This window comes from Pseudomonas sp. NCCP-436, assembly GCF_019656335.1.
Lineage (GTDB): Bacteria > Pseudomonadota > Gammaproteobacteria > Pseudomonadales > Pseudomonadaceae > Aquipseudomonas.
Genome location: NZ_BPLZ01000008.1, coordinates 57,371 through 115,041 on the forward strand (window position 1 = coordinate 57,371; position 57,671 = coordinate 115,041).

Here is a 57,671-nt window from a genome sequence, read left to right on the forward strand (position 1 = left end):
CAACGCCGAGCGGACCAAGGCCAACCTCTATGCCCGCTTTGGCCCGGACTGCGAAGGCGGCGTGCTGCTTTCCGGTCATACTGACGTGGTGCCGGTCGATGGGCAGAACTGGACGTTGCCACCGTTCGAGCTGAGTGAGCGGGATGGTCGCCTGTACGGACGCGGCAGCGCCGACATGAAGGGCTTCATCGCCTGTGTGCTGGCGGCTGTGCCGAACTGGCTGGCTGGCCCGCTGCGGGTACCGGTGCACCTGGCTTTTTCCTATGACGAGGAGGTCGGTTGCCTCGGCGTGCGCTCGTTGCTGGAGAAGATCGGCCAGCGCCCCAATCCGCCGGCACTGTGCATCATCGGCGAGCCGACCGAGCTCAAGCCGGTGCTCGGCCACAAGGGCAAGCTGGCGATGCGCTGTCGTGTGCATGGGGCGGCCTGTCACTCGGCCTATGCACCGCAGGGCGTCAATGCCATCGAGTACGCTGCCCGGCTGATCAACCGTCTTGGTGAGATCGGTCAGCGCCTGAGTGCAGTGGAGCGCCATGACCCACGTTTTGATCCGCCGTTCTCCACCGTGCAGACCGGGCTGATTCAGGGGGGGCGGGCGCTGAATATCGTCCCGGCCGAATGTCAGTTCGATTTCGAGGTGCGTGCCCTGCCCAGCGACGACCCGCAGCAGGTGGCCGAGGAACTGCGGGCCTACGCCGAGCATGAGCTGTTGCCGGAAATGCGCCAGCGCAGCAGCGCCAGCGCCATTGAGCTGGAGCCCTTGTCAGCCTACCCGGGACTGGCCACGGATCCACACAGTGCTGCGGCCGAGTTGCTGGCCTTGCTCAGTGGCAGTCGCGAGTTCGGAACCGTGGCATTTGGCACCGAAGGTGGCCTGTTCGATCAGGCCGGGATTCCGGCAGTGATCTGCGGGCCCGGCAGTATGGATCAGGGCCACAAGCCGGACGAGTTCGTCAGCGTCCAGCAGCTCGATGCCTGTGACACCATGCTCCGGCGTCTGGGCGACTGGCTGCGTCCCGCCTGAGACTGTGGATGTTACCGCGCCCGGCAGCGAGCCGGTCGCGGCTCTGTCTGCGCCGCCATCAGTGCGTTTCATCGGCTGATTGGTCGCCGCCCGTTGCCGGGTGGCGACTAACCGGCAGGTTCTTGCGTGCCCTCTTCCGTCAGACTGGGGCGGCCCGGGCTTTGCCGGGTTTTTCGCTGCGCATCCTTGTTGCCGTGTGACCATGTTTTTTATGGCTTACGAGCATATTTTTACTAATTTTCCTTCCGCACGGCCTGCGCCACCATCGTCATCACAACCACAAAGCCGATCACGGCAACATGACGAGGTACACAGGCTATGCTGCAGCACAGCGATTGGCAGAAGCGTGCATCCGAGCAACGCTTTCTCACCCGGGCACTGATCGACGGCCAATGGGTCGACGCCCAGAGCGGCAATACCTTCGACTCAATCAATCCGGCTACCAACCAGTTGCTGGCACAGGTCGCCGCCTGTGATGCCGCCGATGTCGACAGGGCCGTGGCCAGCGCCCGCAAGGTGTTCGAGCAGGGGCCCTGGGCGCGCATGACGCCGCGCGAGCGCAAACAGGTGCTGTTGCGTCTTTCCGAACTGATCCTGGCCAATCGCGAAGAACTGGCTTTGCTCGACTCGCTGAATATGGGCAAGCCGGTCATGGATGCCTACAACATCGATGTGCCGGGTGCAGCGCAGGTATTCGCCTGGTACGGCGAAGCGCTGGACAAGCTCTACGATCAGGTGGCTCCGACAGCCAGTGATGCGCTGGCCACCATCACCCGCGATCCTCTAGGTGTGGTCGCAGCGGTGGTGCCATGGAACTTCCCGCTGGATCTGGCTGCCTGGAAGCTGGCTCCGGCGCTGGGCGCCGGCAACTCGGTGATCCTCAAGCCTGCCGAGCAGTCGCCGTTCTCGGCCCTGCGTCTGGCCGAGCTGGCGCTGGAGGCAGGTCTGCCAGCCGGTGTGCTGAACGTGGTACCGGGGCTGGGGGAAACCGCCGGCAAGGCGCTTGGCCTGCATCCGGACGTTGATTGCCTGGCCTTCACCGGCTCCACCGAGGTGGGCAAGTACTTCATGGCCTATTCGGCCCAGTCCAACCTCAAGCAGGTCTGGCTGGAGTGCGGCGGCAAGAGCGCCAACTTGGTATTCGCCGACTGTAAGGATCTGGACCTGGCCGCGGAAAAGGCCGCCTTCGCGATTTTCTTCAACCAGGGCGAAGTGTGCTCGGCAAACTCGCGTCTGCTGGTTCAGCGCGAGATCCATGATGAATTCGTCGAGCGCCTGGTAGCCAAGGCGCAGCAGTGGTTGCCGGGCGATCCGCTTGATCCGGGCAGCCGCGCCGGTGCCATCGTCGATGCCCGTCAGACTGCGCGCATCATGGCATTTATCGATGTCGCCCAACGTCAGGGCGCCCGTCTGGTCTGTGGTGGTCAGCGCAGCAGCTTCAACGGCTCCGACAATTTCGTCCAGCCGACAATCTTCACCCATGTCAGCCCCGACATGCAGCTGGCCCGCGAGGAAGTATTCGGGCCGGTGCTGGCGGTAATGGCCTTCGATAGCGAAGAGGAGGCCATCGAGCTGGCCAATGCCAGCCAGTACGGTCTGGCCGCCTCGCTGTGGACGGACGATCTGCACCGTGCTCACCGCGTCGCCCGCCAACTGCGGGCCGGCACGGTCTCGGTCAATACCGTCGATGCCCTTGATGTGTGTGTTCCCTTTGGTGGCTGCAAGCAGTCGGGCTTTGGCCGCGATCTGTCGCTGCATGCCTTCGACAAGTACAGCCAGTTGAAGACTACCTGGTTCCAGTTGCGCCGCTAAGCAGCGCCCCGTTGCAGACCTGAAACAACAATAAGATTGCAGGAGAAGTACCATGCATGACCCTGATATTGCGCTTGCCCAACCCACCCTTACAGCCGCCTCCGGCGGTAACTCCCGTCGCCGCCTTGGCCTTTCGGCCCTGCTGGCGGTCTCTGTAGGCCTCGTCGTCTCCCAGGGAGTGATGGTGCTGATGCTGCAGGGGGCCGGGATTGCCGGTCTGGGCTTTCTTATCCCGCTGAGCCTGGCCTTCCTCCTCGCTCTGACCTATGCCGTTTCCTTCTCGGAGCTGGCACTGATGATTCCCCGCGCCGGTAGCCTGAGTAGCTACACCGAGGTGGCGCTGGGGCACTTCCCGGCAATCCTGGCGACCTTCTCTGGTTACGTGGTGGTCGCCATGTTTGCCCTGTCGGCTGAGTTGCTGCTGCTGGACCTGATCATCGGTGAGGTTTATCCGGGGGTGTTCCCGGATATGAGCATTGCCTACGGCGTGCTGATTATCTTCACTGTGCTCAACCTGCTCGGTATTGACCTGTTTGCCCGTCTGCAGTCTGCGTTGGCACTGGTGATGGTGGTCATGCTGCTGACTCTGGGCCTCTGCGCAGTAACTGGCAGTGGCAGCGAGCCGGCACTGAGCAGTCCCATCAACAGTGACTGGAACCCGCTGGGGGCCGGTGTGCTGACTCTGGTGGCTCTGGCTATCTGGGGCTTTGTTGGCGCCGAGTTCGTTTGCCCGCTGGTGGAGGAAACCCGTCAGCCCGAGCGCAACGTGCCGCGCGGGATGATGCTGGGTTTGACCATCATCTTCGTCACCATTGCCCTGTACAGCATCGGCGCACTGTTCTATGTGCCGCAAGAGGAACTGGCCAACGCTTCGCTGCCGCACTACCTGTTCGCCACGACGGTATTTGGTGAGGCCGGCAAAGCCTTCCTGGTGATCGCAGCCATCATGGCCACTTGCAGCACCGTGAATACCTCGCTGGCAGCCATTCCGCGGATGCTCTACGGCATGGCAGTCAACGGCCAGGCTTTCCCGCAGCTGAAGAAGGTCAGCAAGAAGTTCAACTCGCCCTGGGTGGCAGTGCTGTTTGTTGCTGCCATTACCGGTGTGCCGGTGATCTTCATGGGGGACAACCCGGATGCGATCAGCCTGCTGCTGCTGGCTGCCTGTATCGCCTGGCTGCTGGCCTACATCATCTGTCACCTGAACGTTATTGCCCTGCGCCGCCGCTACCCGCAGCTGCCGCGTCCGTTCCGCACGCCGTTCTACCCGCTGCCGCAGATTGTTGGTATCGCCGGTATGCTGGTGTCGCTGTACTACGTGTCGCCGGCGCCTGAAATGACTATGCCGATCGTCTATTCGGCGGGAGTGGTACTGGCTGTGGTTTCCATCATCGCCGTGCTCTGGATCAAGCTGGTAATGCGCAAGCCGCTGTTCCAGCCTGAGCCCATCGAAACCGTACTGTCGCGCCAATGACATCCGGCCGGGCTTGTCCCGGCCACCGAACACACCCTGCAATGATTGAGGTTGCTGAAATGACAAGCCCGAACAAACCAGCCCGCTCCACTCAGGACTATCAGGCAGCGGATGCTGCCCACCACATTCATGCCTTCCTCGACCAGAAGGCCCTGAATGCCGAAGGCCCGCGGGTAATTGTCCGCGGTGAAGGCCTTTACCTCTGGGACAACGACGGCAAGCGTTACCTGGACGGCATGTCCGGCCTGTGGTGCACCAACCTCGGTTACGGCCGCCAGGATCTGGTCAAGGCAGCATCTGCACAGATGGCCGAGCTGCCGTACTACAACATGTTCTTCCACACCACCCATCCGGCCGTTGTGGAATTGTCGGAAACCCTGTTCAGCCTGCTGCCTGGTCACTACAGCCACGCGATTTATACCAACTCCGGCTCCGAATCCAACGAAGTGCTGATCCGCACCGTACGCCGCTACTGGCAAATTCTCGGCAAGCCCGAGAAGAAGGTCATGATCGGGCGCTGGAACGGCTACCACGGCTCCACTCTGGCTGCTACCGCGCTGGGCGGTATGCAGTTCATGCACGAGATGGGCGGCCTGATTCCGGACGTGGCCCATATCGACGAGCCATACTGGTACGCCCACGGTGGCGACCTGACCCCGGAAGAGTTCGGCCGCCGCTGTGCCCAGCAGCTTGAGGACAAGATCCTCGAGCTGGGCGCCGACAAGGTCGCCGGCTTTATTGCCGAGCCGTTCCAGGGCGCGGGTGGCATGATCTTCCCGCCGGAGAGCTACTGGCCGGAAATTCAGCGTATCTGCCGCAAGTACGATGTCCTGCTGTGTGCTGACGAGGTTATCGGTGGCTTCGGCCGTACCGGTGAATGGTTCGCTCACCAGCACTTTGGTTTTGAGCCGGACACCCTGTCCATCGCCAAGGGCCTGACCTCCGGCTACGTACCCATGGGTGGCCTAGTACTGAGCAAACGCATTGCCGACGTACTGGTTGAGAAGGGCGGTGTGTTTGCCCATGGCCTGACCTACTCTGGCCACCCGGTGGCGGCTGCTGTGGCGCTGGCCAATATCAAGGCGCTGCGTGACGAGGGTGTGGTCAGCCAGGTCAAGGAGCAGACTGGCCCCTACCTGCAGCAGTGCCTGCGCGAGGTCTTTGGCAATCACCCGTTGATCGGCGATATCCAGGGCGCCGGCTTCGTGGCAGCGCTGCAATTTGCCGAGGACAAAGCTACCCGCAAGCGCTTTGCCAATGAGAACGATCTGGCCTGGCGTTGCCGTACCATCGGCTTCGAAGAGGGTGTGATCATTCGCTCCACCCTGGGCCGCATGATCATGGCGCCGGCACTGGTGGCTACCCGCAGCGAGCTGGACGAGCTGGTGGAAAAGACCAAGCGTGCTATCGACCGCACCGCTATGGAAATCGGCGTGCTCTAAGCCTGCCTGCAGCAAGCAAACAGCCGCGCTTTGTCGCGGCTGTTTGCTTTCCGTCGCTGGTGCAGGGGCGGCGGCAAGCACGCAGGAGTCCCGTCCCCGGGACTAAGCTCTGCTAAGGGCCCTGTTTCGGTCAGCCCTGACGGGCCTCGATGGCCGACAACTGCTCCTTGCAGTAGTCGATGAATAGCTGAGCCGGCTTGGTCAACTGCGACCGTTTGAGCCAGGCTGCCACCAGTCCGGAGCTGCTGACATCTTCGGCGATGTCCACCATCACCACTTTCTTGCCGTCATAGGTGCATTCCGAATGCGGGCGGGTGACCAGCAGGGAGAAGCCAAAGCCCTGGCCAACCATGCCGCGCACCATCTCGATGGACGGTGAGCTGAAGACAATGTTTGGCGTCAGTCCCAGCTCTTCAAACAGGCTGACGAAATAGGTGCGGCTAGGCAGAACATCGAGCAGGATCATCGGCTCCAGGCACAGGTCACGTAACGACACCTGCGCCTGTCGCGCGAATCGATGGTTCTCCGGTAGCAGGGCATAGGGTCGCTGGGGCTGCATCAACGGCTCGGTCTCGATGGTGGCGTCCAGATCATGCTCGTAGAAGATGGTCAGGTCGAAACGTCCGGCGGTCAGGCCCTGCACCAGTTCCTGTTGCTCACCGTCGCGGATACGGATTTTTACGCCGGGATACAGCTCGGTAAAACCGGCAATCAGTCGTGGCAGGTAGAGTGGAGCAACCGTTTCGAAGCAGCCGATGTCAATCTGCCCGGCCACTACATCGTTGTTGGCCAGAGCGTTCTGCTCGAATTCGCGGGCCATACGCAGCAGTTCCTGAGCCTTTTTGTAGAAGCGTGCGCCGGCAGGGGTCAGTGACACTCCCTGGGCGTGATGGCGTATGAACAGCTGCAGATCGAAGCTGTCCTCCAGGCTTTTGATTGCCGTGGATATCGACGGCTGGGCGATATACAGCTTTCGTGAGGCTTCAGCCACGCTGCCGCATTCCACGGTGGTGACGAAGTACTTGAGCTGGCGCAAGGTGTAGCTGGCCATGGCGGGGTCTCGTTCGCGAATTTGAAAGCAATTGTTTTAGCGAAAACGCCTGACGGCGCGATACCACCATACCGCAAGGGCACTCGATAGCCGCCCAGTTTTTCTCTAAGCCCTAAACATATATTGGCTGCTCTGCAGACCTTCCGGTTCGCAGCGAGCGTTGAGCGGAGTAGTCGTGCTCACGGTGAATGCCAATAAATGTATATACATGACGTGAAGCGCTCTCATGTCGCGTCCGATGCCGCTTTGTATCCGCTCAGGCCGGAAATGTAGTGAGCTATGTGGGAGGCTGTGGGATTGCCGGACAGTGCTTGACGCAGATTGTTTTGGATCATAATGTATATACAAATATCGGGCGGAGTATGTCATGCCGAGTGAATCGATGCCGAAGCAGCTGTGGCGCCAGGTCCGGGTTTTCGATGGCCTGAAGCAGCTGGACGAGGAAATGGCTGTGCTGGTGGCAGGAGGGCGCATCGCTGGCTTGTGGCCGGAGAAGGACTTCGATGACTCCAGTGTGCCGGATGCTGTCGAAGCCGGGCGCGGTGGCGTAATGACGCCGGGACTGGTGGACTGCCATACCCATCTGGTTTATGCCGGCAATCGCGCAGGCGAGTTCGAGCAGCGCCTGGAGGGCGTCAGCTACGAGGAAATCGCCCGTGCCGGCGGTGGCATCATCAGTAGCGTGCGAGCGACCCGTGCCGCCAGCGAGGATGACCTGATCGCTGCCAGCCTGCCGCGTCTTGATGCGCTGCTGGCCGATGGTGTGACCACGGTAGAAATCAAGTCCGGCTACGGCCTGAGTGTCGAAAGCGAGCTGAAGATGCTGCGCGTGGCCCGTCGTCTTGGCGAACTGCGTCCGGTGCGCGTACTCACCACGCTGCTCGGTGCCCATGCCCTGCCGCCGGAGTACGCGGGGCGTGCCGACGACTACATCAGTCTGATCTGTGAGGAGATGATCCCGGCTGCTGTTGCCGGGAACCTGGCCGATGCGGTGGACGTGTTCTGCGAGGGCATCGCCTTCTCCCCAGCGCAGTGTCAGCGAGTATTCGAAGCCGCCAAGACTTACGGTCTGGCGATCAAGGCCCATGCCGAGCAGCTTTCCAACCTCGGTGGCAGCGCCCTGGCCGCGCGTTACGGTGCGCTGTCCGCCGATCATGTCGAATACCTGGATGAAGCCGGCGTACGCGCCATGGCCGAGGCCGGTACGGTCGCCGTGCTGCTGCCCGGCGCCTTCCATGTGCTGCGCGAAACCCAGTTGCCGCCTATCGAACTGCTGCGCCAGTACGGCGTACCCATGGCCGTGGCCAGCGACGCCAACCCCGGCACCTCGCCGATCTGCATGCCGACGCTAATGGCCAACCTGGCCTGCACCCTGTTCCGTCTGACCCCGCGCGAAGCCCTGGCCGGCATGACCGCCCATGGTGCGCGTGCCCTCGGTCTGCCCGAACTGGGCCGCATCGCCGTTGGTGCCCCGGCTGATATGTGTCTGTGGGATATCCAGCAGCCGGCTGAACTGGCATATGCCGTGCAGGCCGGGCGCCTGCGTCAGCGCGTGTTCAACGGGGAGGTGACCCATGCCTGCTGATCGTTTTTCCCTGGAGGTCTGGCAGGGGCGCATTGACCCGGAGCCGGACAGCCCACGCTGGCACCAGCGCATCCGGCCGCTGGCCGAGGCGCGCCAGCCAGGGCTGGTTCTGCTGGGCTTTGCCTGCGACGAGGGTGTGCGCCGCAATCACGGTAGGGTCGGTGCTGCCGGTGGCCCGCTGGTGTTGCGCAAGGCGCTGGCCAACCTGGCCTGGCATCGCAGCGCTGAGGTTTTCGATGCCGGTGATGTGGTTTGCGCCGATGGTGATCTGGAAGCGGCCCAGGCCCGGCTGAGCGACAACGTGCGTGACCTGCTGAACGCCGGTCATCAGGTGATGGTGCTCGGAGGGGGCCATGAAGTGGCTTTCGGCAGTTGGTCCGGCCTGGCCGGGCATATGGAGAACCAGACCAGCACTCCAAGGATCGGTATCGTCAACTTCGATGCGCATTTCGACCTTCGCGATCCGGTCAATGTGCACTCTTCCGGCACGCCCTTCGCCCAGATCGCCGAGCAATGCGCTGCCCGTGCCTGGCCATTCCGCTATGCCTGCCTGGGGATCAGCCGCGCCAGCAACACTCGGGCCCTGTTTGCTCGTGCCGCCGAGCTGGGCGTACTGGTGCGCGAGGACCGGGAGATCAGCGAGTCCACCCTGGCCAGCATCGCCGCCGAGCTGGAAGGCTTTGCCGCCGACTGCGATGTCATACATCTGAGTTTCGACATCGATGTGCTACCGGCTTGCGAAGCTCCCGGCGTCAGCGCCCCTGCAGCACGCGGAGTGCGTCTGGAGCTGCTGGAGCCCCTGCTGGAGCGACTCAAGGCCAGCGGCAAGATTCGCTTGGTCGACTTCGCCGAACTCAACCCCGAGTATGACATCGACAATCGCACTGCCAGGGCGGCGGCGCGGCTGATTCATCTGCTCAGCCTTTGAGGCTGTAACAACGCTTTCCCGACAACAACAACGACGAGGAAATCACGATGTTTACTGCTACCTGCCAGAGCGGCCAGGAGCCGCGCCATGTCTGAGCCCATCTGCCTGAACGCCGGCCTGTCACGACCGCGTGCGCTGGCGCGCCTGATCATCTACAGCCTTATCGGGCTAGTGCTGTTCTTCGTGCCTTTCGACATCGCCGGCCGTTCGACCATCCTTCTTGACCATGCCGCCAGCGCTCTGCAACAGCATGCGCGACCGGCGGTGATCGGCCTGGCGCTGCTGTTCATGCTCTGGGGTGCGCTGGCGCCCTGGCTCGACGGTAGCTGGCGCAGAAGCGCGACCCACCGGGTATTCAGCGTGCTCAAGGTGGCCGGCCTGCTGATCGGCGTGGCCTACCTGCTGCACCTCGGCCCGGACGCGCTGTTCCAGCCGGACATGCTGCCGTTTTTGTTCGACAAGCTGGTGCTGAGCCTGGCACTGATCGTGCCGCTGGGCTCGTTGGCGCTGGTGTTCCTGATCGGCTTCGGCCTGCTGGAGTTGATCGGCGTGCTGATGCAGCCGGTGATGCGGCCGATCTGGCGTACCCCGGGCAAGTCGGCCATCGACGCTGTGGCCTCCTTCGTCGGCAGCTACTCGGTGGGCCTGCTGATCACCGACCGCATGTACCAGCAGGGCCACTACAGCGTGCGCGAAGCGGCGATCATCGCTACCGGCTTCTCCACCGTGTCCGCGCCGTTCATGGTGATCATCGCCAAGACCCTTGGCCTGATGGAACAGTGGAATCTGTACTTCTGGGGCGCCATGGCGGTGACCTTCGCCGTCACCGCCATCAGCGCGCGCATCTATCCGTTGTCGCGGATGCCCTCGGAAGCCACTCCCGAGCCGGCTCTGCAGCCCGGTGAAAGCCGTCTGGGCAGCGCGTGGCGCGCCGGCATGCAGCAGGCCAGCGTCGCCCCCTCGCTGGGCTCGGCGCTGCGCGAAACCTTCGCCGATGGCCTGCGCATGACCTCCGCGATCCTGCCGAGCATTCTCGCCGTCGGCCTGCTCGGCTTGCTGGCCGCCAAGTACACCCCGCTGTTCGACACCCTCGGCGTGCTGCTCTACCCGCTGACCTGGCTGTTCGGCCTGGAAGAACCCATGCAGGTGGCCCGCGCCATTTCCGCCGGCCTGGCGGAGATGTTCCTGCCGGCGATGCTGCTCAAGGACGCCGACGTGCTGGTGAAGTTCGTCACCGCCATCGTCTCGGTCAGCAGCGTGCTGTTCCTCTCCGCCTCGATTCCCTGCGTGCTGGCCACGCGGATCCCGCTGAGCCTTGGCCAACTGCTGCTGATCTGGCTGCAGCGGACTCTGCTCAGCCTGCTGTTGGCCATCCCCCTGGCCTATCTCGCGCAATTTCTCGGCTGGCTCTAGGCCGCCATTCATCCGAACTTCACAGGAGCCTGCAACATGACCATCAAGTTCCGCGATATCGAAATCCGTGCTCCGCGCGGCACCCAGCTGAACGCCAAGAGCTGGCTGACCGAGGCGCCGCTGCGCATGCTGATGAACAACCTCGACCCGGACGTTGCCGAGAACCCCAGGGAACTGGTGGTCTACGGTGGCATCGGTCGCGCCGCGCGCAACTGGGAGTGCTACGACAAGATCGTCGAGACCCTCAAGGAACTGAACGACGATGAGACCCTGCTGGTGCAGTCCGGCAAGCCGGTCGGTGTGTTTCGCACACACCGTGACGCGCCGCGGGTGCTGATCGCCAACTCCAACCTGGTGCCGCACTGGGCCAACTGGGAACACTTCAACGAGCTGGACGCCAAGGGCCTGGCCATGTATGGCCAGATGACCGCCGGCAGCTGGATCTACATCGGCAGCCAGGGCATCGTCCAGGGCACCTACGAGACCTTCGTCGAAGCCGGCCGCCAGCACTACGGCGGTAACCTGACCGGCCGCTGGGTACTCACCGCCGGCCTCGGCGGCATGGGCGGCGCCCAGCCGCTGGCCGCCACCCTGGCCGGTGCCTGCTCGCTGAACATCGAGTGCCAGCAGTCGAGCATCGACTTCCGCCTGCGGACCCGCTATGTCGACGAGCAGGCCACTGATCTGGACGACGCCCTGGCACGCATCGCCAAGTACACCCGCGAAGGCAAGGCCATCTCCATCGCCCTGCACGGCAACGCCGCCGAGATTCTGCCGGAACTGGTGCGCCGCGGCGTGCGTCCGGACATGGTCACCGACCAGACTAGTGCCCATGACCCGCTCAACGGCTATCTGCCGATCGGCTGGACCTGGGAGCAGTACCGCGACCGTGCGCAGACCGACCCCGCAGCCGTGGTCAAGGCCGCCAAGCAGTCGATGGCCGTGCACGTGCAGGCCATGCTCGACTTCCAGAGGATGGGCGTGCCGACCTTCGACTACGGTAACAACATCCGCCAGATGGCCAAGGAAGAGGGCGTGGAAAATGCCTTCGATTTCCCCGGCTTCGTCCCGGCCTACATCCGCCCGTTGTTCTGCCGCGGCATCGGCCCGTTCCGCTGGGCGGCGCTGTCCGGCGACCCCGAGGACATCTACAAGACCGACGCCAAGGTCAAGGAACTGATCCCGGACGACGCCCACCTGCACCGCTGGCTGGACATGGCCCGCGAGCGCATCAGCTTCCAGGGCCTGCCGGCGCGTATCTGCTGGGTCGGTTTGGGCCTGCGCGCCAAGCTCGGCCTGGCCTTCAACGAAATGGTGCGTTCGGGTGAACTGAGCGCGCCGGTGGTGATCGGCCGTGACCACCTCGACTCCGGCTCGGTTGCCAGCCCCAACCGCGAGACCGAGGCGATGGCCGACGGCTCCGATGCCGTGTCCGACTGGCCGTTGCTCAACGCCCTGCTCAACACCGCCAGCGGCGCCACCTGGGTCTCGCTGCACCATGGTGGCGGCGTGGGGATGGGCTTCTCCCAGCACTCGGGTGTGGTGATTGTCTGTGACGGTACTGACGAGGCGGCTGCACGCATCGCCCGCGTGCTGACCAACGACCCGGGCACCGGGGTGATGCGTCACGCCGACGCCGGCTACCAGATCGCCGTCGACTGCGCCCGTGAGCAGGGTCTGAAACTGCCGATGATCGGCTGAGCGTCCGGGCAGGAAGCGCTTCCTGCCCGACCATTTACCGTTACCCGGGCCCGGCCGTTTGCGTCATCATCCGGCCAGGCCTGTGAGCCCCGAACAAGCCCGTGGAAGGACACTCGATGAACATCCTGAATCTGAAACCCGGCCAGCTGACCCTGGCCGACCTGCGCGCAGCCTACCAGGCTCCCGTGCAACTGACCCTGGACGCCAGCGCCTATCCGGCGATCGAGGCCAGTGTCGCCTGCGTCGAGAACATCATTGCCGAAGGCCGCACGGCTTACGGCATCAACACCGGCTTCGGCCTGCTGGCGTCGACCCGCATCGCCAGCGATGATCTGGAAAAGCTGCAGCGCTCGCTGGTGCTGTCCCATGCCGCCGGTATCGGCGAGGCGCTGAGTGACGCCATGGTGCGTCTGATCATGCTGCTGAAGATCAACAGTCTGGCGCGCGGCTTCTCCGGCATCCGCCGCAAGGTGATCGAGGCGCTGATCGCCCTGGTCAATGCCGAGGTCTATCCGCACATTCCGCTGAAGGGCTCGGTCGGCGCGTCCGGCGATCTGGCACCGCTGGCGCACATGTCGCTGGTGCTGCTGGGTGAGAGCCAGGCGCGGCACAAGGGCCAGTGGCTGCCGGCGAATGAGGCGCTGGCGATTGCCGGCCTGGAGCCGATGACCCTGGCCGCCAAGGAGGGCCTGGCTCTGCTCAACGGCACCCAGGTATCCACCGCCTATGCCCTGCGCGGGCTGTTCGAGGCCGAGGATCTGTACGCCGCCGCCAGCGTCTGCGGTGCGCTGAGCGTTGAGGCGCTGCTGGGTTCGCGCTCGCCGTTCGATGCGCGCATTCACGCCGCCCGTGGCCAGCGTGGGCAGATCGATGCGGCCGCCGCCTTCCGTCATCTGCTCGGCGACAGCAGCGAGATCGGCCGCTCCCACGCCGCCTGCGACAAGGTGCAGGACCCGTATTCGCTGCGTTGCCAGCCGCAGGTGATGGGCGCCTGCCTGACCCAGCTGCGCCAGGCCGCCGAGGTGCTGCAGATCGAGGCCAACGCCGTGTCCGACAACCCGCTGGTGTTCGCCGCCGAAGGCGAGGTGATTTCCGGCGGCAACTTCCACGCCGAGCCGGTGGCCATGGCCGCTGACAATATCGCTCTGGCCATCGCCGAAATCGGTTCGCTTTCCGAGCGACGCATCTCGCTGATGATGGACAAGCACATGTCGCAGCTGCCGCCGTTCCTGGTGGCCAATGGCGGGGTCAACTCCGGCTTCATGATCGCTCAGGTCACCGCCGCAGCCCTGGCCAGCGACAACAAGGCGCTGGCCCACCCGCACAGCGTCGACAGCCTGCCCACCTCGGCCAACCAGGAAGACCACGTGTCGATGGCACCGAACGCCGGCAAGCGCCTGTGGGACATGGCCGAGAACACTCGCGGCATCCTCGCCGTCGAGTGGCTTGGTGCCTGTCAGGGGCTGGACTTCCGTGAGGGACTCAAGAGCACGCCGCTGCTGGAGCAGGCGCGCCAGGCGCTGCGCGCGCGGGTGCCGTACTACGTCGAGGACCGCTTCTTCGCTCCGGACATCGCCGAAGCCAACGAACTGCTGGCCGAACGCGTGCTGACCCCGCTGCTGCCGTCCGGGCTGCTGCCGTCGCTGAGCTGAGGTAGGCTGCTGCCTCTCCCGCGCGTGGGAGAGGTAGCGGGTAGGGTGGAAAACGCCGTAGGCTTTTCCACCTGTTGGCGCCGGTGTAAATCGCTGCGCGGATTTCCACCCTACGGATGTATCCGCGGTTTTCTCCGCTATCATCCGTCGCGACCGGGCCATTCCAAGGAGCTTCCGTGACCAGCAACACCCCACGCTACAAGGCCATCGAGGCGTTTCTGCTCGAACGCATCCAGAGCGGCGCCTACCCGGTCAATCACCAGATTCCGCCAGAGGAACAACTGGCCCGGGATTTCTCCGTCAGCCGCATGACCGCCAACAAGGCGATTCAGAATCTGGTGCAGAAGGGTTACCTGATGCGTCAGGCCGGACTGGGGACTTTCGTTACGGATCGCAAGGCCGAATCGTCACTGCACGAGGTGATGAACATTGCCAGTGAAGTGCGTGCCCGGGGGCATGTCTACAGCAATCGGGTGATTCGCTGCGAGGCGCTGGCTGCCGATGACGAGGTGGCCCTGCGCCTGGGCCTGCGCCTGGGGGCGGAAGTGTTTCACAGCATTCTGGTGCACCTGCAGGACGAGCTGCCGATTCAGTTGGAGGATCGTTTCGTCAACCCGCGCTGGGTGCCGCACTATCTCGACAGCGACTTCACCCGGCAGACACCCAATGAGGTGCTGGTGGCCAGTTGCCCGATCTCTGATGTCGAGCACGTGGTGGAAGCCGTGCTGGTGGATGCCGTCACCGCCGGGCTGCTGCAGATCGATCCGGCCATGCCCTGCCTGAGCGTGATCCGTCGCACCTGGTCCGACGACCACCTGGTCAGTTATGCACGGCTGATCCACCCGGGCGAGCGCTATAAACTGCGCTCGCTGCACAAGCGCCGTCGCTAAACGGGCGGCTAAGGCTTCAGTCGACGATTTCCGTATCGACCAGTGCCGGATCGTCGATGAAACGGTTGCGGATGCCCTGCAGTGCCTCGATCCGATCGTTGCGCACGCGCTCCTGCTCGTCCGGTGGATCCAGTCGGTGCCAGGCCTTGTACATGGCTACCGGGCCGTAAATCGGCAGGTCGTATTCGACGTGCATATAGAAGATGGCCCGAGCGATATTGCCCTTGGCGTCATCACGTGGCTCGAACGACTGGAAGCTGGTCTTCAGTTCGCAGCCGATGTCGCTGAAGCGGCTGTCGATGTCGTTGCTCAGCTCGGCGAACTGGGCATTGCGGCGAACCAGCTCGACCCGTGCCAGGGACGGGTAGTAGTTGTGCAGGTCGGCGGTGATATAGGGGTAGCGCGGGTTCATGATCGTGCATTGGCGATCCGTGATGCAGCGTAGTGCGCTCTTGAGCTGCTTGCTGCTGTAGATCGGGCTTGCGCTCAGGGTGCCATCCCCGCGACTGAATGGCTGGCCGCAATACAGCGTATGGCCGCCCTGACTGTAGAGCTCCTGCCAGAAGGACTGTTCGATAGCCTGTTTGACGTCGCCAAGCTGGTATTGCCCCCCGGCGCCAGCAGGCAGGCTGAAACCGGTGGCCAGGCAGCCGATAAGCAGGGTGAGTGTGCGCATGTTCGAACCCCCCTTGTGCTGTCGCCGTGGTCGGCGACTGTTGTTGTTGGAAGTGCCAGCGGAAATGCTGCTGGCAGCATCGGGCAGTCTAGCAAGCGTGCGTCACAGAAAAGTATCGGCGCAAAGCCGAGCTGCTCCGGGGAAATGCCAAGCGTTTCTCGTTTTGCCTCCGTGTAAGTCATGTCTTACACGATGTCTCGCCGATGACTACTGTTGCAGAGCAATTGGCGGGCGTACTCTGAATTCAATGGATTTGGCGCAGGAAGCGCATCTATAAACAGGGACACTCGGGACAGCCACCGGGACGGTGTGCAGATCAAGGATGTCAGGACAACAGTTTGCAAGGCCCCGCATTCGCGGGGTTTTCTTTTTTCAGTGTTCGGCACGAACGCATGATGCCCCGCCAGTGACCGCAGGCGGCACGATCCGCACCGACTTACCAGCCCTGGGTTTCCTCGCCTCGATTCTGAGAGCTGCTCAGGCCGCCCGCTGAGCCTTCTGCAATTGCTCGAACCAGTCCAGCACCTCGTCCCACAGGCGTTGTGCTGCCGGGCGGAAATAGCCCATGTGCCCGAGGTTGCCCAGCCCTTCAGCGCGGGAGTCGAGCGTGCGCGCCTGGTAGGGAGCATTGCTGTAGGCGGCCATGAAGGCGTCGCGCGAGGCTGGTGGTGCCCACAGGTCGTCCAGCGAATTCAAGGCCACGATGGGAGTGGTAACGCGAGCGAAGCGCTCGGCCAGACCTGGCATCTGCGGGTCGTCGAAGAAATAGCGCGGGTAACGGCACCAGCGTTTCCACTGTCGATAGACGCCCAGCGGCAGATCCTCGCCCATGCCCAGCTTGCTCCAGGCCAGGTAGCCCTTGTAGCGGGTCATCAGCGGGCCGATCAGCCGCCACATTGCCAATACTCGGATCTGCTCGGCCTTCGGCATCCAGCCGTGCCAGCCGGCACCGGTGCCGAAGGTGTAGAAGCCAGTCACTTCGGCATGGTTGGGCAGCAGGCCGAAGGCATGGCCGCCGAAGGAATGGCCGACCATGAACAGCGGTCGCTCGGGGTGGCGGTGCTGATCCACCGCTGCAGCCAGGTCGAGACGCGCCCAGTCCAGATACTCCATCTCGAAACCTCGCAGGCTTTCCGGGCGGGACTGACCGACACCGCGATAATCCAGCGTCAGGGTGGTAAAGCCGCGGCTGGCGGCGTGTTCGGCAAAGCGCCGGTAAAAGCCCTGCGGTACCCCGGTGGCGCCGGCCACCAGCAGTTGTGCGCGGGGTTGCTCGGCGTGATAACGGTTGGCGCTCAACTGATAGTCGTCCAGCGCGAGCAGGGGCAGGGTTTCACGGCGAACTGGCGTGGTCATGCGGATTTGGCCTCCGGACGCTGGCGGGTCAGTTGGATAAGCGTGGTAACGGCCTGGTGCAGCGGTGCTCCGTCGCCGGCGACGCGAGCCTGTAGCAGACCGCCTTCATAAAGGGCGACGAACAGCGACGCCAGACCGGCGGCCTGGGCATAGCCATGGCGCTGCAACTGGTCTTCGAGCACCTGGCGGATGGTGGCGAAGGCTCTGGCCAGTGCGGCGCGGATGGCCTGATCCTGCGGGCCGCTTTCCAGTGCGATGGTGGCCAGTGGGCAGCCGAGCTCGAAGTCGCTGTCCTGCAGCTGTGTCATGCTGTTCTGTAACCATTGGGCCAGTGCCTCCAGTGGCTCGGGATGGCGATGGAACAGGTTGGTGAAGGCCTGCTGGACGCGTTCAGCGACCTGCTCGATGGCGGCCACTGCCAGATCCGTCTTGCCGCCCGGGAAATGGTGGTAGAGGCAACCCTTGGGCAAATCGGCGCTTGCCAGCAGTTTACTCAGGCCGATGCCATGCAGGCCCTTGCGTTGCAAGGCGTCGATCATGCTATCGATCAGTTTGTCGCGTGTGGTCGTGTGCATGGCAGAAATTCTCTGGACCATTCGGTCTAATGGCCAGCGACATTCCTGCCAGGTTTGGCGGCGTATCAGCCGGTCTCCCAGGCTCCGTCCAGCGCCGTGCGCAGCAATTCGATCATCGCCTGCTGGCGCTGGGCATCGCGGTAAACCAGGCCCACCTGCAGTGGAATGCGCGGCTCACTCAGCGGTTTCCATAGCAGGCCGCTACGGGCATGCATCTGCCGCGCCCGCCCCGGCAGCACGCTGGCCAGGGTGGTGTGCGGCAGGCTGTCGAGAATCCCGCTCATATGGTTCAGTTCGGCCTGTACCTGTGGCCGACGGCCAAGTAGTGCGAGCTGCTCCTGCCAGATCTGGCGGATGCGGAATTCTTCGCCGAGCAGCAGCATTGGTAATTCCGCCGCCTGGCTAAGTGAAACCTTGCGAAATTCGCGCAGGGGATGATTCTCCGGCACCACCAGCTGCAGCTCGTCCTCGTATAGCGCCAGGCTGTGCAGGCCTGGCTGACGTGGTGGCAGGAAACCGATACCGATGTCCAGGCTGCCGCTAAGCAGACGCCGTTCGATGTCCACTCCCGACAGTTCGTAGAGTTTGACCACCAGTTGCGGCTGCGCCTGGTGCAGCCGCTCCAGCAGCAGCGGTACCAAGCTGGCGTTGACCGTCTGCAGTACGCCAATGGACAGGCTGCGTGGACCCGGTCCGCGGAAACTGCGCAGTGCCTCGCGCGCGCGCTCCATGCCGTCGAGCAGGGGTACGGCATGGTTGTACAGCGTATGGGCAGCCAGGGTCGGCAGCAGGCGCCTGCCGCTGCGCTGGAACAGGCCGACGTCCAGCTCACCTTCCAGTTGGCGGATTTGCTGCGAAAGCGCTGGCTGGGAAATGCTCAGGCGCTCGGCTGCGCGGCCGACATGGCCTTCCTCGTAGAGCGCGACGAAATAGCGGAGCTGGCGAAAATCCATAAGAAAATCTTATGAGTTAATCAGGGAAAACGAAATGTCAAAAAGGTTGGTGCGGCCCTAGTCTAGCAGCATGATCAACAGCCAAGTGGCCGGAGCGGTCAGTGCAGCAGATCGAAATTCTGGGTGTTTTCATAGGTAAAGCCGAAGATATTGGCGGTGGCTTGAGCTGCGTACAACGCAAGCAGCGCCTGCAGCACCGTCTCTGGCTCTGGCCGCAGGGGCTGGGCCAGGACGAACAGGGGGATGCACGTTTTCACGGCGGCCTTGAGCGGGCCGTGCATCACTATCCGGCGGAGCACTACGACTATTGGCGTGCGTTGTACCCGCAACGGGCATGGGCGTTGCCTGAGTTTGGCGAAAATCTCTCCAGTCGCGGGCTGTGTGAAGAGCAGGTATGCATAGGCGACATCTTCCGCTGGGGTGATGCGCTGTTGCAGGTCAGCCAGCCGCGCTCGCCATGTTATCGACTCAAGCGTCTCCAGGCTGATGCGGATCTGCCCCAGATAGCGCAGGACAGTGGCCGTTGCGGCTGGTTTTATCGTGTGCTCAAGCCCGGCTTCGCCAGTGCCGAGCTGCCCTTTCAACTGGTACAGCGTAGCTATCCGGGGCTGAGCGTGGCGCAGGCACTGCATCATTTCTATCACTTCCCCATGGAGCGCGCGGGCCTCCAGCAACTGCAGGGCTGTCTGGCGCTGTCTGCCCGCTGGCGCGAGATTGTCGCGCAGCGGCTGAAGACTGGCCGCCTGGAAGACTGGTCGGCGCGTCTGTCGGGCCAGCCCCTGGAGGGTGCGCAGGTCAGCGAGGAACGTCGCTATGCGTGATCTGATGGCCCGCCTGCACCTGATGGGGGAGCGCAGTGGCCCGCTGTTCGTGCGTGGCCAGGGTTCCTGGCTGTGGGATGCAGAAGGGCGAGCCTTCCTTGATTTTGATCAGGACCAGGGCGCCAACAGCTTTGGACACAGCCCGAGCCTGCTGCTGGCGGCCCTGCACCGGCAGGCGGAATTGCTGATCAGTCCCGGTCGTGGCCAGTGCAGTCGTGGTCAGCTCAAGTTGGCCGCGCAACTGTGTCAGGCTGTCGGCAGCGAGCGGGTAACCTTCTGCAGCGATGCCCGCCAGGCTGCTGCCCTGGCTGTACGTCTGGCGCTGCACTGGGCGAGCGAGCAGAACCCGGAGGCCGACAGCCTGGTACTGGTAGAGGGCAACTCGTTCGGACCCTTGCCGGAGACTGTTGCCGGCCGCGTACTAAAGGTGTCGTTCAATGATCTTGACGCTCTGGCGGCAGCGCTTGATTCACGTTGCGCCGCCGTGCTGATCGAGCCGGTGCAACAGGCGGCCGGAGTGGTGCCGGCCACCCTGGAATACCTGCAGGGCGCGCAGCGGCTATGCCGCGAGCAGGGCGCCGTACTGATCCTAGATGAGGCTGGCAGTGGCATGGGACGTTGTGGAACTCTGCTGGCTGAGGAGCTGTACGGCGTGCGCGCCGACCTGTTGATTCTGGGTAACGGTCTGGCCGGAGGGCTGCCACTGGCAGCGCTGCTGGCGCGTGGCCGTATTGCCTCCCAGAGCGATGCCGAGCTGGCTCCGCGCTTTTCCGGTGAGGCTCTGCTGGCAGCTGCAGGGGTGGCAGTACTGAATTCCGTGCTCGAAGGCAGCTTCCTCGCTCAGGTGCGGGAGGTGGCCGGACATCTGCGTGAAGGCCTGGCTCATCTGGCTCGGTGCCATGGTCATGGCCCGCTGCGTGGCCACGGCCTGCTGGTCGGCCTGCCGCTGATCGGCCAGAGCGCCGCAACGGTGCAGCGTGCAGCGTGTGAACAGGGTTTGCTGATCGGCATTGCCCGTGACGACTGCCTGCGACTGACGCCAGCTCTGACCGTTAGTCACGGCAATGTCGAGGAGATGTTGCGTCGCCTGGGACGGGCCCTGCAGTCCGTCGAGAACAATCATGTGGAGGTCGCCTGATGCGCGTCGCCGTCATTCAACACAGTAAGGCTGCCGGCCCGGCAGCCCTCGAGCGTTGGCTTGAGGAACATGAAGTGAGCCGCTACCGGCCCTACGCCGGCAGCGAACTGCCGGATCTGGACGACTTCAGGGTACTGATCCTGCTGGATGCCTCGCTGAGCGTTCACGACGAGCGCGAGCATGCCTGGCTGGCCGAGGAAAAGCGCCTGATCCACCGGGCACTGATGACCCGCAAACGGATTTTTGGTACCGGCTTCGGCGCTCATCTGTTGGCCGAGGCGCTGGGGGCGCGTGTCGGTTCCTGTGCCGACGGCGTGCATATCGGCTGGTGGCAGCTGGAGAAGAATCCGCAGTCGCGCCTGTCGCCGTTGGGACGGATGCTGCCGCAGCGTCTGCTGGCCCTGCACTGGCAACGTGAAGCCTGCAGTCTGCCGCATGGAGCCATCGCCCTGTATGGCTCACCGGCCGGGCCTTTGCAGGGCTTTGTCTGGCAGGAGCGCGCCATAGGCTTGTTGTGCCAGTTGGAGGTCGATGCCGCCGGGCTGGACGAGCGCCTTCGACTGAACAGCGCTGACCTGGATCTGCCGGGGCAGGTGCAGGATCTGGCCAGTATCCGTGATGCCGCCCCGCATTCATCGTCGGCCAGCGCGACCCTGCGTCGCGTACTTGACTACCTTTCCGGCGGCCACGCCCACATGACCTGAACACCCTTTTGCGAGTCTTTCGCAGCGCCTCTGTCTACCGGGGGCGTTTTTTGTTTTCGCAAATACCGCTTCGCCGCGAGGCCCGCACACCTGAGGCCCGGCAGTGTTCGAGTTTCTCAACCTGCTTGGCCGCTTCGGCCGGGCCGAGGGCGAGTTGGCTCAGACGCTGCTGAGCGATAAGCACCTGCTGAGTCGGTTGGCGGATATTGGCAGTGACGGCAGTGCACTGTGGCGCAGCAATGACGGCTTTATTGCCTGCACATGATCGAGGCTCTGGGCAAAATGCAGTGTCTTGCCGCCAGTGGTGCCTGGTGCAGTCGGAGTGACCAGGTGGTGCGGGTGATGACGGTTCACCTCGGCCAGGGACAGCAGGACAACAAGAGCAATTTCCGCAGCTACTACCTAAGCAAAGCCTATCGCAGCTGCGTCATATCCTCGGGGCTCTGACACTGCGACAGGAGTACTGACGTGTTGCCCGGATCTACATCTGTAATGCGAGCCTGAAGTCGTGTGCGCAGGTCTTGGCGTGCGTCTCAACACATCTTTAGCAAAATGGCCAGCATCGAGCATGATTCAGCCGAGCGACATGCAGATCACGCCACTGCACGGCAACGTATAATCATGCCGGATGCCAGCTTGGCCTGGCCGTCCCTGGACTGACCAGCCCGAACTGAATGCTAGCGGAGCGCCAATCGGCGTTCCGTCAGCTGTCAGTGCCTTTCCATGCAAGTCGTCAGCCGGCGTGGCGAGCCACCCACTGCGCAAAGGCATCGATAAACTTCTGCAGGAAGGGGCGAATGCCGTCGCTGAGCGCGCCATCAGTATCAAAGAAACTGCCGGCGCCCCCCAGGTAGGCTTCCGGCTGTTGCAGGACATGCACATCAAGGAACACCAGGCACTGGCGCAGGTGATGGTTGGCGCCAAAACCACCGATGGCACCGGGCGAGGCGCTCAGCACAGCCCCGGGCTTGCCGCTGAAACCACTCTGGCCGTAGGGACGAGAGCCCACGTCGATGGCATTCTTCATCGCACCGGGGATGGAGCGGTTGTATTCCGGCGTGACGAACAGCACGGCGTCGGCAGCCTTCAGCTTGCTGCGGAAGGGGCCGTAGGCGGCTGGCGCGTTATCGCCGTCGGTATCTTCGTTGTATAGCGGCAGGTCGCCGATTTCGACTATCTCCAGTTTCAACTCGGGCGGTGCCAATTCGGCCAGAGCCAGCGCCAGCTTACGGTTGATCGAATCCTTGCGCAGGCTGCCGACCAGCACCGCGACGTTGTAGGGCTTGCTCATGAGAACTCCTGTTCAGTGATGAAAGCGCAAACACCACTATAGACCGCCTCCGCTTCGTGACGTTCGTCCTCGGCCATTGGCCATCAAAGATCGCGAGCACTATCGGGTTTTCGGAAAGAAAAACTGACGTGGGATCGCGGCACGGAGATGGCCGCTCACAGGCGCTTCACCCTGGAGACTGATATCCAGGTCTATTTCTGCGATCCACAAAAGCCCTGGCAGCGAGGGATGAATGAAAACACCAACCGGCAGTACTTCCCGAAGGGAACGGATCTCTCGCATTACTTGCAAGGCGAGCTGGATGAAGTTGCTCGGCAGTTGAATCCACAGCCATTAGCAACTGCGCGCCCAGTATCAACAGGTTCGCCTGAGTTGCGCCAGCGTCAGATGGTGAATAGCCATTTGCAAGGGCAGAGAACAGGTCCGCGGTCAGATGTACAACGTGGGCATGTGCGTCTCTCGTGGCGAATAAATAAGGGCAGTTCTCCTGCCTGATAAGAACGGCCCCACGAAACGATTCCACGGGCGGTGATAACAGGCAGGTGATGCCGGCGCGCTTGATGCTCACCACCAGCGGGTCCTTTGGGGCCGCCAGGGTCACTGCTTCGGTCTTCGGCAGGTTGATCGGGATGGAGTCGGTCAGCAGCGAAGTGGAGGACAGTGAACACCACCAGCATCACTTCCACCAGCGGGGTAACGTTGATCTTGGAGAGGACTTCAACTCTGTCCTGCGTGGAGAAGGCCATGTCAGACGACCGCCTTCCCACCTTGAGGTTGCAGCGGCTTGCGTGCCGGGATGGACCGGAACCTTGAAGCGCTCTTCTGCGCCAGGTTGTAGAAGTTGTCGAGGGCGGCGGCGGTGAGCTTGAGTCAGCGGATGAAGTAGTTGTAATCGGCGCTTAGCTGCTCAGAGTGTTAGCCAGATGGCTCCGAAACCGCGTACTTGCCGGTGAGGCTGCTCTGTGTCACTGCGCCGGCGGATTACAGGCTTTTAAGAATCAGTTCCTTGAAGGCAATGGCAACGGGGTTGAGGGGTTTATTCCGCTTGTGCACAAGGTAGTCGGCGCGCCCGGTGCGGTATTGAAACGGGCCAAGGCGCCGCACTTGTCCGGCTTCGATCATTTCCCGCAGCATGAAGTCCCAGCCCAGTGCCACACCTTGCCCGCGGGTACAGGCATTTAGGGTCAAGGTGACCTGGTTGTAGATCAGCATGTTAGGCGGCGGTGAGTAGGGGCAGTCGAAGTGCTTGAACCAGTCTGCCCAGTTCATCCAGCGCCATTGCTCGGGGTCTAGCTGGATCAGGCGCAACTTGAGCAAATCTGCGGGGCTCTCGATGGCCTGCGGCGGGCATTGCGGTCCATAGATGGGATAGACGACCTCATCAAACAGCTTGGACTTCTCCAGTCCCGGCCAGTTGCCATCCCCATAGAGAATGCCAAAGTCGAAATCTGCGCAGCGACTGGCGTCCATATCATTGCTCGATGTGATGTTGATCGTCACGCCAGGCATGACCTGATTGAATAGCTCGATGCGCGGCACCAGCCAGTAGTGCGCCACCGCCTGTGTACAAATCACACTGACCGAATTGCCGGCATGCGACTGCCGGATGCGCGCCACGCTTTGTTTGAGCGCCAGTAGCAATGGTTGCGAGGCTGCCAGCAGCTCACTGCCGGCAGGGGTCAGGCGCAGTCCCGTTTTGGCACGCTCAAACAGCAGGAAACCCAGGCTTTCTTCCAGGTTGCGCACCTGTTTGCTGACTGCGCTTTGGGTTACGCACAGCTCGTTGGCTGCCTGCGTGAAACTGAGCAGGCGCCCCACCGATTCGAAGTAGGTCAGGGAATGTAGTGGCGGAAGACCGGATGGGTTTGTAATCATAGGAAGCTCTATAGCGCGCGTTTTGGCGATTGGATTGCCTGTTCCTTAAGGTTAGTGCATTCCATATCGTCATGTCTGTATGCCGTAATATCGTTTGTCCGACGCCACTGGCAAGACTTAATGTCAACCCACGCACGTGGAGTCGGTTTATGCAGACGATAAAAAAATTCCCCAAAATTGATGGTGAACTGGGCTGGTATGAAACCTCGCCCGGCAAAGACGCTGTGTTTGGTGAGCGCCTCAAGGGTGTCCAACACGCTGATATCACCATCATCGGCGCCGGTTATACCGGCCTGTCGCTCGCTCATCGCCTGGCGGAGCTGAACCCAGACGCCCGCATCGCGCTGGTCGATGCACTGCGCGTCGGTCAAGGCACCTCGGGGCGCAACGCGGGTTTCATCATCGACCTGCCGCACAACCTGGATGCCGGTGAGCCGGATATTGAGCACGACCAGATGCTCTATCGGCTCAACACCTTTTCCATTTCGCGCCTGCGCGAGTTCAAAGACCGCCATTCGATCGATTGCAACTGGCATCACGCCGGCAAATACATGGCCGCGCATGAAACCAGCAACCTCGAAGGGCTCGACAGCTTTGCCCAGACCCTGCGCAACAACAGCTTCGCATACGAAGATATTTCGGGTGCTGAGCTCAAGCGTCGTTTGGGCACTGAGTACTACCAGCGGGCGATTTACACCCGTGACAACATTCTGATGAACCCCTCTTCGCTGGTGCGCGGCGTGGCCAAAGCGCTGCCAGCCAATGTGCGGGTGTTCGAGCAGAGCCCGATCATTTCCTGTGAATATGGCTCGACCCACGTGGCGCGTAGCGTCGGTGGCGAGATCCGCAGCCGCTGCCTGATTCAGACCACCAACTCGTTCAGCGAAGAGTTCGGCCAGGTGAAAAACCGACTGGCTCCGGTGTTCACCTACGCCAGCCTGACCGAGCCGCTCAGCGACCGCGATTACCACGCCTGCTTCGACGGCGTAGAGCCGTGGGGCCTGACCTCGGCGCATCCGGCCGGCACGACCGTGCGTCTGACCAATGACCGGCGGATCTTCATCCGTAACGTGCTGGACTTCGAGCCCGAGCTGAGCAGCACTCAGCACGGCCTAGAGGCCGCGTGGCAGCAGCATCGCCGTTCGTTCGAACGACGCTTCCCACAACTCACACACATGGTGTTCCAGTACACCTGGGGCGGCATGCTGTGCATGACCATGAATCACCAATCGGTGTTCATGGACTGCGGCGACAGCCTGTATGTCGTCGGCGGTTGTAACGGTGTAGGCGTGGCCAAGGGTACCTACCTGGGTTACTACATGGCCGACTACATCAACCAGAAATCCAGTCCCGAGCTGGATTTCATCCTGGCGCACAGTCAACCCAGCTGGGTGCCACCGGATCCACTGCGCACTATCGGCGCCCGGATCCGACTCAAATATGAATCCCGCAATGCAGGGGGCGACATCTGATGAGCATTACCCGCTATCAAGAATCGGCACGCATGTCACAAGCAGTGTGCTTTGGCCCCCATATCGAGACTGCCGGGCAAGTAGCCAACGACACCACTCAAGGTATCCAGGGCCAAACCCAGCAGGCGCTCGACGCGATCGACGCGCTGTTGGCCGAGGTTGGCGCGAGCAAGGAACACCTGACCCGCATTCAGATCTGGCTGGCTGACATGGACGACTTCAGCGCCATGAATGAGGTGTACGAAAAATGGCTGGACGGCGTGGCTAAACCGGTACGCGCCTGTGTCGGCAGCCAGCTGGTCAGCGGTGGCTACCTCATCGAGGTTCAAGCCTTCGCTTACCGTGCTTAATAAACCCTTACGCTGCAAAAAATACCGGCCTTCAGGGCCGGTCGGTTATTTACCGATAACAATGACAAGAGGTTGAAGTATGAAACTCAATGCCTGCATCTTTGCACTGATGTCTACCGCACTGGCGGCTCTGCCTGCCCATGCGCTGACCCTGAAACTGGCTGGTCAATACGGCTACGACACCGACGATACCCGCGACATGCAGGTGTTGAAGAAAGAGTTTGAAGCCAAGAACGACGGCGACGTAACCGTCCGTATCTTCCCGGCCAACCAACTGGGTGACTACACCCAGGTGTACGAAGAACTGCGCCGCGGCAGCATCGAGATGGCGCTGATCACCATCCCGAGCCAATTCGACCGTAAGCTGGAGCTGCCGTACATTCCGTACCTGGCCAAAGACTGGACCGAAGCCCGTCGCATCTATTCCAACGACAGCTACCTGTTCAAGGAAATGGCTCAGCTCAACGATAAACTGGGCGTCAAACTGCTGGCCTTCCAGCCGGCCGGCTTTGGCGGTCTGGGTATGAACAAGCTGCCGGCCGCCGGCCTGCAGGATCCAACCAGCGACAAGAACGATGTGCTGATTCGCGTTCCCCCGCTGGCGGTATTCGCTGAGCCGATCAAAGATGCCGGCTTCAAGAGCGTTTCCATCCCGTGGTCCGACACCTACTCCGCCATGCAGACTGGCGTAGCAGACGGCTGGACCGGTGGCTCGTCGATCCTCAACTACGAAACCATGCGTGACGCCATCAAATACTACTGGCCGATCAACAACTGGTTCGACGTTCGTGCCTGGCTGGTCAGCGAGAAGGCCTGGAGCAAGCTGTCTGAAGAGCAACGCGCTGAGCTGCAGTCGATTGCCGTTCGCCTCGCTTCCGAGCGTATGAACGCCAACGAGGAAGTCGAGAAGGAATACACCCGTAAGCTGGCTGACCACGGTGTGAAAATCCTGGACGTAACGCCTGAAGAGCTGGAAGCTTATTCCAAGCACGCTAAAGAAGTGACCTGGCCGAAACTAGCGGAAATCTACGGCGCAGAAACCATGAAAAAGCTGGCTGAATAACTTTTCTCAGGAGGGGCGCTTGCGCCCCTCCGCTAGGGTACGTTTATGAAGAAGTTCGGCGCGTGTTTCGCCTGGGTCGAAGACAAAATTGTCTTGCTGGCCACCCTCGGAGTGCTGTGCTCCATCACCTTGTCGGCAGCCTGCCGCTACATCTTTTCCTACGACCTGAATGGGGCCGAAGAAGTACTGGGTCTGTTCAGTGCGTGGATGTTTTTTATTGGCGCCGTCCGTGCCAGTCGTACACATAACCAGATCACCGCCGACATCCTGGGCGTGATTTTCAGAAACGGTGTCATGGGCTTCCTGATTCGCCTGACACGTATTCTGCTGGGGCTCGCCATTTGCTCCACCATGGCGTGGTGGTCGGTCGAATTCATCGCCTGGGAAATGGACAACGGCGGCGCGACCCCGGCCCTGGGCATCCCGGTTCTGTTCGGCAAGCTGGCGCTGTTTTTATCTTTCTTTGGCATGGCGGGCTATTGCCTGCGTGATCTTGCCTCTCTGTTTATGAAGCGCTAGGGGACAGAACATGATTCTTATCGCACTGGCGATAGTGTTCGCCGGCATCATCCTGGGTCTGCCGATTCCCTTCGTGTTTCTCGGCAGCACCATCTTCCTGATCATGAGCCTGGGCTATGGCCCGGACTTCCTCATGCCGTTCGGTTACAGCATGATGGGCAACCCGGTGATTCTGGCCATCCCGCTGTTTATCATCGCGGGCGGCATCATCAACCGCAGCCACATTGCCGACAAACTGGTCGGTATCGTTGACCGCATGGTTGGCGGTATCAAAGGTTCGCTGGCGGTGGTCTCGGTGTTCTCCTGCGCCCTGTTCGGCTCCATCACCGGTAGCGGTGCGGCGACCATCGCCGGCGTTGGTAGCGTGATGTTCAAAAAGCTCGACGAGCGTGGATATCCCAAGGGGTTCTCCGCTGCCCTGATCGGCAGCTCGTCTGTACTGGGCATGCTCATCCCGCCTAGCGCCATCATGATTTTGTACGCCTGGATCGCCAACCAGTCGGTATTGGCCGCGTTCCTGTCGACCGTAATACCGGGGTTGATCCTGGCCGTGTTGCTGTCGATTTTCTCGCTGATCTACCTGCGTAAAGATCCCAACGTCAAAGTCATCGAGAAAGCCAGCGATGTCACCTATCAGCCGCGCAAGCGTCTGAGCCTGTTCAGCTGGATCAACCGCGACAGCGCCGTACCTGCGCTGCTGATGCCGTTGCTGATTCTGGGATCCATCTACGGTGGCATCCTGACCCCGACTGAGGCAGCAGCCCTGGGCGTGGTGTACGCCATTCCGGTGGGCATGTGGATCTACCGTCAGCTCAAGGTCAAAGACATCAAGGAAGTGCTGATCGAGTCGGCTACCACTACCGGTTCGCTGATGATCATGCTGTTCTCCGTGATGCTGCTCAGCCGCATGTACGTGATGGAAGATGTGCCGGGCACGATCATTGAGTTCCTGATGCAGATCACGGAAAACAAACTCGTCCTGCTGCTGATCCTCAACCTGTTCATGATCATTGTCGCCATGATCATGGATGACGTGAGTGCGGTCCTGCTGTGCACCCCGATCCTGTTCCCGATCAGCCAGCAACTCGGTATCGATCCGGTGCATTTCGCGGCCATCCTGGGTGTTAACCTCGGTATGGGCAACATCACGCCGCCGACGGCGCCACTGCTGTACCTCAGTGGACAAATGAGCGGAGCCGATACGGCGTCGTTGCTTAAGCCTGCAGCCCTGATGATTCTGTTTGCCTGGCTGCCGACTCTGGCCATCACCACCTACGTACCAGAGTTGTCCACTTGGCTGCCGGCATTGCTGCTGTAACGCCACCTTAAGTGAGGGGTGCCTAGCCAGTAAGCCTGGCGCCCGACTTAACAGAGCGCTGTTCGCGATGGGGCTGATATTCAGCGCCATTGCAGCAGCGTTTTGTCGTTTTCGCCCATACGACATGAGCCGGGCGTTGCAGCGTAGCAGGGGCTGGGGATCATTGCTGTTGGGCGCTTTGGACCAAGCGCACATCCAGTGGAACATCCTGTCGACCCATTCCTGGTCGGTTCCGCCACGCAGTACTGCGTCTAATGGATGCCGGCTGAACCGCCGCATACAAGGGAGTAGGAGGGCGAAGTGGCAGCGTTATCAGCGTTTGAAGCCGAGACATGAAAAAGCCCATCTACAAGATGGGCTTTTTCATTGGTGCAGATGGTGGGCCCACACGGACTCGAACCGTGGACCAAAGGATTATGAGTTTGCACGCAACGCTGCAAGCCCAGCAAAATCAGGGGTAATCTACCGTAAGCCAGAAAAGCTAAAAGTATTTACGTGACAGTAGGTTAGCGTAATTTGGCGAAGATGGCCAGAACGGGTGAGTGTACCGCTACTGTACTGATTCCGCCTGCTTTTCAGTACAGTCAGGCGCGCTTCGCTGGTGGCCATTTGAGTAGTCAAGGATTCCTTGACTACTGCCCTCGGAACGCTCAGATCCAACTGACAAGGATTCCTTGACAGTTGGATGGCGTGGTTCGATCTCAGGCTACTGCTTCGAAGAGCCTGTAGTCTGGCTCAGGCAGGTGGTGCTGGCCGTGCGCACATGGTTTGGCGGCTCAAACTCGTAGCCTGCGGCGATAAGCTCTGCTTCAACGTCTTCGGTGATGAAGAACGGCTCGAATTGACCGTTCTCTTGGGGCGGTACGTTTTCGTCCTCACCGGTACTCATGTTGTCAGTTCCTTTTGTGTGTTCATCAGGCCTGAGGCCAGTCTTAGTCTTCTGTCCGCAAGCCGACCACCTGGCTGCCAGGGCCTTGGGCATGCAGCGTCAGGTTTGGGCTTTGTGACGCCAGATAGCCCAGCGGTTGATCGAGAACGAATGGATAGAGCACGGCCAGGGACGACAGAGCCGCCACAGACACCGATTTACCGCCGTAGCGCAAGGCAGCCTCAATCAGCCAGGCGATGGTTTCGGCTTCGTTGAGTACAAGGGGTTTCAGGCGGACCAGGCGCTTGCCTTTCTCCACACGCTCGATAGCACCCCAGCTGGCTTGCGACTGCAGGACCATGTTGGTCATGCGGTAGGTGCCTTCCCGCTCACCATAGACTTCGCTCATGCGGCGATGGACTTCTGTCGAGGCGCAGTCTCCCTGGAGTGCGGACAAGCGACCCACCAATTCAGCGACCTTGCCGAAGAATGGGTAACTGGCGATGGCCATTCCCCAGGTCAAAGCAGCGGTTGGAACGCCAGGGTTGGCCTTGTAGAGGGCGATACCGCGTTCAGCGAAGCTGGCCAGTTCCGGTCGTGGTTCGAGCCATAGGCGATTCAGTACGGTGCGTGTCTTTTTGCGCGCCGCCACGCCGAGCCCGGCCTCATCCAGCAGGGCATTCAAGTCATCGGGTTCAGCCAGGCCGGCACGCACCCGTAAAGCTGCTGACGCCCACTCCAGCGCTATGTAGCGGTCGAAGCCGATTTTTGGGGCAGGCGGATTGGTCGTTTTCAATTGACGTAACTCACTTTCACAAAGGGCACGATAAGTTCTTCCAGGGACATGCCACCGTGGACCACTACCTGGTCACCCTTTGGAACAAAGGCTCCGCGCTCTCCTGCAAACAGCGGCATAAAGTTGGCCGGCAGGCCAGCGATATCGAGACGAAAGCTGTCCGGTATCGCAGTTTCTGTCTCGGCAATCATGGTTTCACTGCGATAGGTGCGCACCCGTTCGCCGCGCAGCTCCGAGGCAACCCCCTGATTTGGGCGGCCAATGCCCACGGCCTCTGCATTGCCGTGGTCGGCCGTCAGGTAGATATGGAAGCCCTGGTCGAGCAGCATCGCAAAAAGCTGATCAACAAACCCCGACTCACACCAGCTGTTGATCTGCGCAGCCACGCCGCGTTTGCCGAGCACAGCGCCGTGGATGATTTCATCCACGGTATCCACCACCAGGCCGGCGACTTTCAGGGCAGGATTCGAGAGCAGCTCCTGCAACTCCGGCAGCTCATCAGTGCGCTTGATCGCCTTTCGATAGAGGATCTCATTGGCACGCAATCCCTGGTCCTGCCAGAACCGGGTCCAGTGCTGAGGTTCTTTTGAGGTTGTCTCAATGTGCTCGGCGAACTCGCGTGGGCGCAGGCCGGAGAATAACGCCTGCCTGGAAATGGACGTCAGCGTGGGCAGCCAGGCAAAGCAGGCGTTTTCATCAAACATCAAACGCGGCGCATGCTGGATAAGGTTTTCGCGAATTTGTGTCCACTGATCGACAGCCAACCCGTCGAAGACGACCAGCGCAATTTTTTCCTCACCGTTGGCTCGACGCATCGCCAGGTAGCGAGGCACCTGATGCACCATCACCGGCCCCTTGGCAGCGGGCAGGGAAGGCAGGTCAGCGTAGTGCGCCTGTACCCAGGTTTGCAGTGCACTGTCGGCGCGAGCCACCAGGTCCTTCATGTTCGCCTTCAGGCCTTCTGCGCGCGCAGCATCCAGACTGTGGAAACGCGAGATCACTTCGCCTAGGCGCCGGGCAAAGTGGGTCCAATCCCTGTGAGACGATGTGGCGCCAGGCAGCTCTTCACTGAGGCTCTTGATGCCCTCCAGCACCAGGTTGCGCATCGCTGCGGGGTCTTGCACCACCCCGGCTTTTGCCCACTCCGGCAAGCTGACCGGTACGCCCTGAATGGCCAGCGGGTGCAGCGTGCCGTCCAGGAACATCGAATCAACGATGACGCGGATGTCGTGATGTTCGAAGGGAATGTCGATCTGCGGTATGTAGTCCGGCGCTACCGGCTCCGCCGTGCGTCTGCCGATCAGTCCCAGTTTGTTGAGGTAGCGGTACCAGGCGTCCTGTACCACACGCAGCGCAAAACTTCTGTTGGCGAACAGCTCGGCGATCGGGCTGCTGGCAAACACCGGTCGGTCGGCCAACACCTGGTGAATGTGCTCGGCGAGGGTCTGAGGCAACAGCGTCTCGCGGTAGTGCAGACGCAGCAGCTCACGCCATAAGTCTTCCGGTCTGCTAATCAGGTGGGGGCTTACCCTGTAGATATGCGTCAGCACAAATTCTTTGGTGGCAGCTTCACCCATCGCTTGAGTCGCGTGGCGGGCCTGCACCTCGAACAGCGACGGCAGGATCTCACTACCCAACTGCCTCAGCACCGTATAGCTGAGCTTTGGAAACAGCTCTGCGAGCGAGAGACTAACCTTGCGCGCCTGGCGTAAGTAATCCCAGGGCAGCTCCGCCGTGCTGGAATCGCGCACCTGGATAACCAGGGCGCTGGGTGCATTGGGCTCCCCAGCCTCCCAGGCAGCGCGGTAGCGGTCTTCGTACTCGGCACGAAAGGCGACACTGTCCTCAAACGGCAGCACCTCGAAGCCACGTTCACGCAGTCCGGCCAGTACCTGCTCGTCCAGCAGCACGTTGTCCGGGTCCGCTACAATCCACAGCCGGGCCAGGTCGGACGGGAACTCCTTCAGAATGCGATCAGCCAGCAGCGTGCTGCGATGGGCGACGTTGTCCCTGGATAAGTACGTCATGCTGCGGCCCCTCCCGCTGAGCCAATGCGCAGTATCAGCACGGCATTCAGTTCTGGCGTGCAGGCTTCTGCTTCCGCCAGATCTGCCATACGGGCCTGATGCTCGGTTTCAAGACGCTTACGCCGGTGTTCGCGGACGGCAGGCAGGCCGATTCGGCCAATGGCCTGAAAGCGCGACTCGAAGGCATAGCGGGCGCGCTCACGTTCCTCGGCAAGCCAGGTTCGGTGCTCTTCCAGCAGCTCGGAGAATAGCCGCTCACCCTGACCTTTGGCTGCCGTCAGCGATTGCTCAAAGAGTGCGGCTGCGTGCTCACTGTCCGGGTCCGCCGTCAGGCGCACCTCTTCGGTCAGCAACAGATCCCAGATCCGCTTGGCGGTGGGAACAAAGCTGCGGCCATCATCGGTAACAAAGACCGGCAGGAAACGGCGCCGGGTGAAGTTGGCCGAGCTGTTGGAAGCCGCCAGGCTCACGCTCCACAGCGACCAGGTGCCCTGCACGGTGTCAGGCAGTCCGGTTACCTGTACGACAGGCAGTGGTTGGCCGGCCACGCAGCGCGGCAGATCGCCGATCAGCGCACGGGCTCGGGGATCTTCCAAGGTGATCCATTCCATCTCCGGGTTCTGCTCAGCGGTTCGCGCATCGAAGCAGACCGGGAAAGATTCACTGCCATCCGTCCACACTAAACGCCAGGTATGGCCTGACTGCTCCGCTGCGCCGCCACGGGTGGGCAAGCCGGTTGTTACCGCACGCTCCAGCCAGTACTGCGCCGGGTGGTCCCGCCATTTCTGGGACTCAACCGCTTCCAGCGGGTGATCATCGGTCAGCAAATCCGTATCAGCGCGGCTCGCGGCCACTTTCTCGCGTACCTGGTTGATGACCGCGTCGCACTCCTTGTCGATGGATTCCGGGTCTTGCAAGCCATACACAAACAGCTCATCAAACAGCGGCTCGACTTCCACGGAGTCCATCACGTCGGCGGCTTTATCGACACCGAACTCCTGGGCAATGATCTCCAGCTTCTGCTCCAGCACCTCGCGAACCCGGTGCTCTACCGTGTCTTCCAGTACAAAGTTGATGGCACGCACCACATGGGGCTGGCCAATGCGGTCAACGCGGCCGATTCGCTGCTCCAGGCGCATCGGGTTCCAGGGCATATCGAAGTTGATGATCACATGGCAGAACTGCAGGTTCAGGCCCTCACCGCCGGCGTCGGTGGAGATCAGCACTCGTACATCGCGGGAAAAAGCCTGCTGGGCGCGGGTACGCGCCTCCAGATCCATGCCGCCGTTAAGCTGGACAATGGAAAACCCACGGCTTTCCAGAAACTCGGCCAGCATGGCCTGGGTGGGAACAAACTCGGTGAACACCAGTACCTTCAGCTCGGGGTCGTTCTCTTCCTGTTGCAGCTTGTAGATCAGTTCCAGCAGCGCTTCGGCCTTGGCATCGGTGCCTTGCCGTTCGGTTTCCCGGGCCAGATCAAGCAGCATCTCGACTTCGGCCTTTTCCTGCTCCCAGTTGCTGGCCTGTAGGGCCACGTCCAGTTGTGACTGCCCGTCGAGCTCTGCCCATTCGTCCAGGTCCACGTTATCGAACAGGTTGGCCTGTGGCTGTGGCGCATCCAGCAAGGCCTGGCGTCTCTCCAGCGTGGCACGGATGGCTGCAGTGCTGGAGGTCACCAGCCGTTGCATCAGGATCATCAGAAAACCGATGTGGCGTTGCTTGGCGGCCATGGCCTGGTTGTAGCCGTGGCGCACATAGTCGGTGACTGCGTCATACAGCTGCTTCTGCGCCGTGTGCCGTGCCTGCCAGGCAACCGCCTGCAACCGCGTGGAACGCGGCTTGAACAAGGGCTGGCCATCGGCATTGATGGCGGACCGCTTTTCGGTGCGGATAACGAAAGGCTGCACCCGGTCACGATGAATGCTGCCTTCATCAACAAAGGCTTCGCGGTCTAGCAACTGCATCAGGCGCAAGAACTGATCAGTCTTGCCCTGATGTGGCGTAGCGGACAGCAGCAACAGGTAGGGCGCTGCTTCGGCCAGCGCAGCGCCCAGCTTGTAGCGGGCGACCTGGTCGGTACTGCCGCCCATGCGGTGGGCCTCATCAATGATCACCAGATCCCAGCCGGCGGAAACCAGATCTTCGAAACGCTCGCGGTTGTAGCTGTTGAGTTGTTCCTGGCTCCAGCCACGGCGGCCTTCAATGGGCTTGACCGAGTCCAGCGACACAATCACCTGGTCGTGCATGGCCCAGAGGTTGTCGTCGTTCTGCGTACCCTCAGCGCGCCAGGCGCGAAAGGCGGCCAGCTCGGTGGCTTCGATAAAGCGCAGGTGCTCGCCGAAATGCAAACGCATCTCCGCCTGCCATTGCCGGATCAGGCCTTTGGGGGCCACCACCAGCACCCGCCGCACCATGCCACGCAGCTTCAGCTCGCGCAGGATAAGGCCGGCCTCGATGGTCTTGCCCAGGCCCACCTCGTCCGCCAGCAGGTAGCGAATGCGGTCGCGGCTCATGGCCCGGTTCAGCGCGTACAGTTGGTGGGGCAGCGGCACCACACTGGACTGGATGGGGGCCAGCAGCAGGTTGTCTTCCAGGGCATCCAGTAGCTTTGCGGCTGCCGCCGTATGCAGGATCTGTTCAACCGCCGGGCGCACTGCTGCCAGGGCATCGAGATCCTGGGCGCGGGCACGCACCACCGTATTCTTGGCCGGCAGCCATACACGATAGGCCACTTCGCCCCACACGTCCTGGCGTTCAACGATACGGCACGGGGTCGCCTGGCGGACAAACCAGCACCAATCGCCAATGCTGTAATCGCCTGGTCGCCGTGTCATTGGCTGCACCCAATCGGCAGGCTCGTCACTGGTCTAGTTTCATGGTGCTTAGCCGCGTCCACCTTCGCTTCGCAGCATCGGCGAACTTCCCCGGTAACTTCCCCGGCGACTACCCCGGTGGTATCACCCCGACTTGGTCCCAACTTGGTCCCGACTTGATCCCAGGGGCGACCGAGCACTACCCAGACATGCCGGGTGGTGCTGATCACTGGGTTACGGCTCACCGCTAGAATCACAAGCCGTCCTCGGTGCGAGTCAGTGCCTGGTCATACCAGAGCAACAGCTTTTCATCTTCCTGCAGCGCCTCGTCGGGGATCTTCTTGGCCACGGCGATGATGGTCGGGTAGTCCTTCTTGCCCCAGGCCTCCTTGAAGCCGGCGCGCAGCACTTCCAGGCGGAACTCCTTGAGGCGTCGGCCGGTGAAGGCCTGATATACCTGGAACTCCTTGAGCAGCGCCTTTTCCCGCTTCTTCTCCAAATCCTGTGCCTTGTTCGGATCGGGCACAAACCAACGGTCTTTGGCTTTGGCGATCAGGCGCGGATCGCTCTTCTCCAGGCCACGCAGGTCCTTGTGATTGGTGGAGAGGTAGCTATGGATCTGGCTCGGCACATCGCCAGTACCTTCGTACTTCAGGAAATTGTTTTCCAGTAGTGCCATCAGCTCTGGCTTGGCTTCGTGCTTCTTCCAGCCAGCGCCCAGCTGAGTGGTGAACTCAGGGTGAACTTCCTGATAAGTCGAAGGGCGGCGCTTGAGGAAGTCAGCCAACCAGTCGATGGCGCTACGCTCGTCGGAGACGAACAGCTCCATCTGCGGCGCCTGGGCCACCTGGGCGCGCTTTCTGTCGTATTCTGCGACTTGATCGGGCAGGAAGACCATGCCATCGCGTTCGGGGAAGCGACTGCGCAGGCCGGTTAGGAATTCGTCATTGGAAATTGGCACGGGCACATCGTGACGCACAAACCAGGCGACCATGCGGTCGAAAATGCGGCGTGGGTCTCGTTCTACAATGAACTCAAGCTCACCGTTGCGAGCCTTTACAACCGACAGGTTGCTTAGATGGGTCTGTACGAAGTCCCAAGCGGAATCAACCGTCGCGCCCCGTTTGTTCAAGCGCTCTTCAAGTCCGCCATTCGGCTTGTAAACGGAAATGACCAGATCTTGCTTCACCGTATTTGGTGATACCACTTGCTGGAAGCTGCCCTGCTTTTTGTCCAGCGCAGTGACCTCGGCGACGACAAACCCTGTTTGCTGCAAGGCTACCTGGATCGTGTTCCAAACTGCCGCCTTGCTGTTAGAGAACACCACGGTCATCCAGCGTCCGGGCTTGAGAACCCGATAGTATTCGGCGAAACAGCGATACATCAGGTGCTGATATTCTGGGAGACCTTTCTGACGGACGCGGTCGACGATAGCTTCTGGATTGGCGTCGGTTTTTACACCATGCCAAGACTCAACCAAGAAATTTAGATCCGAGTAGTAAATGTTCTCACCGAAGGGTGGGTCGGTGAAGATGTAATCTATAGAGTTATCAGCCAAGGGCAGTCTTGCTGCTGTTCCAGTGTTAACTGCAGCTGTTGCGGGACGTGCCAAATACTTGCGGAATGCTTTAATTAGACGGTCTAACTTCCCATCAAGGATGTACCAAGGACTACACTCTGAGTGCTGAGAGGCGACGTAGTAAACACCGCTAAGATATTGGTTTACCTGAGAGAAGTGCGTAGGGGTATATCTTGCGAGAATAGACATTCCCCAAATGGCTTGCTCGACCATAAACAGCAGCATGCTTTTTGTGCGAGGCTCCGAAGTTGCTTGGGCCTTGTGCCACAAAAGTGCCATAGCCTGCGCCGCTCGTGGCAGAAACATAAAGTGAACTGCTGTAGAGTTGGTTGTTTTCATACGCCCAACTCGCGTCATCTGGCAGTCAGGAAACTGGTCCACCGGCAGTTCCTTGGGAATGGGTAGATGTGCAATTTTTTCGATGCGCGCCAGATCAGTTTTGTCAGGCTTCTTTGTGTAGACTGTCTTACCAATCTTGTACACGATCATTGTAGGCATGCGCTTGGGGCGACGTTGTGTTGCTCCTGTAGCGGGGTCCACAAAGGTTTCGAAGCGAAGATCCATCTGCTCCTTCTTTCCCTGAGCTCCGCAATGCGGACAGGTTAAAACATCCGCGACTGCTTTGGTTTCTTCATCCAAAGCCGCTTCTGTAAAAACAATTTCTCCCGCGCAGGCTGAACAGTTCAGCACTTCACTCCATACCGTATAGTCGATGCGGGCTACGGTCTTGCCATCGGAGTGCAAGGTCTCATACATCCAGCCGATTTCCTGCTCGACCTCCTTGAGCAACTGCTTGCCTGCTTTCGCAAAGGCATCAACATCAAAAGGGATGTTGTAGTTGGCACCAATGAAGGTTGCCGCCGGGGAGAGATCGTTCAATACAACCCGCCGTGCGCCCCACTGGGGGGGCTTGCGGCCCTCCTGCTTCCAGGCCATCTCAATCTCGTGCCGATAGCTAGCTGGTGCAGTTCCACACCACTGGGCGGCAACGCCGGTCATGCCCGAGCCCGCGAAGCCATCCAGCACAATATCGCCGGGCTGGGTGTAGTGCAGAATTGACGGCACAATGGCCAGGTGCGGCACTTTGGTGTGGTAGGAGTGCGCCCGATAGAGGGCGTCAGTCTTGCCGACCGAAACGTCAATCGCCAGGGGTTCCCGGCTGTACGTCTGCTGCGGATCGTAAGGTTTCCCGTAGTGCTCGACGAACTCGGCCAACCAAGGGTTCGGGCAGGCCGTGTAATAAGGCGGATCGGACATGGCGAGGATCGCCTCATCGGTGCCCTGCGGAAAGCCTTCCTGCTTGCGGAATTCCGGATCTTTCAGCTTTTCAGCCAACAGCTCCAGATAATGCTCCCGGCGAGCCTGATCACTGGGGAAGGTTTGGCCCAGGCATTCCACCGGGCAAGCTGTGGCTTCTGATCTCAAGTCCAAAGAGTCAGTCGTTTTCATGGGTATTCGTCCGTTGTTTCGTGGCCTGCTGGTCGGCATGCCAGGCTCTGAGTTTGATGCCCGCCTCGGTCAGCACGTAGCGCTGCTTGGATGAGCGGGGTTTGTCCGGCACGGTCATCCGCAGAATCCCGCCGGTCAGTAAGGGTTCGACGTGCTGGGCCTTGAAGTAGGGGCGCTGGCTATAGCCGGTGTGCTCCATCAGTTCGGCCAGTGAGCGGGGCACGTCGGCGTGGCTGACGACCTGCCACTGGGTGTCGGTCAACTGAACAAGTGTCTGAACATGTTCAACAGCCGGCTGGCCGACTTGTTCAGGTACTTGTTCAGTCGTGCCCTGATCAGGGTCAGTCACAGTAACCTGCTGATTTTCCGACGGTGTTTCGGCTTCTCCTTGCCCGAACCGTGCGCGCAAATGCTCGGCCAGGACAAACTGGTTGGGGGCGTTGTCGGCTTCCTCCAGAACTACTTGTACAGCCAGTCGATGGGCAAGCTCCCGGGCTGCTGCGCTGCCAAGGCCAGTCAGGCCTTTGATGTCAGCCAGGTCGATCTGACCTTTGCGAGTCAGGTAGGCGAATACCGCCGCTTCGTGTTGCGACAGGCTGACCCCCAGGCTTGCCTGAGCCAGCATCTGGGCTTCGGAGATGAGTTTTTCCTTGCACAGCCGCAGGCGAAAGCTCTTCTCCGCCTTGTTGTTGTCGATGACCGGGGGGACAAACCCCAGGGTACGCCAGCTCTCGAAAATGGCGCCCACCCCCGTACCACCCTGGTCGGATAGACCAATACGGCGGAAAGCATTGACGATGCTCGGGTTGCGAACCTCTTTGTCACCCGGATCGAGCAACTGCTCACGCGAGGCGAAGGCATCACCGGGATTGAAAAAATCGGTTTGTCCACGGAAGAAGCGGATAACCGGCACCCGTGTGGTATCACCAAAGTCCTGGTGGATCAGCAGGTTGATGGCAGCCTCACGGAAGGAAATGTAATCCGGTGGGTCGTCATCGCGCCGCAGAGTGGCGGCATCGACTGAGAACGGCCGCTCGCTGTGCCGGAAGTAGAAGTCGACAACGGCCTGCCAGGACTTGATCAGGTTCTCTTCGACCATGAGGCGGTCGGCCCAGCGAATGCTGGGAGAGTACTCTTCGGCGGTGTAGCGATAGAGCTGCAGATCGACACTCATGCGCGGTAGCACTTGCCGCACATATTCATCGGCACCCAGCACCAGAATGGCTGCTCGGGTCGGCCTCAGGCTCCCACTGCGTTCTACCAGAAACCCCCACCTGCGCAGAAAGGCGGTGTCGTCATCCGCGCCGTCCTTGCCGGGGTTGCTTGCGGTAAAGCGTTCCCGATACCAACGAACGGTGGCCTGATCGAAGCATCGAGTGATGTCCAGGTCGAGCGGTTCGGCATCGAAGCGATCCGCAGCGGCGTCGCGCATAAACCGCATCAGCTCATCAGGCGTGCAGGTATCGTCTCGGCCGCCACGGCGGATATAAGCTTTTTTGGGATTGCCGTCGATATAAACCGGCTTCTCGTTGCGACCGGCCTCCGGAATGTGGAAAACGATGACGGTGCCTTCTTCCAAAGCATGGAGCGTGCCGTTGATCGGCAAAAAGATGCTGACCTTGTTACGGTCCCTGACCTGACCCAGGAAGTCATTCTGTACCTTGTCTGCGTCGATCACACCGGTGACAGTGAAAGTCCGGTTGGCTTCCTTGACGCCAAACACCAGGTAACCGCCAGCGGTATTGGCAAATGCACTGACAGATGACAAGGCATCCTTGGGCACGGCCCAGCCCGCCTCCTTGAACTCGATATCGTCCCATTCGATGGACTGCAGACGCTCCAGCAGTTCTTCCCTGGTCATTGTGACTCCACTAGTCTTTTTCCTTTGGAGTGTCTGTCATGAAATCGGTCATTCATGCTAATTCGTCTTCCTGATCAGTCATCGGCCGAAGATCTGGACCTGCGATGATCTTCAGCATACTGCTTCATTCCGGCTCGCAGGATCTCCAGGAACGTGTGATTACGGCACTCCGCGTCAGCTACGATCGCATCGAAAGAAACCACAAACGAGGGCGTAGGAATAATGCGGCCATCTGGATGCGGTGTTTCAAATTCCTGATAAAACACCCTGCCTTTGGAGAATAGCGGCGTCCACTTCATTTGCCGGAGTCGAAAAGCTGCAGTGTCATTGATATCCACAATCGCGTAATACCAAACTCTTTGGATGTTTTGGCAGTGCGCCACAAGCTTTCCTGCGCGATCAAGTAGTTGGTTGACTGCGTAGAAATTGTCCTTTTCCTCGTCAGTCTTTTTCTTTATCTCTACCACTACCACATCTACTGGCACATCATCATTTGGGTCCGCTGAGAAGATCATGGCGATATCAGGTCGTCCCGTGTCTCCGATCTTTTCTTCATCAAGTCGTATGGCATTGATGACGGTGTCCATGCTCTTTTCACTGAGAATGGTTCGGAACACCATGAACTTGTCGTCCAGCAGCCAAGCATTATTCTGATAAATCTCAGACGGCATCGCATCCTGCGAGAACTCTTTGAACCTCGGGACAATGAGGTTGTGGATCTCGGACTCGGCGTTATCGGCTGTCATTTCTTTCATGCGGCTAATAATTTTTTCCCGGTACAAGATGTATTCGGTTAGGGTGCGGGATGAGAGCTCAAGCGATTTCTCGTAAGCTGACTCGCTCAGATGTTCGCACTGAAGGATCTCTTTCTGAACACGGAAGAAACGCTGCTGTGCGATGGTTAAAGCATCGTCACGGTCAATCAAGCCGACGGTATCTGTCTCGAAGTAGCCGAGTAGATGAGGGAATTGCTCCTCAAACTTCGCTCTGACCTTGGCGTTTCTTTCTGTGATTAACGGAATCTGTTCGGCAAGAACTTTGCCAAGCTCCTTGCGCATTACGCGGTAAAGGCGTGCTTCCTGTATGCCTTCAGGCAGCACAAGCTTTTGCCTTGAGCTGTCCGCATTGGAGTGAAATATTTCCGACTCAAATAAAAAAACACATAGATAGCCTGCCGGAAAAGACGATGGTGGTATCAGGTTGGCTGGTATCGTTCGTCCATCAATGCTGAACGCGGTCAGTGAGCGCCCCTTACCTGTCACCGGTTCAATGTGGTAGTACATGTCGATGTTGGAGATGGCGTCTAGCGTATCGTCCTGGATCGTAACCTTGGTCATTGACGGCAAGTCGTCTGCCGTTATTGTGGTTTCGTGGGGGAAGAATTCCTTCTGCGCATTGCTTTCATTGGTTTTTAGGTTGATAGAAATCTTGAAGGCTTTCCCGTCACGCTTGCGTGTGTCCAAGGTAGGCAAAAACTGCTCGATCAAGAGCGGCTTTAGTGCATCCGGCTTCAGGTCGTCGTAGGACTTAACCCGGTCCTTGGCAAAGCCAGTGAACTCCAACGTGGTCTTGGCCGGTTGCTCGGCTGGAAGAGTTTCGAGTGGTGCATTGCCATCAAAAGAATCTTTGAAGATGAAGTGCCTGTGGTACCTTCCCCATGTGCTAGTCACTTCAACACGATTGAAGTAGTTGAGAAAAACCAAGCGACCTATGCCTTTATGGAACTTGTCCCTGGGCCGCAGTAGCTTTCTGAAGCGCTCAAAATTTTCGTCGGTGAAGCCGTCGCCGTTGTCCGAAACAGTTATCTTGAGTGTGTCTGGCTTATCAAATGCGTGCACGTCAATATCAATGCTCACGTCAGTTGCGCCAGCATCCAGAGCGTTGGCAACGGCTTCAAAATACACCAACGTCAATGACGGGTTGGGGAAGAACAGCCTGATTGCTCCAGATGTTTCAATGTCCATAGTCTGCCTCAGTAAAGCCCATGGCCTGTCCACTCAAGGAATTCAAAAGCCTTGTGTAGGCTTCGACACGATGGGTTCCCCAGCGCATCATCACTCCACCACAAACCGCAGTTTGCTGGCGTCCTTGCCTTTGCACCGCTCGGTCATGAATGACTCGAAGCGACGGCGCAGGTCTTCAGGCGTGGCCGGAGAGCCGCCGGCGAGCAGCGCCTGTTTGATATCGTCGCCAGTGACCAGGATCTTCTCCAGGCCGGACAGCGCTTCCTGGATGGTGGCCACAAATTCCGGCGTGACTGGGTCGGGCAGTGTTTTGGACGCCAGGAAGGCGGTAATCAGCTCGCGCTGGCTGGCCTTCAGCAACTCGAAGTTGGCTTGGATGATGGGGTCGTCGAGGTTGTCCAGCAGGGTTTGCTGCCAGCCTTCGAGCAGGCGGTCCAGCTCTTCATCCAGGGCTTTGAGTACGTTGGCGGCCGGCAGCAGGTCGGCTTGCTCGTTGGCCGGCCGGAAACCGCAGTGCGGGCATACCGGGCTGGCGGCCAGCTCGGCCTCGACCAGCGAGGCGCAGCTTTTGAGCTTGTCGAGCTTGTCTTCGAAGCTGGTGAGCTGTCCGGTAGGCATCAGCGAGATGCCCGCCAGGGCGCGCAGCGTGGTGATGCGCGAGTCGCGGCGTAGGGCGGTCTTGGTCTTGTCCTCGGCTACGCCGAGGCGTGCCTTGCTGTGCTGGGCCACATAGGCGTTGATGTAGTCCTTCTTGAGCGCTGCCAGTTGTTGGCGGTAGGTGGCGGCCTGGGCGGCGCTTTTGTCCTGGGAGAGTTTGTCGAGAATGTCCTTGCGGGCTGCTTGTGCCTGCTGCACCCAGGGGTGGTCACTCGGCAGGACCATTTCCGCCTGGGACAGGTAGCCAGCCACGCTACCCAGCTCGGCAACCAGATCACGCAGTTTCTCAACGGCGGAGAGCACGTCCAGGTTCTTTTGCTGCGCCTCGATGTCAGCCTGGGTGATGCGCAGGTTCTTCAGCTTGCCTACGGTGTTGTAGGGGGACAGGCTCTCCAGGAAGCTCTTGAGGGCCTCCAGGCGGCTGCGCCAATCACGCAGCTCTTCCTCACGCAGCAGGGACTGGCCCCAGAAGCTCAGACGGGTTTGCAGGTCGGTGCCCACGGTAAGCACGCGGTTGACTAGCTTGGCAACGGCTTCCAGCAGTTCCTTGACGGGCTCTTCCTTGCCCTGGGTTGCCATCTGCGCGAAACCGCTTGGCAGGCCCAGCAGCTCGAACAATGAGCGAAGAACGGCGACGTTGATCTCCTTGGGGGCTTCAACGTGTTTGAAGGTCTTCAGATCATCCAGGGTGCGCTCGACCAGCAGGGCGAGTTTGCCGGAGTCGATCTTGTCGCCGGTGATGGCGAGCACGATGTCACCGGAGTACACCAGGCCACCCAGCACGGCCATCAGCAGATCGGGCTCCAGGCGGAAGCGTACCGGTGCAAAGAACTCGACGTCGGTGGCGCCACTGATCAGCTCGGCGCGGTTGAGAACCTGGCCGTGACCTTTGGCGGTGAGGCGGCTGAGGACTTCCTGAGCATAACGGGAGCGGGTCGGCTCGATGCGGTCGCCGTCGAGCATCTCCAGGGCATCCAGGATGACGATGGCGTCCTTGGTGCGGGTGCCACCGGCCAGTGCCTTCAGCGCATTGCCGATGAGCTGCTTGCGGTTGGCTTCGGTCACCAGCGCCGAGAACGTCGGGTACTCCGGTGCCAGGTCAGCAAAATGAGTGCCGAGGGCCAGGCCTGAGGTCACGTTGACGATGTCACGGAAGTTGGCGCGCTCATCCGGCCCCAGGCGCAGCTTGTCGCGCATGGAAACGCCCTTGGCCCACTCCTGCAGGGTTTTGGTCTTGCCCTGGTAGGTGACTTCGAAGGCCGTCATTTGCTTGTCCTGCAGCCACTTGCTCATGTCGCGCAGGGCTTCTTTGGCCTTGTCCAGATACACCGACTTGGCGCCACCGCTGGCCGAGGATGCCAGCTCCTGGGCTGCGGCATAGCAGGCCAGATAGCGCTTGATGGCATCGTCCAGGCCTTTCAGGCGGAAGAACACTTCATCCGTGCGGCTGTCGTCGCGAAAGCGCGGGGGCTCGAACGGCTGGATGAAGTAGATGTAGAAATCGCGCTCCGGCTGGGCGGTCGGCCGGTCGTTGGGGGCGCCAAGGAACAGGTAGCCGTTGCGTTCGACACGCCGCTCCTGCCATTCCACCTGGTGTTGCCAGATCCGGTAGCCGGTGACGTAGGTGTCTTCCTCGGTGCGCTCCATCAACTGCATCAGGGCGCCGTAGTAGGCACGATCCAGGGCGCCGTCAGACAGGGCTTCGGCGCGCTTCTCGATTTGTGCGTCGTAGTCGACGTCTTTCTTCAGGTCGAGGTAGTACTGCTCGGTGTCGGGCGCCTTGGAGATGAATTGACCGTTCACTGTCTTGACGATCTCGCGCAGGGTGGTTTGCACGGCGGTCAGCAAGTCGTCGGCAGGCTCGCCGCCCAGATCTTCGATGCCCGGCTGGTATAGACATAGAGCATCGCGCAGTTCTTCGGCCGTTGGTCCCACCGGCACGTAGATGTCGCCGCCGGTGGTCAGACGATGGACCGACAGGCCTTTGATGACGCGCAGGGCCATCGCTTTGTATGCGGGGCGAGTAAATGCCTTTTGGACTCGCTCTTCCAGCACCTCGGCTACCTTAAGTACCGGACCGATGTTTGGGTCTGAGCGCAATACCGAGTTGGATGTGACCGTTTCCCAGAATTTGTCGAAGCCGATCAGGCCTGGGCGGTCGGTGGGTACTTCATCGTCCAGGATGGCCTGGATCTGGTCGCGAAGGGTGACCAATGCGCCGCGTTTTTCGGTAAAAATCAGGCGCTCGAAAGTGCCGATGTAATCCGGGTGCACCGGAAACAGCCGCACGTATTCATCCATCCGCTCGTTCATGTTGTGGTAGAACTTGGCGAAGGGTGTGAGGTAGGTGCGGATCTTGTGCTGCTGGTCAGCGGATTTTTTCAGCAGACGCTCGGCAACCACGAAGCTGACATCCTGACGGGCCAGCAATACCTGGGCGAAGCGCTCGTTCACACGGCGCAGGCTATCGGCAACATGCTGGAATCGGCTGCTGTCGAAAATGGCTTCCTGCACGCCGGCCACGAAACGGAAACGCAGGTGCTTGGTGACTTCGCCGATCTCGCGCAGGAAGGACAGATCCAGCACCAGGTCGTGGTCCTTGCGCGAGCGCAGGAACTCAAGGAACTCGTCGACCACCAACAGCACGCCCTTGCCAGGGTGTACTTCGTCAAAGGCGGCCATCATTTCCTCGAACGCCGCTTTGTTATTGACGACTTTGTCGGCCGGCGGGAAGGCGTAGCTGACACCCTGCTTCTCCAGGAAGATCTCCAGCTCCTGGGTGATGATGTCGCGCAGGGACATCTGGCTGGAGATCTCGATGCGGTGCACCTTGAACTTGCCTGCGATGCTGGCGGCCGCCTCGGCAACTTTGGGGTGCTGAACCATCGGCACATAGGCGGCGTCTTCAGCGATCAGCGACAGCACCGACATCAAGTGCGATTTACCGGTGCCGTAGTTGCCGACCACCAGCACACCCTTATGGTCAACCGACTCATCGAAGGAGAGCTGCGGGATCATCTGCTTGGCAATGCGCTCGGCCATGTCATCGGAAATGACATAGGTGGCGACGAGCTTCTTGGCCTCGGTGGGCCGATTGGCGTCGAGCAGCTGAATGACCGACTCAATCGGCTCGAACTGAATAAGATCCCCGTAGCGCATGTGCTTCCCCTTTACCCCAACGATTCAATTTCAAATGGAACCAGGCCATCCAGGCCGTAGTCCTGATATTCCGGATGCCCCATCTCGGCATAGACGAGCCGGCCTTCGCGCAGCTCACCAGGCCACACCGCGACTACGCGGCGGCCATGGGCGTGGCGCTTGAGCAGGTCCAGCGGGTCCAGCTTGAGCGAGCGGTCGAACAGCAGCTCGAGATTGTCGAGCAACAGCAGGTCACCCTCGGCATGTTCATCAGCCAGATCCCGCAGAACTACATTGGCCTGGAGTGCCCGCTGCCGCTGAGACATCGCGGCCAACTGGCGGCCCAGGGCGGCGCCGACGTTCATCACGCGGATGCCGTGCTGCTTTGCTAATGCACCGATCAAGGCACTCTTGCCGCTACCAGGGCGGCCAATCAGCAGGACCAGCTTGGTTTGTAGGGCGCCTACTTCGTTAATTCGTTGTTCGAGCTGCTCCAGCATGGCGGCCTCAGTCCAGTTCGGCCGCTTGCTGCTGCTCTGACGAGCAGTAGCCGGGTGCGAGCAAAGCGCTCTTGACGCCATAAATGGCCAGGTGGTCTTTCAACCACAGGCGATACTCAGGCCCCCGCAGGCTGTGATCCGGGGAACAATCGACGCTCCATTTGCGCAGAATGTAGCCCGCCGTGGCAGCCCGCAGTTTCATGCGTAGGCTGCCGTCCTCCATGCCGTAATCCATTTTGGTGATCTCAGGGCGCGGCTGTGCTGGATGCGGAACCAGTTCCAGTTCCACGATGCGGGTCCACTGGATATCCTGGTCGCTGCGCTCGTGGGCTTGCACGCTGGCATCTCGTGGGGCCGCGGGGCGCTTTATCCGTGTAATGACGAAATCCCTGAATTCCTGGGTTTTGCGATCAAAGGCGCGGACGTGCCAGCGCAGCCCGTTGTCGATCAGGGCAAAGGGCACGATTTCGCGCTGGGTGCGGCCGCTGGAAATGGAGTGATATTCGATGGCCAGGGGCCGCTCCTGGTGAATGGCCCGAGTGACGGCGGCTAGTACGTCCAGATCTGGATGCGTGAGTCTGGATGGAATCTCACTGGCTACCCAGGCTCTCAGCCTGGATGGTTCGCCATCGCCAAAGCCCTGTGTCAACCAGGCCAGGACCCGCTCGGGCTGGAAGTCAAAAACGGGTTTAAAGTGCTCGCCGAGTACGTAGTACTTGGCTTTGGTGTCGTAGTCGATATTGCCTGGTGCCAGTTCCTTGTAAACCGCCAGATCCCGCGTGGCAGCGGCGGACTGGATGCCGAAGCGCGATACCAGATCCTGGCGGCGGATATCCCCAATGAAGCGCACCCGCAGCTCTACAAAGGCAAGGCGGTCGCGCTGCGGCTGGGTAAGGTCGTCAAGCTGTTCGTTGGACATTCCTGAGACTCATGCTGGAATCGGGGCCATGATGGTTTCAGGAAGTATATGGCACGCCCCAGCATGCGTCCATTGCCCACATGTTAATTCAGTGTGGCGATCATGGTGATCAGGACTATGCCGGGGCGATGTTGGTGGATGGTGGGTTAGGACTCACTCTTGTTGTGGCCCGTATGCTCGGCTGTGCCAGCCAGGCTGTTACCTTCGAACGATGGGCTGCTCGCACGAAGTGATGACGCCAGGCGACCGCCTGCTGTATCCGCAACGCGGTCTTTGATCTTCTCAGCGGCCACAGCGCCGATGCCCTTGGCCAGGTTGCCCGCCGTGCCGGCCACCAGGCTAACAGCCCGCTTTGCGCCGCTTTCCGAATTGCCACCAAAGCCCGCTGCCTGCGCGAACGGGCTGCTGCCGGCATTGCCGTCACCGCCGGCGTTGGTACCAGTGCCGCCAGGACTACTGTTCGACATTCCTCCCATGCTGGGCATGTCGCTCCCGCTCGATATCGAGGCTTGCGCCTTGTCGAACGCCGCCTTGATGGCTGAGCCGCCACCCGCCAGATTTGCCGCACCACCCATGACGGCAGAACCTGCCATGCTTGCCGCACCCGCAGCCATTCCAGCGGCCCCCATAACGGCACCTACCGCAGCTCCAGTACCGAAGTTGCCGATGCCGCCGGCAGATCCGATGCCGGAACCTGTGATGATCCCGCCTACCATTGGCGGCACCCGGTTAACCAGCAACAGCAACGCCATGCAGAACACCAGCATGACGCCCAGCTCTTCGAAGTTGAGCACGTTCTGGTTCATCCTGGCGTAGAACGTAGACAGCATGTCGTTACCAATGCCGACCAGCAGCACCATGGTCATGATCTGCACGGCCACACCAAGGACGGTCTTGTAGTAATTGATCGCCATGTCTGAGGTCCAACGCGATCCGCCGAAGCCCAGGAAGAAGATGCCGGCATAGGCCAGTAGCCAGGCTGCGATCAGCATCAGCAGCATGTTGATGGCGACCAGGGCCAGAAGCAGCATGATTGCGGCACTCAATACAGCGCCCACCAGACTATCGACGGGCGACCAGGCCGACAGGTTATTGATGGCCTGCTTCCAGATCATAAAGCCCACATCGACGATGCCGGACGGCGTGACCGAGGACACGCCAGCCGCCTGCTCACCGATTCTGGCCAATGATTGGATGATCGAGTTGGCAAACGCCGGCCCATTGACCAGCAGCCACCAGAAGAAGCCAGTGAAGATGATGAAACGGACCAGCTCCGCGAAGAACTCGCCAATGTCGGCTTTGCGCAGGGCCATCATCCCGAACGTCCAGACCATCGAGATCACCACCAGCGTCCAGAACAGCCACGATGCAGCATCGATAATGACGTGCTGCCAACTGGCTGCTCGGGTGGCGTAATCGGTTACTACCTGGTCGAGAATCCCCTGGTTGGTCAGGTTTGCACTGGCGAGGCTCGAATGCAGCAACAGGACCCCGCCGCTCAGGATTGTTCTAGTCTTGGTCTTCATCGGTTGCCCTCCCGATCTTGCGGCTCGGTCAACTCCAGCCAGTTAAGTGGCTGTTCTGTGGGGGCAATGCCACCGCCTGCCGGCCGGCGCGAGCACAACCCGGCAAATGTCTCCCGAGTTGCCTTGTCCTGGATCTTCATGATCTCTCCCATCTGGCAGTTGGCATCGTTCACCTCCGGCATGGTCGGGGCGGGTGGGGTGTTGTCGCAGCCAGTGATGGCGAGAAGGAAGCCTGCCAGCATCGGAATAGTGAATTTGTTCATGGGTGCTTCTCCTTGTCAGCGGGCCAGTTTGAGCCAGTTCTTGGGACTGTTGGTCGGCGCTATCCGCGATTCGGTGGAAGCGGCATGGGCAGCCTGTTGCTTGGCATCGAGGTCGGCCTCGGCTTGCATCCGTGTTGCAATGACCTGGTGCTGCGCAAGCAACATGGCACGCATCTGCAAGAGCTGGTTAGCCTGCTGGCTGGCAAGCTGGTTGGCATAGCCTAGGGCCTGCATTTGTCCATCCGCACCCTGTGCGCTGTGCTGGAGCCGTTCCAGTGTGCGGGCATCTGCTTGCAGCGCATCCTGCTGCTGTTTCAGGGTATGGAACAGGTCATCATTGGCGCGCTTCTGGCTTTCGCTCGCCAGACGGCGATTCTCGTTCATGGCTGCCCATTCGGCATCTGTGCAACCGCCGGTGGCGTTAAAGCACGGCGAACCACGGTAGAAGGCCACGTCCTGGAACTTGCCGAGATACGCATCCAGGCTGCCGAGCTGGGTCTGGTAGTAATCCAGGGTGTTCATTGCCGAACGCAGGTTGTCCATCGTGCGGGTAGCCTGGTCCCAGATATACGCGGCTGGGGCCATGGTGTTCTGTAGCTGGTTTTCGTACTGCTGGAGCTGGGTTTGATACTGCTCGATCTGCTTGAGCGTTTGTGCCACCGACTCGATGGCGGTCATGACGTTTTGCGTCAGGTTGCCCCCGTCAATGACTGGAATCCCGGCCTGAGCCGGTAGCGAGCCGCCGCCGATGGCGAGCGAGATCAGAAACGCGGTTTTAGCCGCTAAAATTTTGCGAGTTCTCATGGTCGATAACCTTTGCTGAAAGTGGCTAGCGTCATCGAGTAGCCGCGCCACGGAGCTATTCGGTAATTGACCAGAGCGACACCGAAGCCCGGCCGTTTTTGTTTGAATCACGGTGTCGATTTTTAGCGGCTAAAATCACTGATCAGCCTGAGGTCGAACAATGGTCCTCATTACCAGGGTCATCTGGTCCTGGGTGGCCTCGATCCTTGCCAGAAGGCGGTGGATCGTTTCCGGACCGAAAGCTGCGGTTCTCACATCGTCGGTTAGCCACAGCTTGAGCAGCCCTCCCAGACGACCGAGGTCACCATTTATGCGGGCAAGCTCTCGCACCCGCTGGTAATCCGTGACGCCCTTGATTTGGTAGCCCTGACCAACCTCCCGCAAATAACGGGCAACACTCATTCCGGCCTGCTTGGCCTGCTGTTCGATATGGATTTTCTCTTCAGGCAGTACCGGAACCCGAAGATGGTGTCGGCGTTTGCGGCTCGTCTCTTTCATCATTGCCTGTCTCTCTTTAACCCTTTCGGCGGCAGCCGATGCCTCGCAGAGCAGGATGAGCGTTGAACACCCTTGGGTGTGAATAAGATCCAGTGAAGATGGATAACCGGCTTGACGGTTAGCTAACTTCACACATCCTGCCCGCAGTTCAACCGAGACTTTTCCACTGCACTACTGTCAAATTGATCGCTATTTTTGCCCCATCTGGCTTGCATCAGCCGGTATTGCATACAAATCGGTATAGAACCGCGCTGTAATGACCAGTAGCAGCGCTGTAACAGTGATCCAATAGCGATGAAATAGCGGTTCAGTAGCGCTCATATGAATTTCAGGATTCAGTTTTTGCCCAGCCGGCATGTCGATGATTCGGTTTTAACGCCAGGCGAGGGTTTCGCTGTGAAACGATGTCCACTATCGAATCTGGCATGCTCATCTTTGGACCATTTGCACAACAGAATCTTGAAGTCTGGGCCATCACTTCTTCCTGGCGTTCCCATCACGGCGCGAGCCGATTTATTAATCTGAGTCTTTACTAACCTCAGTTCTTTTTATCCTTAGTATTTATTAGCGTCGGGTTTTCCGAATGCGGATTATCCGTAGTTGGATTTACCGTAGTCGGAAAATCCGAACGTGGTGGATCATGATCCAGGTACTCGGGTTGGTCGGACACGAGCCAGGTCGTGTGACTGAATTTGCCTCGTTCTCCACGCTCTCGCTTGATTCGCAGATAGCCTGCTTGTTGCAGCTCCTGGAGCCCTGTTCGTGTCGCGTCTCGCCCCGACTTTTTCTGCTTGGACAGGTGGGACAGGCGTAGCCGGAAGTTGTCCGGCAGTGACAGCACGAACACCAGGATTCCCAGCGCTTTCCAGGACAAATTGGGGTTCCGGATAAGCTCATTGGGTAGCGTGGTGAAATTCGACCGGACTTTGCGACGAACAATGACGGTATCATCCACATCATCGCCCTCATGCCTCGTCGATGAGTTCGGCAACATCACTTGCACGGAAATAGACGCGCCGGCCTACTTTGCGTTTCGCAGCGTTCCATTTCTGCGCAAACTCGGTTTGACTTCGCAACGCTATGCGGAGACCATCTGGACTACGCTTAAGTAACTCTGAAAGTTCTGTCAGTGACAGCAACGGTCCATAACGGTCAAGCAGTTGTTCTTCGGTGGTCATCGGTTGGCTCCTTTGAATACGCCCAACAAGTTCAATGTTCGCAGGGCTTCGGTAACCACCATTAGAAGGAAGGCACGATCATGAATACAGGCGCGGAAATGCCGAATATCACGCAAAAGAAAGAAAAGTCGAATCGCTCCCGTGGAAGGCCAGCCAGGCATGAAAGTGAACGCATGAAAACAATCGCCTGGTATCACTTTTTGGCAGGGGAAAGAGCGCCCGCTGAAATGTGTGACTGGATGCCTTTTGATGATATCGATCAGGCAACCATATATCGCTATCGACGGGGAGATATTTCTCCGAGAGCGGACATACTCTGCGCAAATTGTGAGGTTTTTCAGGCTGCCCGCACGGTATTCGAAGTCGGCCCGATGAACGTGCCCTTGTGGGATGCCTTGTGGGGAAGCATAACGCCTGACGATTTCCGGATTGCTGACCGTTTGATGCCTGGAGGCGACTGGCCCGAAGGTGGGTTGAGTCAGTTTTTCTTCGAGGATGTGATCCTGGCCAGGGTCTTTGCATTTCAGACCAAGTGTCTTCGTGGCAGGCCAGACTCTGTGGTTTCGGAGCTGGAGTGTTTTGTGACTGCAATTCGGGTTGTTCGTGCCTGGGATGTGCTTGGGCAGATCAAATCAACTGCTTTGCGGGTCTTGCTTGAAGGCCTCATGTCGATGCCAGGCACCCGGGAAATACTTTCTCGTCACGGGTTGGTCACGTCGCTCAAGGATTGGATTTCTGCGTATTTCGGCAGCGGATCGGCGGCACCTGCGGGTACGGTTTACTGGGCACCCTGGATGACGGAGCAAAATGAATTGCTGAAGCAGCAGTTGCGTGCTGAACAGCACCGCATGGTGGTGGCGAAGAGTTTACGCGCACAGCTGTTTCAAGGTGACACCGCAGAGCTCGACGATTTTCCGGTAGGCGGCGCAGATGACAATAGCACCTGGCACTGATATCCGTAGGACGGCTGGATTTTAGCGGCTAAATTCGAGAGCATCGGCCAGGGTCATGTATGTAGTATGTTGTACGCTACTACAACATACTACATACATAGTGCAGCGCTCTTCGCTTAGCTGGCTGTAATGGCGACCCGTCAGCTTGGTTTCTTTGCTTCCTGTTGCTTACCTGCTCTACGCGCTGATATAGCATCTAGCTCATCTACTAGGTCCTCCGCTCGCAGGTGGGTGTAGCGCCGCAGCATCTGCATGGACTTGTGGCCGCTAATTGCCGCTACCTGTTGATCGCTCAGGCCGCCTTCGACAAAACGGCTGACCGCTTCATGGCGAAGGTCGTGGAAGCGTAGGTCTTTCAGCCCGACACTTTCCTTGGTGTTCAGCCAGACCTTGTTGAAGTTGTAAGGCCTTCGCTGCCTATCTTTTCCAGGCTCTCCGAAGAAAATCAGATCGGTATCAATAGGGCGAACCGGATTGGCCAGAGCCTGCCGGAATATGTCTACGGCGGTACTGGTCAGGGGAACGGTGCGGGGCAGGGTGTTCTTTGTCTCCAGAAGGCGCACGATGCGCCGTTTCAGATCGACCTGGCTCCGGCGAAGGGTGGTGATCTCCGACGAGCGCATGCCCGTTTCCAGGGCGATACGGACGATCCAGCCGAGCATTGGGTTGCTGTGCGCATCGACTGCCTGCATCAGTCGTGTTTCTTCGTCCGGACTGAGGCGCCGTTCGCGACCGGGTGGCGGTGCGGGGCGGCGGATGTTCTGTACCGGATTGCTTGGCAGGCCAATACCCCATTCCTTGATCGCGGTGCTGAACATGTGGCCCAGCAGTGCCAGATCGAGGCGGACCGTGTTCGGTGAGCGGGGTTTAGGGGTGGGCCTTCCCTTGGCGTCCTTTCTATCCAGCCCTGCCAGTCGGTCATCACGATACTTCGCGATGATCTCAGGGGTGAGGGCGGCCAGGGAATACTTGCCGAGGTGCTGAATTAACGGCTTGGAGTGCCGAGCGTCGCTGGCTGCGGACGCAGGCCGTTTGGTTGGGGAGACTTCTGCCAGATAGCGTTTGAGGGCATCGGCTACAGTCATTCGTTCGGCTGGTGCGCGTTGGATATAGACACCGCGTACCATCTCGTCCTCTGTACGACGCGCCCAGTCTTCGGCATCCCGCTTGGTACGGAAGGTTTTGGTTGCGGTTGGAAAGCCGACCTTGCGGATGACGGCTTTCCAGGTGCCGGAGGGTGTCTTTACCAGTGTCGCCATAGGGGCCTCGGTACAGTTCCAGTGTTTCTGACTGTACCGAAATTGTACCTTTGGGACAATTTGGCGGTAGATGGTGGGCCCAGCAGGACTTGAACCTGCGACCTACCGATTATGAGTCGGCTGCTCTAACCAACTGAGCTATAGGCCCTTTTTCTGATTTTACCTTCGCAAGCCAAGGCTTCGAAGGTGGAAATTCTAACGCTTCCTTCGGGCCTCGACTAATCGATTATGAGTCCTCTGCTCTAACCGACTGAGCTATAGGCCCCCAGAAGGCTGCGGGATTATACCGGCGTGCTCCTGCCAGCGCCAAGCGTTAAGCAGGGTAGTGGTGAGTCAGGAAGTTAAAGCATCTTGAAAAGCAGAACCCCCGGCGGAGCCGGGGGTTCTGGTATCACTCGTCGAGGAAGGAGCGTAGATGCTCGCTTCGGGTCGGGTGGCGCAGTTTGCGCAGGGCCTTGGCTTCGATCTGGCGGATACGCTCGCGGGTCACGTCGAACTGCTTGCCGACTTCCTCGAGGGTGTGATCCGTGTTCATATCGATGCCGAAGCGCATGCGCAGTACCTTGGCTTCACGGGCGGTGAGGCCGGCCAGAACTTCGCGGGTGGCTTCCTTGAGGCTTTCCACGGTGGCTACGTCGATCGGGGACTGCATGGTGCTGTCCTCGATAAAGTCGCCCAGATGCGAATCTTCGTCGTCGCCGATCGGCGTCTCCATGGAGATCGGCTCCTTGGCGATTTTCAGCACCTTGCGGATCTTGTCCTCAGGCATCTCCATGCGTTCGCCCAGCTCTTCCGGAGTCGGCTCGCGGCCCATCTCCTGCAGCATCTGACGGGAGATGCGATTGAGCTTGTTGATGGTCTCGATCATGTGCACCGGAATACGGATGGTGCGTGCCTGGTCGGCGATCGAGCGGGTGATCGCCTGGCGGATCCACCAGGTGGCGTAGGTCGAGAACTTGTAGCCGCGGCGGTATTCAAACTTGTCCACCGCCTTCATCAGGCCGATGTTGCCTTCCTGGATCAGATCCAGGAACTGCAGGCCGCGGTTGGTGTACTTCTTGGCGATGGAGATCACCAGGCGCAGGTTGGCCTCGACCATCTCCTTCTTGGCGCGACGGGCCTTGGCTTCGCCGATCGACATCCGACGGTTGATATCCTTGATCTCAGCCAGGCTGAGGTTGGTCTCGGCTTCCAGGTCGGCCAGCTTCTGTTGGCAGCGCTGGATATCGGCCTGCAGGTTGCCGATGGCTTCGGCGTACTTGGCCTTGCCCTTGGCCAGGTCGCTGGCCCAGTTCATGTCGGTTTCGTTGCCCGGGAACAGGCGCAGGAAATCGGCGCGCGGCATGCGGGCGTCACGTACGCACAGTTGCATGATGGCTCGTTCCTGGGCGCGCAGGCGCTCAAGGGCGCTGCGTACCTGGGCAACCAGGGTGTCGTACTGCTTCGGCACCAGCTTGATGGGCATGAACAGTTCGGCCAGGGCATTGAGCTCTTCGATAGCCTGCTTGCTACCGCGACCATGCTTCTTCAGGGCCTGCTGCACCTTTTCCTGCTGCTCGGCCACCGCACTGAAACGGCGCGCAGCCTCTTCAGGGTCCGGGCCGCCATCACCTTCGTCTTCATCCTCTTCGGCGCCTTCCTCTTCGTCCTCGTCGTCGCTTTCTTCGGCGGCGGCGCCTTCCTTCAGGGGGACGGGGGCGGCGGCTTCGTCCGGCACGCTGCCGTCATCCGGGTCGATGTAGCCGCTGAGGACTTCGGCCAGACGGCCGCCTTCGGTAGTGACGCGGTTATATTCGGCGAGGATGCCTTCGACGGTGCCAGGGAAGTGAGCAATGGCGCTCATCACCTCGCGGATGCCTTCCTCGATGCGCTTGGCGATCTCGATTTCGCCTTCGCGGGTCAGCAGTTCCACAGTGCCCATTTCACGCATGTACATGCGTACCGGGTCGGTGGTGCGACCGATGTCGGTTTCAACGGCGGCCAGGGCCGCAGCGGCTTCTTCGGCAGCCGCTTCGTCAGTATCGGCTTCGGCCAACAACAGGGCGTCCGCATCCGGGGCACTCTCGAATACGTTGATCCCCATGTCGTTGATCATGCGGATGATGTCTTCCACCTGTTCCGGATCGGAAATATCCTCCGGCAGGTGGTCATTAACCTCCGCGTACGTCAGGTAACCCTGCTCGCGACCACGGCTGATCAATTCTTTCAAACGAGATTGCTGCTGCGCTTTTACGGACATAACACCCTATCCACTGAAGGTCTTGGCGGGCTGAAAACAAGCCGAGGATTATACCTCGGTTTGGCATTTAGGCGCCAGTCGGGGGACTAGCCTCTCGGGGAAGAGGCTAGACTGTAGTGCTCCCTGAGCATTGCCTTTTCCTCTTCGGTAAGCTCGCCGGGGCTCTTCTGAAGGACGCTGCGGAGCGCCTTCTCTCGTTGCCTCTGCGATTGGTTGTTTACAAGTGTAGTAATGGTGTCGAAAAACTGCTGTTCAAGGTTGTCGCCGCTGATCAGCCACTCCTTTTCCGCCAGAGCTTGCAGTAGACGGCCCTGTTCGGTGCCGTGCCAGCGAGCTATCAGTTGCAGCGAGCGCAACTGCGGGCTTTTCTGCAGGGCGCCGACCAGGGCTACGAGCAGTTGGGCGTAAGTGTCTTCTTCGTCGGCGAAATGACTGACATCTTCGACCTTTTGTGCCAGGTGCGGATGGTGCAGCAAGGTGCGCAAGGCAATCAGATGCGGTGATTCGACGCTCACCGCAGTGCGCGGGACACGTGGGGCGAAGTCGCCCTTGCCCTTGCGATTCCATTTGCCACCAGCTTTTTTCCAGCCTCCCTGGTTGTCTTCGCTTGGGCGTGGATGGGGTGCAGAGAGATGTTGGTCGTAGCTCTCGGGCAGTGCCGCCTGGTCGTAATAGGCGCTGTCCGGTATATCGCCATAGTCTGGATAGCCAACTGTCGATGGGCCGCCGCTGCCTGCCGGGGCTGTACGTGGGGTGTTGCTCATTTGCCTGAGGGCGTCGCCGGAGAGGCCGGTGATCTCGCTCAGGCGCTGGCGCATCAGGGCGCGCAGGTTGGCTCCGGGAATCTTCTCGATCAGTGGCGAAGCCAGGGTGACAAGGTGTGCCTTGCCTTCCAGCGAGCTTGGGTCGGCCTCCTCGCAAAGCTGCTGAAAGAAGTAGTCGGCCAGCGGCTGGGCGTGCTGGCTGATGCGGGCGCGAAAGGCATCGGTGCCCTCGGCGCGTACCAGTGTGTCCGGATCCTCGCCCTCAGGCAGAAACAGAAAGCGTGCGCGGCGGCCGTCCTGAAGGTTCGGCAGGGTGGCCTCCAGGGCGCGCCAGGCGGCGTTGCGGCCGGCGGCATCGCCGTCGAAACAAAACAGTACGCTGGGTACGATGCGGAACAGGCGCTTGAGATGTTCCTCGCTGGTGGCGGTGCCGAGGGTGGCCACCGCGTTGCGTAGGCCCTGTTGGGCTAGCGCGATGACATCCATGTAGCCCTCGACCACCATGATCTCGTCGAGATCGCGGTTGAACTTGC

General features: G+C 60.3%; 46 protein-coding genes, 1 tRNA gene and 3 pseudogenes (2 of these 50 running past the window's edge). 21 read left to right on the forward strand and 29 right to left on the reverse strand.

The window, feature by feature from the left end:
• The 4 genes from argE to NCCP436_RS10495 all read left to right on the forward strand — a co-directional run.
• Positions 1 to 1,024, forward strand: the 3' portion of a protein-coding gene (gene argE, locus NCCP436_RS10480; RefSeq protein WP_220803948.1) for an acetylornithine deacetylase. The gene continues 131 nt to the left of window position 1, outside the view; the window shows 1,024 of its 1,155 coding nt (coding positions 132-1,155); its start codon lies beyond the left edge, outside the window; the stop codon is at positions 1,022 to 1,024.
• Between the two features lie 318 nt (positions 1,025 to 1,342).
• On the forward strand, positions 1,343 to 2,836 hold the full coding sequence (locus NCCP436_RS10485) for an aldehyde dehydrogenase (protein WP_220803949.1): 1,494 nt from the start codon (positions 1,343 to 1,345) through the stop codon (positions 2,834 to 2,836).
• A gap of 52 nt (positions 2,837 to 2,888) precedes the next feature.
• Positions 2,889 to 4,310, forward strand: coding sequence for an APC family permease (locus NCCP436_RS10490; RefSeq protein WP_220803950.1), 1,422 nt, complete (start codon positions 2,889 to 2,891; stop codon positions 4,308 to 4,310).
• Positions 4,311 to 4,369: 59 nt separating this feature from the next.
• Positions 4,370 to 5,752, forward strand: a complete 1,383-nt coding sequence (locus NCCP436_RS10495) for an aspartate aminotransferase family protein (RefSeq protein WP_220803951.1) — start codon at positions 4,370 to 4,372, stop codon at positions 5,750 to 5,752.
• 130 nt (positions 5,753 to 5,882) lie between these two features.
• Here NCCP436_RS10495 and NCCP436_RS10500 read toward each other — a convergent pair whose 3' ends face one another.
• The gene (locus NCCP436_RS10500) at positions 5,883 to 6,803 is read right to left on the reverse strand and encodes a LysR substrate-binding domain-containing protein (RefSeq protein ID WP_220803952.1); all 921 of its coding nucleotides are present in this window, start codon (positions 6,801 to 6,803) and stop codon (positions 5,883 to 5,885) included.
• Between the two features lie 367 nt (positions 6,804 to 7,170).
• On the opposite strand from NCCP436_RS10500, the gene hutI reads away from it, so the two are divergent.
• From hutI to hutC, 6 genes are all read left to right on the forward strand, one after another.
• The gene (hutI, locus tag NCCP436_RS10505) at positions 7,171 to 8,388 is read left to right on the forward strand and encodes an imidazolonepropionase (protein ID WP_220803953.1); all 1,218 of its coding nucleotides are present in this window, start codon (positions 7,171 to 7,173) and stop codon (positions 8,386 to 8,388) included.
• The gene (gene hutG, locus NCCP436_RS10510; protein WP_220803954.1) at positions 8,378 to 9,316 is read left to right on the forward strand and encodes a formimidoylglutamase; all 939 of its coding nucleotides are present in this window, start codon (positions 8,378 to 8,380) and stop codon (positions 9,314 to 9,316) included. Before hutI ends, hutG begins: the two co-directional genes overlap by 11 nt.
• An 87-nt stretch (positions 9,317 to 9,403) precedes the next feature.
• Positions 9,404 to 10,729 carry a YjiH family protein gene (locus NCCP436_RS10515; RefSeq protein ID WP_220803955.1) on the forward strand — a complete coding sequence of 442 codons (1,326 nt, stop codon included), beginning with the start codon at positions 9,404 to 9,406 and terminating at the stop codon, positions 10,727 to 10,729.
• Positions 10,730 to 10,765: 36 nt separating this feature from the next.
• On the forward strand, positions 10,766 to 12,430 hold the full coding sequence (gene hutU / locus NCCP436_RS10520) for a urocanate hydratase (RefSeq protein ID WP_220803956.1): 1,665 nt from the start codon (positions 10,766 to 10,768) through the stop codon (positions 12,428 to 12,430).
• 116 nt (positions 12,431 to 12,546) lie between these two features.
• Positions 12,547 to 14,082 carry a histidine ammonia-lyase gene (hutH, locus tag NCCP436_RS10525; RefSeq protein WP_220803957.1) on the forward strand — a complete coding sequence of 512 codons (1,536 nt, stop codon included), beginning with the start codon at positions 12,547 to 12,549 and terminating at the stop codon, positions 14,080 to 14,082.
• A gap of 176 nt (positions 14,083 to 14,258) precedes the next feature.
• A complete protein-coding gene (gene hutC / locus NCCP436_RS10530) occupies positions 14,259 to 14,972 on the forward strand; it encodes a histidine utilization repressor (protein WP_220803958.1) in 714 nt (237 codons plus the stop codon).
• 16 nt (positions 14,973 to 14,988) lie between these two features.
• Here the strand turns inward: hutC and NCCP436_RS10535 are convergent, their stop codons facing one another.
• The 4 genes from NCCP436_RS10535 to NCCP436_RS10550 all read right to left on the reverse strand — a co-directional run bounded on the left by NCCP436_RS10535 (position 14,989) and on the right by NCCP436_RS10550 (position 18,532).
• Positions 14,989 to 15,648, reverse strand: a complete 660-nt coding sequence (locus NCCP436_RS10535; protein WP_220803959.1) for an endonuclease — start codon at positions 15,646 to 15,648, stop codon at positions 14,989 to 14,991.
• 477 nt (positions 15,649 to 16,125) lie between these two features.
• The gene (locus NCCP436_RS10540) at positions 16,126 to 17,004 is read right to left on the reverse strand and encodes an alpha/beta fold hydrolase (RefSeq protein WP_220803960.1); all 879 of its coding nucleotides are present in this window, start codon (positions 17,002 to 17,004) and stop codon (positions 16,126 to 16,128) included.
• Positions 17,001 to 17,579, reverse strand: a complete 579-nt coding sequence (locus NCCP436_RS10545; protein WP_220803961.1) for a TetR/AcrR family transcriptional regulator — start codon at positions 17,577 to 17,579, stop codon at positions 17,001 to 17,003. The genes NCCP436_RS10540 and NCCP436_RS10545 overlap by 4 nt, the downstream gene beginning before the upstream one ends.
• A 65-nt stretch (positions 17,580 to 17,644) precedes the next feature.
• A complete protein-coding gene (locus NCCP436_RS10550; RefSeq protein WP_220803962.1) occupies positions 17,645 to 18,532 on the reverse strand; it encodes a LysR family transcriptional regulator in 888 nt (295 codons plus the stop codon).
• Positions 18,533 to 18,633: 101 nt separating this feature from the next.
• Between NCCP436_RS10550 and NCCP436_RS10555 the strand changes: the two genes are divergently transcribed.
• The 4 genes from NCCP436_RS10555 to NCCP436_RS10570 all read left to right on the forward strand — a co-directional run bounded on the left by NCCP436_RS10555 (position 18,634) and on the right by NCCP436_RS10570 (position 21,460).
• Positions 18,634 to 19,353, forward strand: coding sequence for an MOSC domain-containing protein (locus NCCP436_RS10555; RefSeq protein ID WP_220803963.1), 720 nt, complete (start codon positions 18,634 to 18,636; stop codon positions 19,351 to 19,353).
• Positions 19,346 to 20,491, forward strand: a complete 1,146-nt coding sequence (locus NCCP436_RS10560; protein ID WP_220803964.1) for an aspartate aminotransferase family protein — start codon at positions 19,346 to 19,348, stop codon at positions 20,489 to 20,491. Before NCCP436_RS10555 ends, NCCP436_RS10560 begins: the two co-directional genes overlap by 8 nt.
• Entirely contained in the window at positions 20,491 to 21,195 is a 705-nt protein-coding gene (locus tag NCCP436_RS10565) for a type 1 glutamine amidotransferase (protein ID WP_220803965.1), read from the forward strand. Before NCCP436_RS10560 ends, NCCP436_RS10565 begins: the two co-directional genes overlap by 1 nt.
• A gap of 103 nt (positions 21,196 to 21,298) precedes the next feature.
• On the forward strand, positions 21,299 to 21,460 hold the full coding sequence (locus NCCP436_RS10570; protein WP_220803966.1) for a hypothetical protein: 162 nt from the start codon (positions 21,299 to 21,301) through the stop codon (positions 21,458 to 21,460).
• 468 nt (positions 21,461 to 21,928) lie between these two features.
• Here the strand turns inward: NCCP436_RS10570 and NCCP436_RS10575 are convergent, their stop codons facing one another.
• The gene (locus NCCP436_RS10575; RefSeq protein WP_220803967.1) at positions 21,929 to 22,486 is read right to left on the reverse strand and encodes an NADPH-dependent FMN reductase; all 558 of its coding nucleotides are present in this window, start codon (positions 22,484 to 22,486) and stop codon (positions 21,929 to 21,931) included.
• Between the two features lie 117 nt (positions 22,487 to 22,603).
• Between NCCP436_RS10575 and NCCP436_RS17645 the strand changes: the two are divergent.
• A pseudogene (locus NCCP436_RS17645) lies at positions 22,604 to 22,981 on the forward strand (IS30 family transposase); the annotation flags it as partial.
• A gap of 52 nt (positions 22,982 to 23,033) precedes the next feature.
• Here the strand turns inward: NCCP436_RS17645 and NCCP436_RS17650 are convergent.
• The 3 genes and pseudogenes from NCCP436_RS17650 to NCCP436_RS10585 form a co-directional block, all read right to left on the reverse strand.
• Positions 23,034 to 23,232: pseudogene (locus tag NCCP436_RS17650) on the reverse strand (biopolymer transporter ExbD); the annotation flags it as partial.
• 61 nt (positions 23,233 to 23,293) lie between these two features.
• A pseudogene (locus tag NCCP436_RS17835) lies at positions 23,294 to 23,377 on the reverse strand (MotA/TolQ/ExbB proton channel family protein); the annotation flags it as partial.
• Positions 23,378 to 23,467: 90 nt separating this feature from the next.
• The gene (locus NCCP436_RS10585) at positions 23,468 to 24,361 is read right to left on the reverse strand and encodes a LysR substrate-binding domain-containing protein (RefSeq protein WP_220803968.1); all 894 of its coding nucleotides are present in this window, start codon (positions 24,359 to 24,361) and stop codon (positions 23,468 to 23,470) included.
• Positions 24,362 to 24,510: 149 nt separating this feature from the next.
• Between NCCP436_RS10585 and NCCP436_RS10590 the strand changes: the two genes are divergently transcribed.
• The 5 genes from NCCP436_RS10590 to NCCP436_RS10610 all read left to right on the forward strand — a co-directional run bounded on the left by NCCP436_RS10590 (position 24,511) and on the right by NCCP436_RS10610 (position 29,083).
• Positions 24,511 to 25,833 carry an FAD-binding oxidoreductase gene (locus NCCP436_RS10590; protein WP_220803969.1) on the forward strand — a complete coding sequence of 441 codons (1,323 nt, stop codon included), beginning with the start codon at positions 24,511 to 24,513 and terminating at the stop codon, positions 25,831 to 25,833.
• Positions 25,833 to 26,183, forward strand: a complete 351-nt coding sequence (locus NCCP436_RS10595) for a RidA family protein (RefSeq protein WP_375709485.1) — start codon at positions 25,833 to 25,835, stop codon at positions 26,181 to 26,183. Before NCCP436_RS10590 ends, NCCP436_RS10595 begins: the two co-directional genes overlap by 1 nt.
• Positions 26,184 to 26,262: 79 nt before the next feature.
• Positions 26,263 to 27,246, forward strand: coding sequence for a TRAP transporter substrate-binding protein DctP (dctP, locus tag NCCP436_RS10600; RefSeq protein WP_220803971.1), 984 nt, complete (start codon positions 26,263 to 26,265; stop codon positions 27,244 to 27,246).
• A 45-nt stretch (positions 27,247 to 27,291) separates the two neighbouring features.
• A complete protein-coding gene (locus NCCP436_RS10605; protein ID WP_220803972.1) occupies positions 27,292 to 27,765 on the forward strand; it encodes a TRAP transporter small permease in 474 nt (157 codons plus the stop codon).
• 10 nt (positions 27,766 to 27,775) lie between these two features.
• On the forward strand, positions 27,776 to 29,083 hold the full coding sequence (locus NCCP436_RS10610) for a TRAP transporter large permease (RefSeq protein ID WP_220803973.1): 1,308 nt from the start codon (positions 27,776 to 27,778) through the stop codon (positions 29,081 to 29,083).
• Between the two features lie 706 nt (positions 29,084 to 29,789).
• Here NCCP436_RS10610 and NCCP436_RS10615 read toward each other — a convergent pair.
• The 16 genes from NCCP436_RS10615 to NCCP436_RS10690 form a co-directional block, all read right to left on the reverse strand.
• Positions 29,790 to 29,972 carry a hypothetical protein gene (locus tag NCCP436_RS10615; protein WP_220803974.1) on the reverse strand — a complete coding sequence of 61 codons (183 nt, stop codon included), beginning with the start codon at positions 29,970 to 29,972 and terminating at the stop codon, positions 29,790 to 29,792.
• A gap of 43 nt (positions 29,973 to 30,015) precedes the next feature.
• Positions 30,016 to 30,747, reverse strand: coding sequence for a hypothetical protein (locus NCCP436_RS10620; RefSeq protein ID WP_220803975.1), 732 nt, complete (start codon positions 30,745 to 30,747; stop codon positions 30,016 to 30,018).
• On the reverse strand, positions 30,744 to 32,774 hold the full coding sequence (gene pglZ / locus NCCP436_RS10625) for a BREX-3 system phosphatase PglZ (RefSeq protein WP_220803976.1): 2,031 nt from the start codon (positions 32,772 to 32,774) through the stop codon (positions 30,744 to 30,746). The genes NCCP436_RS10620 and pglZ overlap by 4 nt, the downstream gene beginning before the upstream one ends.
• Complete coding sequence (locus NCCP436_RS10630) at positions 32,771 to 35,608, reverse strand: DEAD/DEAH box helicase (protein WP_220803977.1); 2,838 nt, start codon at positions 35,606 to 35,608, stop codon at positions 32,771 to 32,773. Before NCCP436_RS10630 ends, pglZ begins: the two co-directional genes overlap by 4 nt.
• Before the next feature lie 232 nt (positions 35,609 to 35,840).
• Positions 35,841 to 38,615 carry a DNA methyltransferase gene (locus NCCP436_RS10635; protein WP_220803978.1) on the reverse strand — a complete coding sequence of 925 codons (2,775 nt, stop codon included), beginning with the start codon at positions 38,613 to 38,615 and terminating at the stop codon, positions 35,841 to 35,843.
• The gene (locus NCCP436_RS10640; protein ID WP_220803979.1) at positions 38,602 to 40,476 is read right to left on the reverse strand and encodes an RNA-binding domain-containing protein; all 1,875 of its coding nucleotides are present in this window, start codon (positions 40,474 to 40,476) and stop codon (positions 38,602 to 38,604) included. The genes NCCP436_RS10635 and NCCP436_RS10640 overlap by 14 nt, the downstream gene beginning before the upstream one ends.
• A gap of 74 nt (positions 40,477 to 40,550) precedes the next feature.
• Positions 40,551 to 42,440, reverse strand: a complete 1,890-nt coding sequence (locus tag NCCP436_RS10645) for an ATP-binding protein (RefSeq protein WP_220803980.1) — start codon at positions 42,438 to 42,440, stop codon at positions 40,551 to 40,553.
• Positions 42,441 to 42,530: 90 nt separating this feature from the next.
• Positions 42,531 to 46,256 carry a DUF6079 family protein gene (locus NCCP436_RS10650; RefSeq protein WP_220803981.1) on the reverse strand — a complete coding sequence of 1,242 codons (3,726 nt, stop codon included), beginning with the start codon at positions 46,254 to 46,256 and terminating at the stop codon, positions 42,531 to 42,533.
• A gap of 11 nt (positions 46,257 to 46,267) precedes the next feature.
• Positions 46,268 to 46,735, reverse strand: a complete 468-nt coding sequence (gene brxF / locus NCCP436_RS10655) for a BREX-3 system P-loop-containing protein BrxF (RefSeq protein ID WP_220803982.1) — start codon at positions 46,733 to 46,735, stop codon at positions 46,268 to 46,270.
• A 7-nt stretch (positions 46,736 to 46,742) separates the two neighbouring features.
• Positions 46,743 to 47,654, reverse strand: a complete 912-nt coding sequence (locus NCCP436_RS10660) for a WYL domain-containing protein (protein ID WP_220803983.1) — start codon at positions 47,652 to 47,654, stop codon at positions 46,743 to 46,745.
• 146 nt (positions 47,655 to 47,800) lie between these two features.
• Positions 47,801 to 49,180 (reverse strand): P-type conjugative transfer protein TrbL, encoded by a 1,380-nt coding sequence (gene trbL, locus NCCP436_RS10665; protein WP_220803984.1) that lies wholly within the window; start codon positions 49,178 to 49,180, stop codon positions 47,801 to 47,803.
• A complete protein-coding gene (gene trbK, locus NCCP436_RS10670; RefSeq protein ID WP_106453119.1) occupies positions 49,177 to 49,443 on the reverse strand; it encodes an entry exclusion lipoprotein TrbK in 267 nt (88 codons plus the stop codon). The genes trbL and trbK overlap by 4 nt, the downstream gene beginning before the upstream one ends.
• 15 nt (positions 49,444 to 49,458) lie before the next feature.
• Positions 49,459 to 50,247: a P-type conjugative transfer protein TrbJ gene (gene trbJ, locus NCCP436_RS10675; RefSeq protein ID WP_220804042.1), complete on the reverse strand. Its 789-nt coding sequence runs from the start codon at positions 50,245 to 50,247 to the stop codon at positions 49,459 to 49,461.
• A 135-nt stretch (positions 50,248 to 50,382) separates the two neighbouring features.
• On the reverse strand, positions 50,383 to 50,748 hold the full coding sequence (gene traJ, locus NCCP436_RS10680; RefSeq protein ID WP_219899618.1) for a conjugal transfer transcriptional regulator TraJ: 366 nt from the start codon (positions 50,746 to 50,748) through the stop codon (positions 50,383 to 50,385).
• Positions 50,749 to 51,283: 535 nt separating this feature from the next.
• The gene (locus NCCP436_RS10685; RefSeq protein ID WP_220803985.1) at positions 51,284 to 51,700 is read right to left on the reverse strand and encodes a hypothetical protein; all 417 of its coding nucleotides are present in this window, start codon (positions 51,698 to 51,700) and stop codon (positions 51,284 to 51,286) included.
• 10 nt (positions 51,701 to 51,710) lie between these two features.
• Complete coding sequence (locus tag NCCP436_RS10690; RefSeq protein ID WP_106453187.1) at positions 51,711 to 51,923, reverse strand: plasmid-related protein; 213 nt, start codon at positions 51,921 to 51,923, stop codon at positions 51,711 to 51,713.
• An 80-nt stretch (positions 51,924 to 52,003) separates the two neighbouring features.
• Between NCCP436_RS10690 and NCCP436_RS10695 the strand changes: the two genes are divergently transcribed.
• Complete coding sequence (locus tag NCCP436_RS10695) at positions 52,004 to 52,876, forward strand: hypothetical protein (RefSeq protein ID WP_220803986.1); 873 nt, start codon at positions 52,004 to 52,006, stop codon at positions 52,874 to 52,876.
• Positions 52,877 to 53,016: 140 nt separating this feature from the next.
• Here the strand turns inward: NCCP436_RS10695 and NCCP436_RS10700 are convergent, their stop codons facing one another.
• From NCCP436_RS10700 to dnaG, 4 genes are all read right to left on the reverse strand, one after another.
• Positions 53,017 to 54,135 (reverse strand): site-specific integrase, encoded by a 1,119-nt coding sequence (locus NCCP436_RS10700; RefSeq protein ID WP_220803987.1) that lies wholly within the window; start codon positions 54,133 to 54,135, stop codon positions 53,017 to 53,019.
• A 71-nt stretch (positions 54,136 to 54,206) separates the two neighbouring features.
• A tRNA-Ile gene (locus tag NCCP436_RS10705) sits at positions 54,207 to 54,283 on the reverse strand.
• A 243-nt stretch (positions 54,284 to 54,526) separates the two neighbouring features.
• Positions 54,527 to 56,374, reverse strand: a complete 1,848-nt coding sequence (gene rpoD / locus NCCP436_RS10710) for an RNA polymerase sigma factor RpoD (RefSeq protein ID WP_220803988.1) — start codon at positions 56,372 to 56,374, stop codon at positions 54,527 to 54,529.
• 86 nt (positions 56,375 to 56,460) lie between these two features.
• Positions 56,461 to 57,671, reverse strand: partial view of a DNA primase gene (gene dnaG / locus NCCP436_RS10715; protein WP_220803989.1) — the 3' portion only. It continues 760 nt past the right edge of the window; only the last 1,211 of its 1,971 coding nucleotides appear in the window; the start codon falls outside the window, past its right edge — the gene reads right to left on this strand; the stop codon is at positions 56,461 to 56,463.

Bases quoted from the DNA above. Each gene is read 5' to 3' on its own strand.
- NCCP436_RS10485 (WP_220803949.1), top strand. From the start codon at position 1,343: ATGCTGCAGCACAGCGATTGGCAGAAGCGTGCATCCGAGCAACGCTTT.
- NCCP436_RS10490 (WP_220803950.1), top strand. From the start codon at position 2,889: ATGCATGACCCTGATATTGCGCTTGCCCAACCCACCCTTACAGCCGCC.
- NCCP436_RS10495 (WP_220803951.1), top strand. From the start codon at position 4,370: ATGACAAGCCCGAACAAACCAGCCCGCTCCACTCAGGACTATCAGGCA.
- NCCP436_RS10500 (WP_220803952.1), bottom strand. From the start codon at position 6,803: ATGGCCAGCTACACCTTGCGCCAGCTCAAGTACTTCGTCACCACCGTG.
- hutI (WP_220803953.1), top strand. From the start codon at position 7,171: ATGCCGAGTGAATCGATGCCGAAGCAGCTGTGGCGCCAGGTCCGGGTT.
- hutG (WP_220803954.1), top strand. From the start codon at position 8,378: ATGCCTGCTGATCGTTTTTCCCTGGAGGTCTGGCAGGGGCGCATTGAC.
- NCCP436_RS10515 (WP_220803955.1), top strand. From the start codon at position 9,404: ATGTCTGAGCCCATCTGCCTGAACGCCGGCCTGTCACGACCGCGTGCG.
- hutU (WP_220803956.1), top strand. From the start codon at position 10,766: ATGACCATCAAGTTCCGCGATATCGAAATCCGTGCTCCGCGCGGCACC.
- hutH (WP_220803957.1), top strand. From the start codon at position 12,547: ATGAACATCCTGAATCTGAAACCCGGCCAGCTGACCCTGGCCGACCTG.
- NCCP436_RS10535 (WP_220803959.1), bottom strand. From the start codon at position 15,648: ATGCGCACACTCACCCTGCTTATCGGCTGCCTGGCCACCGGTTTCAGC.
- NCCP436_RS10540 (WP_220803960.1), bottom strand. From the start codon at position 17,004: ATGACCACGCCAGTTCGCCGTGAAACCCTGCCCCTGCTCGCGCTGGAC.
- NCCP436_RS10545 (WP_220803961.1), bottom strand. From the start codon at position 17,579: ATGCACACGACCACACGCGACAAACTGATCGATAGCATGATCGACGCC.
- NCCP436_RS10550 (WP_220803962.1), bottom strand. From the start codon at position 18,532: ATGGATTTTCGCCAGCTCCGCTATTTCGTCGCGCTCTACGAGGAAGGC.
- NCCP436_RS10560 (WP_220803964.1), top strand. From the start codon at position 19,346: ATGCGTGATCTGATGGCCCGCCTGCACCTGATGGGGGAGCGCAGTGGC.
- NCCP436_RS10565 (WP_220803965.1), top strand. From the start codon at position 20,491: ATGCGCGTCGCCGTCATTCAACACAGTAAGGCTGCCGGCCCGGCAGCC.
- NCCP436_RS10575 (WP_220803967.1), bottom strand. From the start codon at position 22,486: ATGAGCAAGCCCTACAACGTCGCGGTGCTGGTCGGCAGCCTGCGCAAG.
- NCCP436_RS10585 (WP_220803968.1), bottom strand. From the start codon at position 24,361: ATGATTACAAACCCATCCGGTCTTCCGCCACTACATTCCCTGACCTAC.
- NCCP436_RS10590 (WP_220803969.1), top strand. From the start codon at position 24,511: ATGCAGACGATAAAAAAATTCCCCAAAATTGATGGTGAACTGGGCTGG.
- NCCP436_RS10595 (WP_375709485.1), top strand. From the start codon at position 25,833: ATGAGCATTACCCGCTATCAAGAATCGGCACGCATGTCACAAGCAGTG.
- dctP (WP_220803971.1), top strand. From the start codon at position 26,263: ATGAAACTCAATGCCTGCATCTTTGCACTGATGTCTACCGCACTGGCG.
- NCCP436_RS10605 (WP_220803972.1), top strand. From the start codon at position 27,292: ATGAAGAAGTTCGGCGCGTGTTTCGCCTGGGTCGAAGACAAAATTGTC.
- NCCP436_RS10610 (WP_220803973.1), top strand. From the start codon at position 27,776: ATGATTCTTATCGCACTGGCGATAGTGTTCGCCGGCATCATCCTGGGT.
- NCCP436_RS10615 (WP_220803974.1), bottom strand. From the start codon at position 29,972: ATGAGTACCGGTGAGGACGAAAACGTACCGCCCCAAGAGAACGGTCAA.
- pglZ (WP_220803976.1), bottom strand. From the start codon at position 32,774: ATGACGTACTTATCCAGGGACAACGTCGCCCATCGCAGCACGCTGCTG.
- NCCP436_RS10630 (WP_220803977.1), bottom strand. From the start codon at position 35,608: ATGACACGGCGACCAGGCGATTACAGCATTGGCGATTGGTGCTGGTTT.
- NCCP436_RS10635 (WP_220803978.1), bottom strand. From the start codon at position 38,615: ATGAAAACGACTGACTCTTTGGACTTGAGATCAGAAGCCACAGCTTGC.
- NCCP436_RS10640 (WP_220803979.1), bottom strand. From the start codon at position 40,476: ATGACCAGGGAAGAACTGCTGGAGCGTCTGCAGTCCATCGAATGGGAC.
- NCCP436_RS10645 (WP_220803980.1), bottom strand. From the start codon at position 42,440: ATGGACATTGAAACATCTGGAGCAATCAGGCTGTTCTTCCCCAACCCG.
- NCCP436_RS10650 (WP_220803981.1), bottom strand. From the start codon at position 46,256: ATGCGCTACGGGGATCTTATTCAGTTCGAGCCGATTGAGTCGGTCATT.
- brxF (WP_220803982.1), bottom strand. From the start codon at position 46,735: ATGCTGGAGCAGCTCGAACAACGAATTAACGAAGTAGGCGCCCTACAA.
- NCCP436_RS10660 (WP_220803983.1), bottom strand. From the start codon at position 47,654: ATGTCCAACGAACAGCTTGACGACCTTACCCAGCCGCAGCGCGACCGC.
- trbL (WP_220803984.1), bottom strand. From the start codon at position 49,180: ATGAAGACCAAGACTAGAACAATCCTGAGCGGCGGGGTCCTGTTGCTG.
- trbK (WP_106453119.1), bottom strand. From the start codon at position 49,443: ATGAACAAATTCACTATTCCGATGCTGGCAGGCTTCCTTCTCGCCATC.
- trbJ (WP_220804042.1), bottom strand. From the start codon at position 50,247: ATGAGAACTCGCAAAATTTTAGCGGCTAAAACCGCGTTTCTGATCTCG.
- traJ (WP_219899618.1), bottom strand. From the start codon at position 50,748: ATGATGAAAGAGACGAGCCGCAAACGCCGACACCATCTTCGGGTTCCG.
- NCCP436_RS10690 (WP_106453187.1), bottom strand. From the start codon at position 51,923: ATGACCACCGAAGAACAACTGCTTGACCGTTATGGACCGTTGCTGTCA.
- NCCP436_RS10695 (WP_220803986.1), top strand. From the start codon at position 52,004: ATGAATACAGGCGCGGAAATGCCGAATATCACGCAAAAGAAAGAAAAG.
- NCCP436_RS10700 (WP_220803987.1), bottom strand. From the start codon at position 54,135: ATGGCGACACTGGTAAAGACACCCTCCGGCACCTGGAAAGCCGTCATC.
- rpoD (WP_220803988.1), bottom strand. From the start codon at position 56,374: ATGTCCGTAAAAGCGCAGCAGCAATCTCGTTTGAAAGAATTGATCAGC.